The 57,671-nt window shown below is 44.8% G+C and carries 57 protein-coding genes and 1 pseudogene (2 of these 58 cut by a window edge); 28 read left to right on the forward strand and 30 right to left on the reverse strand.

The genetic code is table 11. From position 1 onward, the window contains the following. The 3 genes from L2096_RS04845 to L2096_RS04855 all read left to right on the forward strand — a co-directional run. Positions 1 to 49, forward strand: the end of a protein-coding gene (locus tag L2096_RS04845; protein WP_025095340.1) for an HAD-IA family hydrolase. 617 nt of this gene lie to the left of the window's left edge; only the last 49 of its 666 coding nucleotides appear in the window; its start codon lies off the left edge, out of view; the stop codon is at positions 47 to 49. A 71-nt stretch (positions 50 to 120) separates the two neighbouring features. Then, complete coding sequence (locus L2096_RS04850; RefSeq protein WP_250364969.1) at positions 121 to 816, forward strand: helix-turn-helix transcriptional regulator; 696 nt, start codon at positions 121 to 123, stop codon at positions 814 to 816. Positions 817 to 866: 50 nt separating this feature from the next. Beyond that, complete coding sequence (locus L2096_RS04855; RefSeq protein WP_250364970.1) at positions 867 to 1,472, forward strand: glutathione S-transferase family protein; 606 nt, start codon at positions 867 to 869, stop codon at positions 1,470 to 1,472. A gap of 48 nt (positions 1,473 to 1,520) precedes the next feature. Here the strand turns inward: L2096_RS04855 and L2096_RS04860 are convergent, their stop codons facing one another. Both L2096_RS04860 and hcaR read right to left on the reverse strand, forming a co-directional pair. Continuing rightward, positions 1,521 to 2,195: a DUF1345 domain-containing protein gene (locus L2096_RS04860; protein WP_004932667.1), complete on the reverse strand. Its 675-nt coding sequence runs from the start codon at positions 2,193 to 2,195 to the stop codon at positions 1,521 to 1,523. 95 nt (positions 2,196 to 2,290) lie between these two features. Further along, positions 2,291 to 3,205: a DNA-binding transcriptional regulator HcaR gene (gene hcaR / locus L2096_RS04865; protein WP_104124562.1), complete on the reverse strand. Its 915-nt coding sequence runs from the start codon at positions 3,203 to 3,205 to the stop codon at positions 2,291 to 2,293. Positions 3,206 to 3,884: 679 nt separating this feature from the next. On the opposite strand from hcaR, the gene L2096_RS04870 reads away from it, so the two are divergent. Continuing rightward, entirely contained in the window at positions 3,885 to 4,937 is a 1,053-nt protein-coding gene (locus L2096_RS04870) for an MBL fold metallo-hydrolase (protein ID WP_055414465.1), read from the forward strand. Between the two features lie 51 nt (positions 4,938 to 4,988). Here the strand turns inward: L2096_RS04870 and katG are convergent, their stop codons facing one another. From katG to L2096_RS04885, 3 genes are all read right to left on the reverse strand, one after another. Continuing rightward, entirely contained in the window at positions 4,989 to 7,169 is a 2,181-nt protein-coding gene (gene katG, locus L2096_RS04875; RefSeq protein WP_250364971.1) for a catalase/peroxidase HPI, read from the reverse strand. Positions 7,170 to 7,556: 387 nt separating this feature from the next. After that, complete coding sequence (gene ptsP, locus L2096_RS04880) at positions 7,557 to 9,851, reverse strand: phosphoenolpyruvate--protein phosphotransferase (protein ID WP_004943835.1); 2,295 nt, start codon at positions 9,849 to 9,851, stop codon at positions 7,557 to 7,559. 70 nt (positions 9,852 to 9,921) lie between these two features. Further along, positions 9,922 to 10,422: an RNA pyrophosphohydrolase gene (locus L2096_RS04885; protein ID WP_004932680.1), complete on the reverse strand. Its 501-nt coding sequence runs from the start codon at positions 10,420 to 10,422 to the stop codon at positions 9,922 to 9,924. A 183-nt stretch (positions 10,423 to 10,605) separates the two neighbouring features. Here L2096_RS04885 and L2096_RS04890 point away from each other — a divergent pair, with 183 nt between their 5' ends. Next, positions 10,606 to 11,256, forward strand: a complete 651-nt coding sequence (locus tag L2096_RS04890; protein WP_250364972.1) for an HAD family hydrolase — start codon at positions 10,606 to 10,608, stop codon at positions 11,254 to 11,256. An 81-nt stretch (positions 11,257 to 11,337) separates the two neighbouring features. On the opposite strand, the gene ovoA is transcribed toward L2096_RS04890, so the two are convergent. From ovoA to L2096_RS04905, 3 genes are all read right to left on the reverse strand, one after another. Continuing rightward, the gene (ovoA, locus tag L2096_RS04895; protein WP_250364973.1) at positions 11,338 to 13,533 is read right to left on the reverse strand and encodes a 5-histidylcysteine sulfoxide synthase; all 2,196 of its coding nucleotides are present in this window, start codon (positions 13,531 to 13,533) and stop codon (positions 11,338 to 11,340) included. Positions 13,534 to 13,701: 168 nt separating this feature from the next. Then, positions 13,702 to 14,574: a LysR family transcriptional regulator gene (locus L2096_RS04900; protein WP_004932688.1), complete on the reverse strand. Its 873-nt coding sequence runs from the start codon at positions 14,572 to 14,574 to the stop codon at positions 13,702 to 13,704. A gap of 91 nt (positions 14,575 to 14,665) precedes the next feature. Then, positions 14,666 to 14,908 carry a DUF2061 domain-containing protein gene (locus L2096_RS04905; RefSeq protein ID WP_004932691.1) on the reverse strand — a complete coding sequence of 81 codons (243 nt, stop codon included), beginning with the start codon at positions 14,906 to 14,908 and terminating at the stop codon, positions 14,666 to 14,668. Positions 14,909 to 15,166: 258 nt separating this feature from the next. Here L2096_RS04905 and leuC point away from each other — a divergent pair, with 258 nt between their 5' ends. From leuC to L2096_RS04930, 5 genes are all read left to right on the forward strand, one after another. Then, positions 15,167 to 16,585, forward strand: coding sequence for a 3-isopropylmalate dehydratase large subunit (gene leuC / locus L2096_RS04910; RefSeq protein ID WP_076033449.1), 1,419 nt, complete (start codon positions 15,167 to 15,169; stop codon positions 16,583 to 16,585). 16 nt (positions 16,586 to 16,601) lie between these two features. Beyond that, on the forward strand, positions 16,602 to 17,252 hold the full coding sequence (gene leuD, locus L2096_RS04915) for a 3-isopropylmalate dehydratase small subunit (protein WP_004932698.1): 651 nt from the start codon (positions 16,602 to 16,604) through the stop codon (positions 17,250 to 17,252). 110 nt (positions 17,253 to 17,362) lie between these two features. Continuing rightward, a complete protein-coding gene (locus tag L2096_RS04920) occupies positions 17,363 to 17,935 on the forward strand; it encodes a hypothetical protein (RefSeq protein ID WP_004943812.1) in 573 nt (190 codons plus the stop codon). Between the two features lie 44 nt (positions 17,936 to 17,979). Beyond that, positions 17,980 to 19,059: a 3-isopropylmalate dehydrogenase gene (leuB, locus tag L2096_RS04925; RefSeq protein ID WP_004932704.1), complete on the forward strand. Its 1,080-nt coding sequence runs from the start codon at positions 17,980 to 17,982 to the stop codon at positions 19,057 to 19,059. 202 nt (positions 19,060 to 19,261) lie between these two features. After that, positions 19,262 to 19,648 (forward strand): lysozyme inhibitor LprI family protein, encoded by a 387-nt coding sequence (locus L2096_RS04930; protein WP_004943807.1) that lies wholly within the window; start codon positions 19,262 to 19,264, stop codon positions 19,646 to 19,648. Positions 19,649 to 19,715: 67 nt separating this feature from the next. On the opposite strand, the gene infA is transcribed toward L2096_RS04930, so the two are convergent. Next, positions 19,716 to 19,937 carry a translation initiation factor IF-1 gene (gene infA, locus L2096_RS04935; RefSeq protein ID WP_004920223.1) on the reverse strand — a complete coding sequence of 74 codons (222 nt, stop codon included), beginning with the start codon at positions 19,935 to 19,937 and terminating at the stop codon, positions 19,716 to 19,718. Between the two features lie 228 nt (positions 19,938 to 20,165). On the opposite strand from infA, the gene L2096_RS04940 reads away from it, so the two are divergent. Beyond that, the gene (locus L2096_RS04940) at positions 20,166 to 21,173 is read left to right on the forward strand and encodes an AraC family transcriptional regulator (RefSeq protein WP_004932709.1); all 1,008 of its coding nucleotides are present in this window, start codon (positions 20,166 to 20,168) and stop codon (positions 21,171 to 21,173) included. 59 nt (positions 21,174 to 21,232) lie between these two features. On the opposite strand, the gene truA is transcribed toward L2096_RS04940, so the two are convergent. The 4 genes from truA to asd all read right to left on the reverse strand — a co-directional run bounded on the left by truA (position 21,233) and on the right by asd (position 25,536). Next, positions 21,233 to 22,045: a tRNA pseudouridine(38-40) synthase TruA gene (truA, locus tag L2096_RS04945; RefSeq protein WP_055414461.1), complete on the reverse strand. Its 813-nt coding sequence runs from the start codon at positions 22,043 to 22,045 to the stop codon at positions 21,233 to 21,235. A gap of 2 nt (positions 22,046 to 22,047) precedes the next feature. Further along, the gene (locus tag L2096_RS04950) at positions 22,048 to 23,028 is read right to left on the reverse strand and encodes an asparaginase (protein ID WP_250364974.1); all 981 of its coding nucleotides are present in this window, start codon (positions 23,026 to 23,028) and stop codon (positions 22,048 to 22,050) included. A 42-nt stretch (positions 23,029 to 23,070) separates the two neighbouring features. Then, a complete protein-coding gene (gene fimV / locus L2096_RS04955; protein WP_250364975.1) occupies positions 23,071 to 24,192 on the reverse strand; it encodes a T4P machinery localization factor FimV in 1,122 nt (373 codons plus the stop codon). Between the two features lie 225 nt (positions 24,193 to 24,417). Next, positions 24,418 to 25,536, reverse strand: a complete 1,119-nt coding sequence (gene asd, locus L2096_RS04960) for an aspartate-semialdehyde dehydrogenase (RefSeq protein ID WP_004932718.1) — start codon at positions 25,534 to 25,536, stop codon at positions 24,418 to 24,420. A 182-nt stretch (positions 25,537 to 25,718) separates the two neighbouring features. On the opposite strand from asd, the gene L2096_RS04965 reads away from it, so the two are divergent. Together L2096_RS04965 and gltP are read left to right on the forward strand one after the other, a co-directional pair. Beyond that, positions 25,719 to 26,831 (forward strand): endonuclease/exonuclease/phosphatase family protein, encoded by a 1,113-nt coding sequence (locus L2096_RS04965; RefSeq protein ID WP_250365028.1) that lies wholly within the window; start codon positions 25,719 to 25,721, stop codon positions 26,829 to 26,831. 822 nt (positions 26,832 to 27,653) lie between these two features. Beyond that, positions 27,654 to 28,952, forward strand: a complete 1,299-nt coding sequence (gltP, locus tag L2096_RS04970; RefSeq protein ID WP_004932722.1) for a glutamate/aspartate:proton symporter GltP — start codon at positions 27,654 to 27,656, stop codon at positions 28,950 to 28,952. A gap of 44 nt (positions 28,953 to 28,996) precedes the next feature. Here the strand turns inward: gltP and L2096_RS04975 are convergent, their stop codons facing one another. The 4 genes from L2096_RS04975 to L2096_RS04990 all read right to left on the reverse strand — a co-directional run bounded on the left by L2096_RS04975 (position 28,997) and on the right by L2096_RS04990 (position 33,832). Then, positions 28,997 to 30,103, reverse strand: a complete 1,107-nt coding sequence (locus L2096_RS04975; protein WP_119025647.1) for a glycosyltransferase family 4 protein — start codon at positions 30,101 to 30,103, stop codon at positions 28,997 to 28,999. Between the two features lie 26 nt (positions 30,104 to 30,129). Further along, entirely contained in the window at positions 30,130 to 31,065 is a 936-nt protein-coding gene (gene lpxL / locus L2096_RS04980) for an LpxL/LpxP family Kdo(2)-lipid IV(A) lauroyl/palmitoleoyl acyltransferase (RefSeq protein WP_250364976.1), read from the reverse strand. A gap of 123 nt (positions 31,066 to 31,188) precedes the next feature. Beyond that, positions 31,189 to 31,821, reverse strand: coding sequence for a LysE family translocator (locus tag L2096_RS04985; RefSeq protein ID WP_250364977.1), 633 nt, complete (start codon positions 31,819 to 31,821; stop codon positions 31,189 to 31,191). Between the two features lie 109 nt (positions 31,822 to 31,930). Then, positions 31,931 to 33,832, reverse strand: coding sequence for an ATP-binding cassette domain-containing protein (locus tag L2096_RS04990; protein WP_250364978.1), 1,902 nt, complete (start codon positions 33,830 to 33,832; stop codon positions 31,931 to 31,933). Positions 33,833 to 33,866: 34 nt separating this feature from the next. Here L2096_RS04990 and L2096_RS04995 point away from each other — a divergent pair, with 34 nt between their 5' ends. From L2096_RS04995 to L2096_RS05035, 9 genes and pseudogenes are all read left to right on the forward strand, one after another. Further along, positions 33,867 to 34,112 carry a SlyX family protein gene (locus tag L2096_RS04995; RefSeq protein WP_004932731.1) on the forward strand — a complete coding sequence of 82 codons (246 nt, stop codon included), beginning with the start codon at positions 33,867 to 33,869 and terminating at the stop codon, positions 34,110 to 34,112. 37 nt (positions 34,113 to 34,149) lie between these two features. Beyond that, a complete protein-coding gene (locus L2096_RS05000; protein ID WP_151745857.1) occupies positions 34,150 to 35,148 on the forward strand; it encodes a hypothetical protein in 999 nt (332 codons plus the stop codon). Between the two features lie 110 nt (positions 35,149 to 35,258). Beyond that, positions 35,259 to 35,708, forward strand: coding sequence for a hypothetical protein (locus L2096_RS05005; RefSeq protein WP_004943776.1), 450 nt, complete (start codon positions 35,259 to 35,261; stop codon positions 35,706 to 35,708). 32 nt (positions 35,709 to 35,740) lie between these two features. Next, positions 35,741 to 38,386: a type I DNA topoisomerase gene (topA, locus tag L2096_RS05010; RefSeq protein ID WP_004932739.1), complete on the forward strand. Its 2,646-nt coding sequence runs from the start codon at positions 35,741 to 35,743 to the stop codon at positions 38,384 to 38,386. Positions 38,387 to 38,534: 148 nt separating this feature from the next. Beyond that, complete coding sequence (locus L2096_RS05015; RefSeq protein ID WP_250364979.1) at positions 38,535 to 40,523, forward strand: ATP-dependent helicase; 1,989 nt, start codon at positions 38,535 to 38,537, stop codon at positions 40,521 to 40,523. A 98-nt stretch (positions 40,524 to 40,621) separates the two neighbouring features. Continuing rightward, entirely contained in the window at positions 40,622 to 40,873 is a 252-nt protein-coding gene (locus L2096_RS05020) for an RNA recognition motif domain-containing protein (protein ID WP_004943769.1), read from the forward strand. Positions 40,874 to 40,914: 41 nt separating this feature from the next. Continuing rightward, a pseudogene (locus tag L2096_RS05025) lies at positions 40,915 to 41,278 on the forward strand (ASCH domain-containing protein). A 75-nt stretch (positions 41,279 to 41,353) separates the two neighbouring features. After that, positions 41,354 to 41,857 carry a DUF6586 family protein gene (locus L2096_RS05030; RefSeq protein ID WP_004932752.1) on the forward strand — a complete coding sequence of 168 codons (504 nt, stop codon included), beginning with the start codon at positions 41,354 to 41,356 and terminating at the stop codon, positions 41,855 to 41,857. A gap of 112 nt (positions 41,858 to 41,969) precedes the next feature. Then, positions 41,970 to 42,248, forward strand: a complete 279-nt coding sequence (locus tag L2096_RS05035; RefSeq protein ID WP_004932755.1) for a hypothetical protein — start codon at positions 41,970 to 41,972, stop codon at positions 42,246 to 42,248. A gap of 43 nt (positions 42,249 to 42,291) precedes the next feature. Here L2096_RS05035 and L2096_RS05040 read toward each other — a convergent pair whose 3' ends face one another. From L2096_RS05040 to L2096_RS05055, 4 genes are all read right to left on the reverse strand, one after another. Beyond that, a complete protein-coding gene (locus L2096_RS05040; RefSeq protein ID WP_119025643.1) occupies positions 42,292 to 44,010 on the reverse strand; it encodes a cation:proton antiporter in 1,719 nt (572 codons plus the stop codon). Positions 44,011 to 44,152: 142 nt separating this feature from the next. After that, a complete protein-coding gene (rpmG, locus tag L2096_RS05045; RefSeq protein WP_001205031.1) occupies positions 44,153 to 44,308 on the reverse strand; it encodes a 50S ribosomal protein L33 in 156 nt (51 codons plus the stop codon). Positions 44,309 to 44,320: 12 nt separating this feature from the next. Then, the gene (gene rpmB / locus L2096_RS05050) at positions 44,321 to 44,557 is read right to left on the reverse strand and encodes a 50S ribosomal protein L28 (RefSeq protein WP_000048256.1); all 237 of its coding nucleotides are present in this window, start codon (positions 44,555 to 44,557) and stop codon (positions 44,321 to 44,323) included. 166 nt (positions 44,558 to 44,723) lie between these two features. Beyond that, a complete protein-coding gene (locus tag L2096_RS05055; RefSeq protein ID WP_004932763.1) occupies positions 44,724 to 46,172 on the reverse strand; it encodes a coniferyl aldehyde dehydrogenase in 1,449 nt (482 codons plus the stop codon). Positions 46,173 to 46,290: 118 nt separating this feature from the next. Here L2096_RS05055 and L2096_RS05060 point away from each other — a divergent pair, with 118 nt between their 5' ends. From L2096_RS05060 to L2096_RS05080, 5 genes are all read left to right on the forward strand, one after another. Beyond that, positions 46,291 to 46,980 carry a TetR/AcrR family transcriptional regulator gene (locus tag L2096_RS05060; RefSeq protein ID WP_004932767.1) on the forward strand — a complete coding sequence of 230 codons (690 nt, stop codon included), beginning with the start codon at positions 46,291 to 46,293 and terminating at the stop codon, positions 46,978 to 46,980. Positions 46,981 to 47,064: 84 nt separating this feature from the next. Continuing rightward, on the forward strand, positions 47,065 to 47,931 hold the full coding sequence (purU, locus tag L2096_RS05065; RefSeq protein WP_004932769.1) for a formyltetrahydrofolate deformylase: 867 nt from the start codon (positions 47,065 to 47,067) through the stop codon (positions 47,929 to 47,931). A gap of 306 nt (positions 47,932 to 48,237) precedes the next feature. Beyond that, positions 48,238 to 49,020 (forward strand): energy transducer TonB family protein, encoded by a 783-nt coding sequence (locus L2096_RS05070; protein ID WP_004932770.1) that lies wholly within the window; start codon positions 48,238 to 48,240, stop codon positions 49,018 to 49,020. A 19-nt stretch (positions 49,021 to 49,039) separates the two neighbouring features. Next, a complete protein-coding gene (locus L2096_RS05075) occupies positions 49,040 to 49,663 on the forward strand; it encodes a MotA/TolQ/ExbB proton channel family protein (RefSeq protein ID WP_004943757.1) in 624 nt (207 codons plus the stop codon). Beyond that, complete coding sequence (locus L2096_RS05080; protein ID WP_004932775.1) at positions 49,663 to 50,067, forward strand: ExbD/TolR family protein; 405 nt, start codon at positions 49,663 to 49,665, stop codon at positions 50,065 to 50,067. Before L2096_RS05075 ends, L2096_RS05080 begins: the two co-directional genes overlap by 1 nt. Positions 50,068 to 50,122: 55 nt before the next feature. Here L2096_RS05080 and msrA read toward each other — a convergent pair whose 3' ends face one another. From msrA to lgt, 8 genes are all read right to left on the reverse strand, one after another. Further along, positions 50,123 to 50,644 carry a peptide-methionine (S)-S-oxide reductase MsrA gene (msrA, locus tag L2096_RS05085; RefSeq protein ID WP_004932778.1) on the reverse strand — a complete coding sequence of 174 codons (522 nt, stop codon included), beginning with the start codon at positions 50,642 to 50,644 and terminating at the stop codon, positions 50,123 to 50,125. 106 nt (positions 50,645 to 50,750) lie between these two features. Next, a complete protein-coding gene (locus tag L2096_RS05090; protein ID WP_048765644.1) occupies positions 50,751 to 51,239 on the reverse strand; it encodes an META domain-containing protein in 489 nt (162 codons plus the stop codon). 206 nt (positions 51,240 to 51,445) lie between these two features. Continuing rightward, positions 51,446 to 52,504, reverse strand: coding sequence for an Lnb N-terminal periplasmic domain-containing protein (locus L2096_RS05095; protein WP_004932783.1), 1,059 nt, complete (start codon positions 52,502 to 52,504; stop codon positions 51,446 to 51,448). A gap of 26 nt (positions 52,505 to 52,530) precedes the next feature. Further along, on the reverse strand, positions 52,531 to 53,040 hold the full coding sequence (locus L2096_RS05100) for a dihydrofolate reductase (RefSeq protein ID WP_250364980.1): 510 nt from the start codon (positions 53,038 to 53,040) through the stop codon (positions 52,531 to 52,533). Positions 53,041 to 53,052: 12 nt separating this feature from the next. Then, positions 53,053 to 53,895, reverse strand: coding sequence for a thymidylate synthase (thyA, locus tag L2096_RS05105; RefSeq protein WP_250364981.1), 843 nt, complete (start codon positions 53,893 to 53,895; stop codon positions 53,053 to 53,055). A gap of 110 nt (positions 53,896 to 54,005) precedes the next feature. Then, positions 54,006 to 54,374, reverse strand: a complete 369-nt coding sequence (locus L2096_RS05110) for a hypothetical protein (RefSeq protein ID WP_250364982.1) — start codon at positions 54,372 to 54,374, stop codon at positions 54,006 to 54,008. Further along, positions 54,367 to 54,753 carry a hypothetical protein gene (locus L2096_RS05115; RefSeq protein WP_004932793.1) on the reverse strand — a complete coding sequence of 129 codons (387 nt, stop codon included), beginning with the start codon at positions 54,751 to 54,753 and terminating at the stop codon, positions 54,367 to 54,369. The genes L2096_RS05110 and L2096_RS05115 overlap by 8 nt, the downstream gene beginning before the upstream one ends. A gap of 100 nt (positions 54,754 to 54,853) precedes the next feature. Further along, a complete protein-coding gene (gene lgt / locus L2096_RS05120; RefSeq protein WP_004932795.1) occupies positions 54,854 to 55,672 on the reverse strand; it encodes a prolipoprotein diacylglyceryl transferase in 819 nt (272 codons plus the stop codon). 92 nt (positions 55,673 to 55,764) lie between these two features. Between lgt and L2096_RS05125 the strand changes: the two genes are divergently transcribed. Continuing rightward, positions 55,765 to 56,541 (forward strand): NRDE family protein, encoded by a 777-nt coding sequence (locus L2096_RS05125; RefSeq protein ID WP_004932797.1) that lies wholly within the window; start codon positions 55,765 to 55,767, stop codon positions 56,539 to 56,541. A gap of 42 nt (positions 56,542 to 56,583) precedes the next feature. Here the strand turns inward: L2096_RS05125 and L2096_RS05130 are convergent, their stop codons facing one another. Further along, positions 56,584 to 57,671 carry the 3' end of a PhoX family protein gene (locus L2096_RS05130; protein WP_250364983.1) on the reverse strand. The gene runs 1,099 nt beyond the window's last position, so 1,088 of the gene's 2,187 nt are visible here — the last part of the coding sequence; the start codon falls outside the window, past its right edge; the stop codon is at positions 56,584 to 56,586.

Here is a 57,671-nt window from a genome sequence, read left to right on the forward strand (position 1 = left end):
ATTGCATCACTTTTTAAAGCAAATACTGCAACAGAAGATGCCTGCTTAGATCATCCTTTAAAATAAAAATAACTGAGAAACCTGTTGAGGTTTCTCTCTAATAAAAATCTAGAGGTTCAGATGAGCCGTTCAATTCGATTATTAAATTTGCTACAGCACTTAAGAGAAGCCAAATATCCAGTGACCTCGCATGCGTTGGCAACACAACTTGGCATTAGTCAGCGTAGTGTCTATCGAGATATCGAAACATTAAGACAGCAGGGTGTACGAATTGATGCATGTGCAGGCATCGGATTTCAGTTGAAGGAAGATTTCTTTCTCCCTCCGATTACATTGGATGAAACTGAAATAGAAGCCGTTTTTTTGTCGTTACACTGGCTTAAAAGCATCCCTGACGACGCGTTGCAAAGTGCATCATCTTCAGTGCTTAGCAAACTGAATTCAGTCTTACCTGTTTATCGCCAGCATTTTTTAGAACAGACCACACTCAGAGCCTTTAATGTTTGGCTACCTGTCGGTACAAAAATACTTGAGCAGATTCGAATGGCAATTCGTCTACAGGTGAAGGTGACCTTTGCCTATGCCGACGAGCGCAAAAATGAAAGTATGCGAACAGTCTGGCCTTTTGCGATGGGATATTTTAACGACAAAATTATGCTGGCGGCTTGGTGTGAGTTACGACAAGCATTTCGAAACTTTAGAATTGATCGAATTCGGCAGCTTCAGTTGAGTCAAGATCACTATCCTCAGTTTAAGCAGAAATTATTTCATCAATGGTGGGTTGAAGAAGTATGTGTCACTCCTGACAAAAACTGACAATCCGCTGCTCTACACTGGACCCACAATATCAAAAAGGAGTGAATGAAATGGGTCTTCAGCTTTATACCAATAAAGAATCACGTGGTGTGGTGGTCGAGTGGTTACTGATCGAACTTGGAATTGAGTGTGAGCGGGTTGAGGTGGAATATCACACCAGTATGAAATCCCCTGAATATCTTAAACTTAATCCTTTCGGTAAGGTGCCAGTACTGATTGATGAGCATGTCGTAATCTATGAGCTAGCTGCTATTTGTGCTTATCTGGCAGATAAGTTTCCTGAAAAGAATCTGGCGCCTGCTCTTGGTGATCCTAAACGCGGTCTTTATTATCGTTGGCTATTTTTTATTTCGGGGCCATGGGAAGCCTTGGCAACAGATCAAATGCGAAACATTCAAGTTCAGCCTGAGCAAAAAATGTTTATGAGTTACGGTGATGAGACAGATGCCTATCAGGCACTTATTCAGGGATTAACTGAAGCAAATCCTTATTTATGTGGAAAACAGTTTACCGTCGCGGATATATGTGTTGGAGCGATGCTGCTGTGGCAGCAAAAGATGGGACAATTAAGAGCTGATCCTGCGATTGAACAATATCTCATGACGATCCGGCAAAGTGAAAGCTTACAGCGTAGCAATGCAATTTTTGCCAGTTAAAACTAATCTACACGATTAAGGAAAGTATCATAACTTTCCTTTTTCGATTTAATTCGACAAAAAACTTGCGGCCACATTAATACAAATTGCCAAGATGCTGGTATTAAAAATAAATGCCAAAAATGCATGAAAGATATTGAGCAGACGCATGTTGCGCGAGGTAATTGATACATCGGCAGTTTGTGCGGATGTGCCAATAATATAGCTAAAATATAAAAAATCGGCATAGGTGGGGTGGGGAGTCTGTGGAAATTCCAATCCTCCCGCACTGCCTTTGCTGCGTGCAATATAAAAATCGTGGGCATAGTGCAGCGCAAACACGGTATGCATCAGCAGCCATGCCGAAATAATCGTAAACAGCGCCAAAATAACATGCTCAATTTCGTATGGACTGTTTTTGGACATCATCGAGAGTTGTACGACGATTGCAATCATACACATCAACAGTGCCAGCAGCACCAAGAGCATGATGACCCATTTACTTTCATCCTGACGCTTAGCCTGCTGTTGCATGGTTTTAGTATCCATTTGACCAATCAGACCCATCACATGCGCCAGATAAATCGTTACAGCAATATTCCAGCTAATCAGCACGACAGTGGACCAGTGTGAATCAGTTTGCCATGACAATAGCGTACCAATCACTACACCGATGCCCAAAGAGATAAAAAAATGTGGACGGGATGAAATACTGTGCCCAAGACGAAAAAAGAATCTGTTCATATGTTTTCGTTTCCTTTTCCAAGGCTTTTATTTTTATAGAGAAACGATTGAATTGAGCCGACAGGTATTATGTATGCTGGCTCAAATGGTTGATTTTAATGCTCAGTGATACATTCATCAGGCACAGTACGTTCCCATTTGGCGAGCATATCACGAAACGATTGAACCAATGTCGACTTGCTTGAGCTGTTATAACATAGGTATAAATCTAAATGAGGAAGATCGATTTCCAGTGGACGCGTCACACATGTTTCAGGTAACAAACTGGCCACGTAATCGGGGACTAAACTACACCCGCGACCTTGCGCAACACCATTGATGTTGGCCAGCAAACTGTCTGCATGTTCAACCAGATTAAATTGAATGCCATGCTGTTTTGCAAACTTCAAAATTAGCTCATGTAAGACTTTGGATTGACTCGACTCGGCAATCACCAAGTCGAGTTGATGAAGTGCAGACAGGGGAATACGCTCGAGTTTGGCCAATGGATGATGGGCTGGCAAAATAAAAATCAATGACTCTCGTAGCACATGCTCGGTCGTAAAGTCATTATCATTTTGCAGACGATCACGAATAAAACAGACATCCAACTCGCCCTTTTTAAGCGCTTTAATTTGTTCATCATTGCCTAAACTCGACAGATCAATACGAATATCAGGATGATGAAAGCGAAAGTTAGGCAAAATATGCGGAAAGATTTTGACTTCAGCAACAGGAACAAAGCCGACTCTCAGCGCTTGCTGTTTGGCATACGAGACTTGACGGGCCATCATGACGGCTTTTTCAGCTTGAGCCAAAGTCAGGCGTGCCTGTTCCAGAAAAACAGCACCTTCTTCGGTGAGTTCGACTTTACGTTTGGTTCGATACAGCAGTTGAACCCCTACATCAACTTCCAAATCTTTGATTTGCTGACTTAAAGAGGGTTGAGCGGTATAGAGTTTCAATGCAGCTTTACTAAAATTTAATTCTTCAGCCACAGTGACAAAATATCGAAGATGTCGCAATTCCACAAAAAACTAATCCAAAAAAAGTCTTATAAACATAAGTCTAAAGGATATTAAATGAATAGGACACGTGTAAAAAATGCTTTAGCCATTTATAAAATAAATAGTATTTTTAAGCTCATTATTAATTCAATATAAAAATAGTATTTTGATTTATTTATAAAATATATGAATCAATTGTATAAAAAAAATGAATCAATCTCACCACAAAAATGAATATATTGCACCAATATCGTGCTTAATTATATTGCAGTGTAAAACTGGTTTATTTCTTGCTTTGTTTCAAATGTTTTGTTGAAAACGGTAGGGTATTTAAAGCTAGGACGCAAGAATAGTGGAATGATACATTATCTGTTGCTCGAGACCTCCAAGCAGTTTACTCTGCTTATCGGTGGTAGTTTTTTGAGTTTTGCTTAAGCCGCCCTATTGCATAGAGTCTGGTCGAGATTGCTCTTGAATCGCACAGCCATAAAACCTTGAAAAGCAACGACGATTGACGCATAAACGCAACAAACTTCTTGAGAAAATCTGGCACTCTAAGAAAGGTTGTCATACACGCTGTAAGCAACCAAAACAGCATGAACAGTTTTACAAAAAATGGAGACGAGTCGTGGCTTACGTTAAATGAAGAACATGTCTGATGCATACGTTTATTTGACCACAAGATGATGACTAAAATTACCCTATGAAAGAGAAGCCGACATTAACCTATCAATTGCCGACTAAATCTTGTTTAACGCATACATGGAGTAAGCCTTCTTTTCATTATTTAGATTCTGTACAGGCCGGACATTCACGTTTTTATAATCAAGTGAAGCATTCCTCAGCACGTGGTTCAACCGAATTACTGCGCTGGTTAATGACGCGTGAATCGTATACATGGGATGTCGACATTCAGCGTGAATTTGATGCACGGCTCAATATGCCGGCGGCGATGCCACAAAATCGACCACATGCCGAACTGGATGACTGGCAGATCTGGTTTGTTGGGCACGCGACTGTATTGTTGCAAATCGGGCCATATAATTTCATCACCGACCCTGTGTGGTGTGAATACGCCAGTCCGCAACAAGGGCGAGGTCCACGACGCGTGTGTCCTGCTGGTATCGCCCTTGAGCATTTACCCACGATTCATGCTGTTTTGCTCAGTCATAATCATTACGATCATATGGATTTGGCCACCTTAGAATGGTTACATAAAAAGTTTGCCATGCCGATTTATACTGGACTGGGCAATCAGTATTACTTGCCCAAGCAGTATCATGTGATTGAGATGGATTGGTGGCAGATGATTCCTTTTCATGAGCTTACCATTGCCTATACGCCTGCACAGCATGGATCGGGCCGTGGCCTACGCGATCAAGGCAAAGCCTTGTGGGGAGGATTTTCAATTCTCGGTGCAGATGATCATGCTTTTTTTGCAGGGGATACAGGCTACTCACCGCATTTTAAAGAAATCTATGAGCGTTTTGGCGCACCCCGAATTGCACTCTTGCCGATAGGTGCGTACGAGCCCCGTGAGCTCATGCAATATGTACACATGAACCCGCAAGATGCATTGCATGCGCATTTGGATTTACACGCACAGCGTTCGGTTGCAATTCATCATCGAACCTTTCAGCTAACCGATGAAGGCCGAGATGAGCCAGAGCGGGAACTCACGCATTTGCTCAAGACGTCATCTAAATTGGTGAATCCGTTTTACTGTTTGCGTGAAGGGCATAAACTCACTGTGTAAAACCCGAATTATAAAAAAAGAGCCGATATCGGCTCTTTTTCTTTTGGAGGCTTATACCAGATCGTAACGATCGGCGTTCATGACTTTCACCCAAGCTTTGACGAAATCATGGACAAATTTATCGCGGTTATCATCTTGCGCATAAACCTCTGCATATGAGCGTAAGATCGAGTTTGAACCAAACACTAAATCTACACGGCTCGCAGTCCATTTGGTTGCTCCTGTTGTACGATCTACAATATCGTAAGAGTTGCGACCCGTTGGTTTCCATGTGTAGGCCATATCGGTTAAGTTGACGAAGAAATCGTTACTCAATACACCCACGCGATCTGTCAAGACGCCCTGCGGATTGTTGCCGTAGTTTGCACCCAAGACACGTAATCCACCCACCAGCACCGTCATTTCGTGTGCGGTTAGACCGAGGAGTTGTGCGCGATCTACCAATAGTTCTTCAGGAGTCGTCTCGAAGTGCTGTTTTTGCCAGTTTCTAAAACCATCATGCACAGGCTCAAGCGATTCAAAAGAATACACATCGGTTTGTTCCTGTGTTGCATCACCGCGTCCCGGTGCAAATGGCACCGTAATATTCACACCTGCGGCGCGAGCAGCTTGCTCCACAGCGGCTGTTCCACCGAGAACAATCAGATCGGCAATACTCACAGGTTTTTCAAATGAAGCCTGAATCGACTCAAGTACACCCAACACTTTTTGCAAGTGTTCAGGCTCGTTGCCCACCCAGTCTTTTTGTGGTTCAAGACGAATACGCGCACCGTTGGCACCCCCACGGTAATCTGAACCACGATAAGTACGGGCACTGTCCCAAGCCGTAGTAATCAATTCCACACGAGTCAAGCCGCTGTCGAGTATTTGGCGTTTAAGCGATTCAATCTCGGCATCAGTTAAGGTGTAATCTACGCTCGGAATTGGATCTTGCCAGATTAAATCCTCTTGCGGTACATCTGGGCCAAGATAGCGGCTTTTTGGTCCCATATCACGGTGTGTAAGCTTAAACCATGCACGAGCAAATACATCAGAGAAATACGCCGGATCTTGATAGAAACGTTCTGAAATTTTACGGTACTCTGGATCAATTTTGAGTGCCATATCGGCATCAGTCATAATCGGGTTACGTCGAACGCTTGGATCATGCGCATCAATCGGCATGTCTTCTTCTTTGATCGTAACCGGTTCCCATTGCCATGCACCTGCTGGGCTTTTACGAAGTTCCCAGTCGTAGGTTAAAAGCAAGTAGAAGTATTCGTTATCCCATTTGGTGGGATGCGTCGTCCATGCGCCTTCGATACCACTGGCCATGGTGTTGCCTGCATTTCCAGAGCCTTCTGGGTTAAACCAGCCTAAACCTTGGAATTCAACATCTGCACCTTCCACTTCTGCACCAAGTTTTTCGGCACGTCCGTTACCATGACATTTCCCCACGGTATGACCACCAGCGGTCAGCGCAACGGTTTCTTCGTCGTCCATGCCCATGCGGTCAAAAGTCACACGCATGTCATGTGCAGTACGTAACGGATCTGGATTGCCATCCACACCTTCCGGGTTGACATAAATTAAACCCATCTGTACCGCTGCAAGTGGATTTTCAAGCGATTCACGGTCTTGATCATCTGAATAGCGATTACGGGTTGCGTCTAACCATTTTTTCTCGCTGCCCCAGTACACATCTTTTTCTGGGTGCCAGATTTCTTTACGACCTCCAGCGAAACCGAAGGTTTTAAGACCTGCTTCTTCATAGGCCAGTGTACCCGCAAGAATGATCAGATCACCCCACGAAATTTTATTGCCATATTTACGTTTGATTGGCCAAAGCAAACGGCGGCCTTTATCGGTATTGACGTTATCTGGCCAGCTGTTTAATGGCGCAAAACGCTGGTTGCCTGTATTGGCACCGCCACGTCCGTCTTGTTTACGGTATGAGCCTGCAAGGTGCCAAGCGGTACGTACAAACATACCGATATAGCTGCCCCAGTCGGCTGGCCACCAGTCTTGACTGGTCGAAATTAGGCTTCGAATATCTTGTTTGAGTTCTTCAAGATTCAGTTCTTTAAAAGCTTTGGCATAATCGAAATCGGGATCCATCGGATCTGTTTTTTGGTCATGTTGATGCAAAACATCAAGATTAAGCGCGTTTGGCCACCATGCGGTTGGACTTTGGCTTTGTCCAGTATTACCGCCATGTGTAAAAGGACATTTTCCTGTTGCTGCAGTATTCATTGCGATTTACTCCTTGGATTTTGGCTATTGCTTTGTCGTGGCTTTCGGTAAAGTAAATTGAAATTGATGATGTCGTTTTAATGATTAAGGGGCAGTTCACCAAGACAGGTTAAAAAAATCTTAAGTAATTCTGATGCTGCTTGAGTGTTCGAATCAATCTGCATGGCTGTGCTCCTGATCTCAAAATATATTACGCGTGTTCGCTGTTAAAATTAGTTTAAATGATTTAAATGATTTGTAAAAAAGATAAAATTCATTAAATTGATTTGTTTTTTAGATTGTAAAAGACCGTTTAATTTAATTCGATATGTTGATGTATCACCGATTTGTAGTGCGCTTTGGCGTTATTGCCCTAGAGGGGCTAGAGAGCCCCTCTAGGATCATCATTTAAACGGAAACCAATCGATTAGATTTGACCATGTCTCCAAGGCCATGATTTCTAAAGTAGTATTCCATCCAGCTTTTCACCATGAGCGGGTTATTCATTTTGACGACCTCATTGAGCAATTGCTCGGCATCGGTCATTGAAACGTGACAAATGGCTTTGCGCACTCGCAGAATATTACTCGAACTCATGGAGAGGGTATTGAATCCCATCGCCATCAATAAAATAGCCGATAAAGGATCGCCCGCCATTTCGCCACAAATACTGATGGGCTTCTCATGATGATGGCATTCCTTAACCAGTTTTTGCAGCGCGCGAAGAATGGACGGATGAAAGTGTGAATATACGCTCGACACCCTTGGATTGTTGCGATCGACTGCCAGTAAGTACTGGATTAAATCGTTTGACCCTACGGAAAAGAAGTCGACCAATTCGGCAAACTCATCAATTTGTAGTAACACACTCGGAACTTCGACCATGATGCCGAGTTTCGGTTTGGTAATTTTGACCTGTTCTTCTTCTTGTACCGCGACCCAGTCACGTTCTAACAGATACAATACTTCCTCGACTTCGCTGACGCTGGTCACCATGGGCAGCAAGATATGCAAATTGTTTAAACCAATGCTGGCCTTGAGCATCGCGCGCACTTGAGTGGAAAAAATTTCTGGATGATCCAGCGTAAAGCGTAGACCACGCCATCCCAGCGCCGAGTTTTCTTCTTCAATACTAAAGTAAGGCAAGTCTTTGTCGGCACCAATATCCAGCGTACGCATGATGACGGGCTTGTTGGCAAAATGACTCAATTGCTGACGATAAATGGCCCGTTGTTCTTCTTCGCCCGGAAAGCGTTCACGCAGCATAAACGGAATTTCGCTGCGATAGAGTCCCACACCTTTGGCCCCACGCTGAACGCCGCGTACCACGTCAATCATCAGGCCAGTATTGACATACAGCTTGACTGCAACACCATCGGGGGTAACGGCATCACGCGTTTCGTATTGCTTGAGGTCTTTGGCAATTTGCTCTTCTTCTTTTTGAATTTCTTTATAGCGCTGACGCAGACGTCTAGGTGGATTGATAAAGATCCGCCCCTGATAGGCATCGACAATCATTTCTGCATCATCAAGGGTGTTGATGGGGAGCTCGGTCACGCCGACAACAGTTGGAATACCCAGCGCACGTGCCACAATCACCATATGTGAATTGGCAGCACCTTCTGTGGTGACAATCGCGGCAATATTATCGACCGACAGCTCAACCAGTGCAGCAGTACTGATTTCTTCTCCAATTAAAATACTGTCGGGGCTTAAATCTTTATGGCTGGAATCTGCTTCTTGCAGTGAGGCCAGAATACGTCGTCCCAGATCTTTTAAATCTGACACACGCTCACGTAAGTAGTCGTCTTCCATTTGTGCAAACAGGGTGATGTGCTTGTCGATGACACGACGCACGGCGCCTTGTGCCCAGTTACCGGCGCGAATCAATTCTTTAATTTCGGCAGGGAGCGCATTTTCATCCAGCATGCGTAAAAACACACTAAATAGCGCGCGCTCTTCCGACATTAAGGAGTCTTGCATTTTTTCGTCAAGCTGCTGAATTTCGGTACGTACTGAACTCACCGCTTGATCGAGTAAATGTAATTCGTCACTGATATCATCGGCTTCGCGGTCTGGAACCGACGCCAGATCGGCAGGCGGGTATAAAACGTAAGCACGACCCAGCGCAATTCCGCCAGCACCTGATACGCCCTGAAAGGTTTTGTAGGCTGGCCCATTACTTGGCTTACGAAATACATCGATGTTGCCCACCGCATGTGCATGTGCGATGACACCTGAGAGCTGAGCGCACAGCGTCACCAAAAAGGATTCGGCTGCTTCACTAAAATCTTGTGGTTGCTTATTTTGTACCACCAGTACGCCCATCACCTTACGGCGATACATGACGGGTACACCCAGAAACGAGTTGTAAATTTCTTCGCCTGTCTCGGGTAGGTAGGCAAAGCGCTCGTGTTTGGAGGCATTTTCCAAATTGACGATTTCTTCGCGCTGACCCACAAGGCCAACCAGACCTTCACTGAGTTGCAAGGAAACATGCCCCACAGCTTCGGGATTAAGCCCTTTAGAGGCCATCAGTAAATAACGCTGGTTGCGTTCGTCAAGCAAATAAATTGAGCAAACATCCACTTTCATCGCTTCAGCCACATGGTTGACCATAATGTCGAGCGAATCATGCAAACTTACAGACGAATTGATCTCCTGAACAATACGTCTTAAGGTGTCAAGTTGCATGTTTGACATGGATGCTTACTCCAAAATTTTTAATTCTTCATAGTGATGTTATAACAGCACTCGCCAAAAAAATCATTTGCTAATGTGATGATTTTTCGGGCGATTGTTGTTCTGGCATTAACATGCAGAGTTCCATCATCGCTTTTCGGTACACATCGCGCTTAAAATTGACCACCTGACCCAAAGGGTACCAGTAACTTACCCATTGCCACTCATCAAATTCGGGTGGGTCTGAGAGGTCTAGCTGAATGTTTCGCGTAGACGCGGTGAGTTTTAATAAAAACCATTTTTGTTTCTGTCCAATACATACCGGATCAGAATCTGGTCGGATGTACCGGTGTGGCAAACGATAACGCAGCCATCCTTTGGTCTGCGCAATAATTTGGACGTGTTCGGGCAATAAGCCGACTTCTTCTCTCAGTTCACGATAAAGTGCCTGCTCGGGGGTTTCTCCAAAATGGATCCCTCCTTGTGGAAATTGCCAAGCATTGTGACCAATGCGTTTTGCCCATAAAACTTGTCCGTTATCATTTGCCAAAATGATCCCGACGTTGGGTCGGAAACCTTCTGAGTCGATCATTTGGCTACCTAAAATTTATCAATATCGTTGACTTTGAAATCGGGGGCCGTCACTCTTATATGCCCAGCGCGTAAGATCAAAGTAAAATGCATTAAAATTGCTATGATCTTAACGAATTTCTATCGACTAGCGGAGATAGATTTACATTTTTTTTCTTAAATTTCAGTTTTAACGAGTATTTTCATGAAATTGGCTTTGTTTGATCTTGATCACACCTTACTTAATACAGATTCAGACCATTCCTGGGGTGAATTTCTCGTCAATGAAGGCTTGGTCGATCCAGTACATCATCGCCAAATGAACGACAAATTTTATGAAGATTACAAAGCAGGCCAGCTCGACCCAATTGCCTACAACGAATTTGTATTTGAGTTTTTAACCCAAAATACGCCTGAGGTATTAACAGAGCTACATGCGCTGTTTATGCAAAAGGTGATTCGTCCGCAAATGCGCCCAAAAGGTTTTGATGCGATTCAAAAGCATCAAGATTTAGGCCATGAAATTGTAGGCATTACCGCAACCAGCGATTTTATTACCGCACCGATTTTTCGTGCCTTTGGCATTACCGAAATTATTGCCACCACGGCGGAAGTGCAGCAGGGGAAATATACCGGTAAAGTTACAGGCACACCATGTTACCAGCAAGGCAAGCTGGTACGCCTAGAGCAGTGGCTGGCTGGACGAAATGTAGAAGAATCTTGGGCTTATTCAGATTCGATTAACGATCGCTTCTTATTGGAATATGCTACGCATGCGATTGCAGTTAATCCAGATGATCGCCTGGAAAAATTGGCCAAAGCGCAAAATTGGCAGATTCAAGACTGGTCGATTTAATCGATATTTCAATGTTCTCAATAAAAACAGGCAGTCATCGACTGCCTGTTTTTATTTGATTCAGTTTTTGTGGAGTATTGTTTATTTTACGCGTTGCCAAAACGTCACTTCCGATAAACTGTGCTGAAACTTGTGCTGAGTTTCACGAATCACAAACGGCACCTCTTGCGGTGCTGCAATCAGTTGAAAGTGCTGATCCAAAATGGCATGTAAACCATCTAAAGTTCCAAAACTTTCACCATCTTTTTTAAAGCCACCAATCCATTCTTCACGCGGTGTGTGCTCTTCAAGCCACGTATAAGGGGAGGCAATCATCAATACACCACCCATGTTCAGACGCTCATGAATCTGACTAAGAAACTGACGTGGACGATACAGTCGGTCAATCAAATTGGCAGCAAAAATAAAATCGTAACCAGTGAAATTGGCTTTTAAATTGCAAGCATCACCTTGATAAAATTCAACTTTGTCTTTGGTTTCTTCAAGGCCTAATTGATGCAATGAACAGGCCTTGTATTGTACCAATTCACCTTCGGTGGCGAGCGTATAACGCAAGGTTTCACCTTTGGTCAACTGTACGCTGTGCTGAATAAACCGCGCTGAAAAATCAATTCCGGTGACATGCTCAAACACACGTGCCAATTCAAAACTGGCGCGTCCGACGGCGCAACCGATATCTAAAGCCTTAACTTTGGGACGCTCGCCCAGTGTCTGGATCGCCAGCTCGGCCAGTGCCTTAGAAAAATTAGGAACCCCAAAATAATCCGATCCAAAATGGAACTCGGCATACTGCGAAAGTAATTGATCGGTCTCGTATTGAGAGCTCACACTGCTTACCTCATGGTCAGATGCAACGTAACGAAACCCTGCATGTTGAAAAAAATGCCGTCTAAAGGCATACCGCGATGAATAAAGACTTTCATTGCCACAAGAAATCCACGAACCGCCCTTAATCAAATTATGACGCCCGTCAAATGTAGGCGTGGTAAAGTCATCATAAATGGGGTGTACATCAAAGCCATTAAACGGATAGGTTGGCGTTTCGGTCCATTGCCAGACATTGCCTCGAACATCGAAGAAATCGCCTTGCTGAAACACATGAACCGGACACGACGACGCACCATAATCCAAATGGATATTGCCATCGGCACGCTGATGATCAATCTCGTTTAATCCGCTGATATCGTATATACGGTACCATTCGTCCTCGGTGGGCAAGCGAATATTCTGGCCAGTCTGCTGTTTTTTCCAGTTACAAAATGCTTTGGCTTCATGATAATTGACCTCGACAGGCCAATCCCAACGCATTGGCACAATCTCGGTCATGACTCTTAAATACCAAGTCTGGTGTTGTTTAACCCAAAATGTCGGATATTTGGCCTCAGAAAAGGACAGCCAACCTTGACCTTCTTGTTCCCAGTAATCAAGGCTTGAATAGCCACCTGCATCAACAAAAGCCAAAAATTCCTGGTTGCTAACCAAATATTTCGACGCTTGAAACGCCTCGACCTGCGCCTCATGCTGACCAAACTCGTTGTCCCAGCCATAAAGTGGGTGTGCTTGATTAATGCCGAGTTTAACCTGTCCAGATGCAACATCAATCCATGTGTTTTCAGGTGCTGTGGTGGAAAAATCAGAAGCTTTCCAAGCCGGATGTGCACGAACATATTCAAGATCATGCTGTCGGATTAACACCGATGACGTTTCCAAATGAATACGCTCATGTTCAATGCCCATTAAAATGGTCCACCACGGATGATTCCAGTTGATGGGCGGGTTAAGCGGGGCTGTATCGATGATATGAAGTACTGTTTGTTTGACCTGATCACGATAGCTTTTGACCTCGTGAGGTGTTGGCCAGTCATAATGCTGATCGTTGAGATCATCCCAACTCATTTCATCGACACCGACTGCGAAAAGTGCTTCAAAGCGCGGGTTGAGCCGTTCTTCAATTAAGTGAACCAACAGTAATTTATTAATAAAAAAGGTTGCAGTATGACCAAAATAAAAAATCAGAGGGTGCCGAAGCGAAATCGGTTTTTTATAAAATGCTTCATCACCATCTAAACATTCAAACAAAGATTCATAGGTTTCAAAAGTATTCAAAAAATAGTCACGGATTTGCTGGCGTAACGTATCGGCATTGTCTTGATTGAGGCGTGGAGTGCGCAAGATCTGTTTTGAAGCTTGAAGGAATCCAGAAGGCGATGGCGTATGAGCATTTGAAGCAGAAGATACGTGTTCGGAATTTGGTACTCTGAAAACATCATTTAGCATGCTTCAACTCCATATTTAAGGTATTTATTGTGTGAAATACCGTGAAGGGTTGAGGTGTTATCGTTATACAGCCACGTCACGGATGCTTAATGATCAACTTACTCTAATCTTGAACGAGTTATATTATATTTAGGTAACGATTTGATGAAAAACGCTAAAGAGGATGGCTTAAGCTGTAGTGGACTGCTGCGTCAGTTTAATTAAAGCCTGTGCTGCTTTGGACTGAGTACGGGCAGGATGCCAGACAATTCCAAGTTGACGTTTTAGCTCCACATTCACTGCGAGTTGACAAAGATCCCGATTCAGCAATGTTTGCGGTAGAACCGACCAGCCCAAGCCAATCGAAACCAACATACGAATCGACTCAAGCGGATTATTGCTCATGGTGATTTTAGGTCTAAGACCATATTTTTCGAATGCGTGCAAGGTAATCTGAGTGGTATAAGTCTGTGCTGCAGGCAGTAGACTTGGGTATTCGAGTAAATCTTGTAGCTGAATCTGCTTACGCTGAGCCAATGGATGAAACGGTGCCACTACAAAAACCAGTGGATCGTTCCAGACCGTCAAATAAGTAAGACGCTCATCGCCTTCTGGAGGCAGGGTAAGAAAAGCCAACTCGAGATCACCTGCAAGCACTTTTTCATGTGCCTGTTCTGAATCGACAAAATGCACATCTAAGGTGACATCTGGAAAGCGTTGCACATAATGACGCAGTGGATCGGGAAGATGATGCAACCCGATATGATGACTGGTACCGATTTTGAGCCGTCCCTGTACCTGATCGTGTTCATGGCTTAGGGTATGATGAATTTCGCCCAGCTCATTGAGCCAGTTTTTGACTTTGGGCAACAGCGAATGTGCTGCATGGGTGGCTTGAATGCCGCGTCCGGCAGATTCAAATAGTTTCACGCCAAAATAATCTTCAAGACTATGAATGCGCTTGGTCACTGCGGGCTGGGTGATAAAGAGTTGATCCGCTGCGAGCGAAATAGAGCCGGTTTCCATCACTTTCACAAAGGCTTCAAATGCAGCAAGATTCATACAATGACCTTAAATTTCCCATAATCATGCCGTGTTAAAAAAATCACAGCGTCAGGCTATTGTAGTAGTCAAATTCCCCAATGCGCAATCATTAATAGCCTGCGCCAGAATCTTGCTGAGCAGGCTGTTCTTTTACTGCCCATACTTTTTCGTGAATAAAAAAGGCAAACGCCTGTACAGTCGGCTCAAGCATACTTAAAGTTAAGGCGACCCAGAGGTTTCCGGTCACCACGTAAGCCACCAGCATAGCCACCGTAATATGCATAATGTAATAGCTTAAAGTCTTTTTGAGCATACGCTGATTGTGATGTACAAAACGAGTTAGAGTCGTCATAACCATTACCTTGCACTAAATATCTTGAAGACGTATTCAGTATAAAAAGCGTACATCGGATTGTGAAATGGAATGTATAAATGAGAATTATTATTAAATCCGATGCTGTAAACTGTGAGATGATTAGACCTGAATTGCACATTTTATATATTCTAAAAAGTTTGTTAATTTATAAAAATGATAAATTAGATTTATGTAAAAGCAGCGCTATAATTACTAAATAGAGACCATATACCCAGTCCAATGGAGCACGACGACATGGCAGGCAAGACATTATATGACAAATTGTGGAATGACCACTTGGTTTCACAGCGAGACGACGGATCATGCTTAATTTACATCGATCGTCATTTATTGCATGAAGTCACCAGTCCGCAGGCATTTGAAGGTCTTCAACTTGCAGGTCGTCAGCCATGGCGTCTCAATGCAAACGTTGCAACACCAGACCACAATGTACCAACTTCAAAAAAAGAGCGTGAACAAGGCATTGCCGGAATTGAAGATGAGACATCACGCATTCAGGTTCAAACCTTAGACGATAACTGTAAAACCTTTAATATCGTTGAGTTCGGGATCAATGATGTCCGTCAGGGCATTGTGCATGTGGTGGGGCCAGAGCAAGGTTTGACTTTACCGGGTATGACCGTCGTGTGCGGCGATTCGCATACGGCAACGCATGGGGCATTTGGTTGCTTGGCACATGGAATTGGTACATCTGAAGTGGAACACGTGCTTGCGACGCAGTGTTTGGTTCAGAAAAAATCAAAGAACATGTTGGTTCGCGTGGATGGAACTTTAGGTAAAGGTGTAACGCCAAAAGATGTAGTTTTGGCAATTATCGGTCAAATTGGTACAGCAGGCGGAACAGGTTATGCCATCGAGTTTGGTGGGCAGGTGTTCCGTGATATGTCGATCGAAGGCCGTATGACGGTGTGTAACATGGCCATTGAAGCAGGTGCTCGTGTGGGTATGGTTGCTGTCGATGATAAAACCATCGAGTATGTCCAGTCGCGCCACTATGCACCAAAAGGTGAGCAGTGGGATCAGGCTGTTGCGTACTGGAATACCTTACATTCAGATGACGATGCAGTATTTGATGAAGTAGTGGTTTTAAACGGCGCAGAAATTGAGCCGCAAGTTTCTTGGGGAACCTCACCCGAAATGGTGATTCCAGTGTCTCAAGCGGTTCCAACCTTAGAACAGGCCAAAGACGATGTACAACGCAATGACTGGACACGTGCTTACCAGTATATGGGCTTAAATGCCGGTCAGGCGTTGGCTGATATTCAGTTGGATCGTGTATTTATTGGATCATGCACCAATTCACGGATTGAAGATATCCGTGCAGCAGCCGAAGTGGTCAAAGGCCGTAAAGTGGCGAACAGCATTAAACAAGCGATGGTGGTACCGGGTTCTGGTTTGGTTAAGCAACAAGCAGAGCAAGAAGGATTAGATCAAATTTTTCTTGACGCTGGTTTTGAGTGGCGTGAACCGGGATGCTCAATGTGCTTGGCGATGAATGCCGATAAATTGCAACCGGGCGAACACTGTGCCTCGACCTCAAACCGTAATTTTGAAGGGCGTCAGGGCAATGGTGGACGAACCCATTTGGTCAGTCCAGCCATGGCTGCTGCCGCTGCAATTGCGGGACACTTTGTTGATGTTCGTTCATTCTGAATTGGGGATATAGATCATGAAAGCATACACCGTAGAACAAGGCATTGTGGCACCATTAGATCGTGCCAATGTGGATACCGATTTAATTATCCCGAAACAGTTTTTGAAGTCGATCAAACGCACAGGGTTTGGTGACAACTTATTTGATGAATTGCGCTATTTAGATGAAGGTTATCCGGGACAAGATAATTCTAAACGTCCGCTTAATCCCGATTTCGTATTGAATCAGCCACGTTATCAATCTGCCAATATCTTGATTGCGCGTAAGAATTTCGGATGTGGATCAAGCCGTGAACACGCGCCGTGGGCATTGAACGAATATGGTTTTCGTACCGTGATTGCGCCAAGTTTTGCCGATATTTTCTTTAATAACTGTTTTAAAAACGGTATGTTACCTGTAATCTTGTCTGAAGAAATTGTAGAGCAATTATTTCAAGAGTGCGCAGAAAACGAAGGCTATACCTTAACGGTAGATTTGGCTGCACAAGAAGTGAAAACACCATCTGGACAAGCTTTTGCTTTTGATATCGATCCATTTCGCAAACACTGTTTGTTAAATGGCTTAGATGATATTGGTTTAACGCTACAAAATGCAGACGCGATTCATGAGTTTGAACGCCAAGCCAAAGTTGCACGTCCTTGGGTATTTCAAGACCTAAAAGCTTGATCTACACGGGAGATTTTAAAGATAGCAATAGCGTAGATGCCCAACTCTTGTTAACATGCATGAGCATAAATTGCTGAAAACTTTGCTCGAAATAGGGTTGGGCTCCAACAATGATCAGGACATTTGGCCGTAGTGTGGTACTGACAGTATCCTTGGCGTTAATCGCAGGTTGTCAAAGTACCAATCATGTGGTTGATACATTGCGTATTAAACAGGCCGAATCAGGTCTGAACAGTAACGCAACGATTTATTGTTCGGGCGCACAACTGTGTGAATTTGAGCGTCTAAATACGACCCCCATTGTCGATGCGCAAAAACATCGTGTCAGTGAACAAGCTTTGCATCAAGGTATTGTCAGACTTGAGGGTTCAGTATTTAGTCCAGTCAATTCGATGTATTTGTCTGTGCCACCGCAGCAGTATGAGCTGGTGATTCGTTTTTATCCCATCTCTCGAGATCGGGCAGAAACATTTCATGTCATTCATCAGTTTAAAGCCAATCAGCGCTATACCTTTAAAATGTACCGTGATCGTTCCAAGCACTCAGGCGGCAGTTTACTCAATGTGTCTGCGCCTGAGCCATTATGTGTTGAACTTGAGCAAGAAAATCATCCAATCCGCCGTTTTTGTCGTCCTTTTGACGCCATCACGGGGTTGGGTGAGTTTATAGAACAACGAATTTAATGTTCAATCAGTCAATCGGCTGATATTTAGAAATGGAAACGTTCATGTCGAAGCAAATTTTAATTTTAGCCGGTGACGGTATTGGCCCTGAAATTGTAGGGGCTGCCGAGCAAGTGCTGAGCGCAGTCAATCAAAAATTTAATCTTGGTTTAAACTGGGAGCACGGTCTACTTGGCGGTGCCGCCATTGATGCGCATGGCGAACCGTATCCTGCCGTGACCAGCGAGCAAGCAAAACAAGCAGATGCCATTTTACTTGGTGCGGTAGGCGGACCGAAGTGGGATAGCATTGAACGCTCTATCCGTCCAGAACGTGGTCTGTTAAAAATCCGTAGTGAACTGAATTTATTTGCTAATTTACGTCCTGCCATTTTGTATCCGCAGCTTGCAGATGCCTCTAGTTTAAAGCCTGAAATCGTATCTGGATTAGACATCCTGATTGTGCGTGAATTAACTGGCGGGATCTACTTTGGTCAGCCGCGCGGTATTCGCGAACTTGAAAACGGCGAAAAGCAAGGCTTTAACACCGATGTCTACAGCGAATCTGAAATTAAGCGTATTGCAAAAGTGGCTTTTGAGCTTGCTGCACTGCGTGGTAGCAAAGTGTGCTCGGTCGACAAAGCCAATGTACTTGAGGTAACGGAGCTTTGGAAACAAACCGTAAGCGACCTTCAGCAAGCGCAGTATCCAAACATTCAGTTGTCCCATATGTATGTCGACAATGCAGCAATGCAACTGGTACGCGCACCAAAGCAGTTTGATGTGATTGTAACCGGTAACTTGTTTGGTGATATTTTGTCGGATGAGGCGGCCATGTTGACCGGTTCAATCGGCATGTTGCCATCTGCATCTTTAGATGAGCAGGGCAAAGGCATGTATGAGCCATGTCATGGTTCTGCACCGGATATTGCAGGGCAAAATGTGGCGAACCCATTGGCCACGATTTTATCCGTAGCTATGATGCTCCGTTATACTTTCCGTGAAGAAGCTGCTGCAAAAGCCATTGAAGATGCCGTAGGGCAAGTGCTTGATCAAGGCTTACGTACGGCCGACATTATGTCTGAAGGTATGCAGAAAGTGGGTACAGTTGAGATGGGGCAGGCCGTGGTTGCTGCTTTAGCTTAAAATAATTAGGCTCAAATAAAATCTGAAAGTAGATGTCTTGATCAAGGCATCTACTTTTTTTTATTTTTGAGTACAATGAAAATAAAATAGTGTGCTAACTTAAATAAAAAATGCGTCTTAAAAAAGTCGATAAGATGCTGAGATCACTTTTTATAAGTACAGTACTCGTAGATAAATGACAAAAAGGAATGAGGCTTTGACTATGAAATTCAATTTAAAACTTTTATCTGCTGCCGTATTTTTAGCGGTATCAGCTACATCGTACGCAGACAACTGTGACAATACACGCAATAGCTATGATGCAGTTCACTGTGCCAATAAGGTGTACGTAAATGCAGATCGGGAATTAAATCAAAATTATCAACTACTGCGTAGCAAATTAAATACCCAGCAGAAAACGATTTTAAAACGTTCTCAATTGGCTTGGATTAAAGAACGAGATCAAAGTTGCTCTGGTGATTCAGACGTCGGGACCGTCATTTATACCAACTGCCAGCTGTCTAAAACGCAAGAACGTAACTCTTGGATTCGTGAACGCTTGCGTGAATGTAAAACGATTGGTTGTAAAACATCTGCTCTAAGTGATTAAAAGCAAAACTGTTATAAAAAAAGCCACTGACAGTAGAGAGTGGCTTTAGTGCATTCGCTAAACGTGTTTAACGTGCGCGGTACGTGATACGACCTTTACTTAAATCATAAGGTGTCATTTCAACTTTAACGTTATCACCCGTCAAGATACGGATATAGTGCTTACGCATTTTACCAGAAATGTGCGCAATTACTTCGTGACCGTTTTCTAAACGTACACGGAACATCGTATTAGGAAGCGTTTCGGTGACAACGCCTTCGAACTCAATGAGTTCCTCTTTATTGGCCATAGCCTACCTGATGATCAAATTGGAAAGGCGCAAATTATAGGCAATTTTTTTCGAAAAAACAAGCCATAGGCGGTGATCTAATCGGCGTTCCACTTGGGAATACAGGTCATTTGAAACAAAAAAAATCTACAAAAATGACCTGAATTGAGTTGTCACTTTGGTCAATCGACGCTAATCTAAATTGAGAGTTTTAAGTATAAATGAAGAACATACAAGGAAGGGCGCCGCGTGGGTCAGCTAACAGATGCATCGGTTGTATTACGGTTTGGCTATCAAGCGATTCGTCGTGCTGGATTGCCAACCGAAGAAATTTTAACAAAAGCGGGTGTGGCACTGAATCAGGTCGATGCCAATTCGAGAACGCCAGTCAGTGCCCAGTACGCATTTTGGGTTGCGGCAGAAGAAGTCAGTAAAGATCCAGATATCGGTTTGCACTTAGGCGAGCATTTGCCGCTGTACCGTGGACAAGTCATTGAACACTTGTTTATTAGCAGTGAAACCTTCGGTGAGGGGCTCAAACGCGCTTTAGCCTATCAGCGTCTGATTAGTGATGTATTTCATGCCAAGCTGGTGGTTGAAGATGGGCGCTGCTATCTGACCAACGGCGAGCAAAAATTTGCCGACTCAATCGTCAACCGTCATTTTTCTGAATGTGCAATTTCGGGCGTTTTACGATTTTTTAAATTTATTACCGAAGGTGCCTTTCACCCGATTTTTATCGATTTTAATTTTAGTGAAGGCGCGCCAGAAGACGAGTACTTCCGAGTTTACGGCTGCCCGGTCAGTTTGGGGCAGAAAGAAACCCGGCTTTACTTCGATGCCGATATTTTAAACTATCCATTGTGGCAAGCCGAGCCAGAACTGTTGCAGCTCCACGAGCAGCTTGCCATTGAGAAGCTACAAGAACTGGCACGTTATGATCTGGTTGGCGAGGTACGTCGTGCCATTGGTTCAACCTTAGAAAGCGGTGAAACCACACTAGAAACAGTGGCTGCGCAGCTTAGCATCACTCCACGGCGGTTAAGAACCCAGCTCAGTGAAGCCAATACCAGCTTTCAGCAAATTCTGTCGGATTACCGCTGTAGACTTGCCAAACGGCTATTGGCCAATACAGGCGAAAGCGTTGAACGTATTGTCTATCTGACTGGCTTTTCTGAGCCAAGTACTTTTTACCGTGCATTTAAACGCTGGACCAACGAAACACCAGTAGAGTACCGCAAGCGTAAACAACGTTAAGCGACTCATAAAAAAATGCATCTAAGGATGCATTTTTTTAAGCTCAAGAAGATGCTTGATTAAAGATCGGCCATTTCATCGGGTAAGTTGAGCCAGTGGGGCCCTAATGGAGGATTTGGTAAATCAAATTGTTCAGGGTAATAAGCCTGAATGAAATACAGTCCATCGGCTGGTGCGGTTACACCTGCTGCCTTACGGTCTTGTGCGGCAAACATGGTATCGATATGGTCGATCTCGTAGCAGCCTTGACCAATTTCGAGTAAACAGCCCATGATGTTGCGCACCATATGATGTAAAAATCCATCGGCTTGAATATCTAACACCAAATAACGGCCATGGCGGATCAAGCGGCAATGACTCAAATGGCGAACGGGTTGTTTGGACTGGCAAGCGGCCGCACGGAAGCTCTCAAAGTTATGCGTGCCTTCAAACTTACGCGCCGCCACCATCATTTTGTCGACATCTAGCTGCTGATGCACATGCGTAACTTGTTTGTGTAACAGCGCAGGACGGTTCGGTGTATTGTAAACCACATAACGGTAGCGGCGTGCCTGCGCTTTAAAGCGTGCATGAAAGTCTGTACCGACCTCCTTGATCCACTGGATCGAGATGTCTTTGGGCAACTGGCTGTTGGCTCCCCTTAACCAGCCTTGTTCAGGTCGAATGGCATTCGTATCAAAATGAGCCACCATATTGGTGGCATGTACGCCGGCATCGGTTCGCCCTGCGCCATGCAATAGAATTGGCTCGTTGGCAATTTTACTCAGTACCGTTTCAAGCGTTTCTTGAAGACTGGGTACACCGGCCTGTTGGGTTTGCCAGCCACGATAATGCATTCCACAAAATTCAATGCCGATAGCAAAACGTTGCATGATTAATCCTCAGCCTTAATGGTGGTATCCCAGTGTCGATACCAATCTTCAGCATCATCATACTGTAAGTAAAGTTGTAGCAGCTTGGCATACAGATCGGCATGACCATGTGTGGTATTGGTGGCAATGCCTGCACAATGTACCCAGTCACTAATGGCATAGCGCTGATCAATTTTGCCGAAGGTGACTTGTGTGGTTAACACCACCAGACAGCCTTGCGTACGTAATTGTTGAAACTGCGCCAGAATGGCGTCATTGACCGCAATATTACCGGTTCCGAATCCTTGTAAAATTAAAAAGTGCGGTGGTCGCTGTGCAATATTTTCAAGTTGCTGTGCCAAGTGCGCTGGACGCACAGGTTGATGCATCAGATTCACAATGGCCAGTTCATCGGCACGTGCAATCATGGCAGCATCTACAGCCATCGCATTTGTGACCGTATCACAAGGTGCATCGGCCGAGACACCTGAAAATGCATCCAGCTCAGTTGTATGGGTTTTAAGAACGGTTTGACCGTGAAAAATTTGATGATGAAAGGCCTGATAGGTACCGCTTGCTAAACGTTGAACGCTCTCTAATGCTAAGTATAAATTCTCGATCGCATCGGTAAATTCACGTGTATCGTCGCCCGCAGTATTAAGCAGCGGATACTGACTACCCGTGATCACCACGTGACAGGTTTGTCCCAAAAAGCGTGCCAAAGTTGCAGACGCATAACTCATGGTATCGGTACCGTGAATCACCACAAAGTGTGTATAGCCCTCAAGCTGCAGTCCCTGAATCTGTTGTACCAGTAACAGCCAGTCTGCGGCGGTGCAGGCGCTACTGTCTTTAATTGAAGGGGCTTTAAAACAATCGACTGCGTATTGCGGTGGAAGAATGCGTTCTAATTGGGGTTGAAAGGCATCATAGGGCATTGGTGCAAGCGGTTCACCAATACAACCAAACGTTCCACCCATATAAATTAAGGCAATTTTATTCATATTCAAACCAGCAGTCCCGACAGACTGCTTATGTTAGAGCGATCAACTTGAAGATGCTATTCGATTTAACAGTTTTTTTGAAAGATCACGCTGCTCTTGATTAAATCGTGCATCATTTTTCTCGAGTAAAATGCAGGCCGATTCAAAAGCACCCAGCTCGATATATTGCTGAGCCAGATCTAGATCGAGTTGAACTTCATCGATATCTGCCAGTTCCGGAAAAGCCTTAACCAAAGGATCTTTAGGCTTTATGGTGACTGGCGTAGCTATTGTGGTCGCAGGAGAAAGTGCTTCGCTTTCAGCTTCGGCTCCATCAAGCTCAGCAAAGATCACTTGAGGGGTAGAAGAGGCGGGAGAGGTAGAAGATAACGATGATGCTTGAGCAGTTGCGGCTGCGTCATCCATTGGAGCCAGTGTCAGTGTCGAGGCGGTATTCGTGAGTTCTACAGCAGCAGGTGCTGTCTGCTGTTGTATTTGTTTTGTAGGCTGCTCAGCTTCAGGCGTTGATACTTTTGGCACTGATGCAGGTTCTACATTGACCTGAACTGGCGTTGGTGGCACAGGCGTATTCAGTTTGAATTCTAGCGCCTGATTGGCCTCCAGAATTGGCTGAGGCTCAGGGGTGGGTTGTGTAGGTGAAATCGTCGTATCGACTTTATGCTCAACGACTACATCTGGAATAGGTGTCTGATTTGACGGAGTAACTATGTTGGTAGATGGAGTTTCCGTTGGAGCAGGTTTTTTTTGTGCAGCTTGATAGCGCACTTGAACTTCTGCAAGCACCTCGTGTAACTGACGCTGCTCAAGATTTTGAAGGAGCTGCTTCACCCCAAGCTCATCCTGCTGACGCAGATGCAAATCCAGTAAGTAAAAATAGAAATGATGACGTGAAGGGTCACGATTGAGCGTCTGATTGATCAGTGCCTCGGCAGCCGAAAGATGGCCAATCTCAATCAACTGTTCAATACGATCCTGAATATTGGGGTCAATCGTGGCGGGAACAAGACTCTCAGCCACTGCAAACGGCGCGTGATGAACATGTTCATGACCTTGAGCAATAGGGGCTTGCACCTTTGATGAATGCGACGCTTTTTTTTGATCTTGTCGTTTTTTTAAGATGATCGCGACGACCAGCAAAATGATAAATGCAATCACGTATAACACAGTTTTCCCCTGAAGCACGCGTGATACTGGCTGAGGATATTCGACCTTGATCCAGCATAAATTTTTTAATGTTTAGTTGAGAGCTAATTTAGCGTTTTTTGTGAGGAATGTCATACCCTTTTCTGTGCAGCAGGTAATTTAGGTAGAGCCTGCGCTCTATTTGGGTTCGACCAAATAAAAAAGCCGGTCAAATTCAAATGACCGGCCTTTTGATCAATGCTGCAATCAAGCAGCTTTGTATTCAATTAAAATGCGCAACATGCGGCGTAGCGGCTCGGCAGCACCCCAAAGCAACTGATCGCCCACAGTGAAAGCACCGAGATACTCTTTGCCCATATTGAGTTTACGTAAACGACCCACTGGAACAGTCAGCGTACCTGTCACGGCCACTGGCGTCAGGTCAGTCATTGACGCTTCACGTGTGTTTGGCACTACTTTTGCCCATGGGTTAGATTGACGAATCATATCTTCGATTTCATCAAGCGGCACATCTTTTCTGAGCTTGATGGTCAATGCCTGCGAGTGGCAACGCATGGCACCAATACGGACACAGTGACCGTCGATCGGAACAATTTGAGCATTCCCTAAAATTTTGTTGGTTTCAGCTTGGCCTTTCCACTCTTCTTTAGACTGACCGTTATCGAGCTGTTTGTCGATATACGGAATCAAAGAGCCTGCCAGTGGCACCCCAAAGTTAGCTTTCGGGAAGTCATCACCACGTTGTAACTGTGCAACACGGCTGTCGATGTCTAAAATCGCAGAGCGTGGGTCGTCCAGTAAATCTTTGGTGCTGTTGTACAGATAACCCATACCCGTCAACAGTTCACGCATATTTTGTGCGCCCGCACCAGATGCAGCCTGATAGGTCATTGCGCTCATCCATTCCACTAAATTGTGCTGGAACAGTGAACCCAGACCCATCAACATGAGAGAGACGGTACAGTTACCACCCACAAAGGTTTTGGTGCCTTTACTCAAGCCATCTTTGATCACATTGGCATTCACCGGATCAAGTACGATGATGGCGTCATCTGCCATACGTAAGGTAGATGCTGCATCGATCCAGTAACCGTTCCAGCCTTCAGCTTTCAGCTTTGGAAAAACCTCAGAGGTGTAATCGCCCCCTTGGCAGGTAATAATGACATCCATTTGCTTCAGACTACTAATGTCTGTCGCATCCATAAGTGCTGGGGCAGTTTTACCACCAAATGAAGGAGCTTCACCACCTGCATTACTGGTAGAAAAGTAAAATGGCTCAAAATGAGCAAAATCATTTTCTTCAACCATACGTTGCATAAGGACGGAACCAACCATCCCGCGCCAACCGACCAGACCTACTTTCATGTCACTTTGCCTCGGTGCGTTAAAAAATGTAAAAGAGGGGCTTGAGTGTATCAAAAGCGACCACAACTGCAAGTATTATCCAATTAAAACATACCCTTTATTGTGAATAAATTTATGAATGTGCTACATAGAGAGACGCGAGATAAAAATAAATTCAAAATGACAAGGTGGAACAAAACGTGATGCTTTTTTTGGAAGTTTGTGCGGTGCTGGTGATCTGGCTAACGTTTTGGTCATTGATCCCACGAGATGAGTGGTGGATTCGAGGCGCCGACTTTCCACGTCTGCAAATTTTGGCACTAGGTGCTGTGGTTTTATTGGCTTATGCGCTCTGGGATGCACCCTGGACGCTGCCACGTGAACTCATTTTAATTCTTCTGATTGCTGCAATTGCCTATCAGTTGAAAATGGTACTGCCGTATACTTTTTTATGGAAAAAGCAGGTATTACAGGTACCGCCAGAGCTACATAATCCAAGCCATCAGATTGCGCTATTAATTAGTAATGTTTTGACTCCAAACCGTCAGTATCATTTATTGATTGAGCAGATTCGCAAGCTTAAGCCAGATGTGGTGCTTACGCTGGAAACCGATCAGACTTGGCAAAATGAACTGTCGGTAATTGAACCTGATTATCCGTACCGGGTTGCTGTTCCACTCGACAATTTATATGGCATGCATTTGTATAGCCGTTTTAAGTTAGAGCATACCGAAGTCAAATTTATTCTGAGTAAAGAAATTCCATCGATTCATACCACGGTGCGCCTGCCTTCAGGGCTTCCGATTGATCTGTACTGTCTGCACCCTAAACCGCCAAGTCCAACCGAAGCCAAAGATTCGACCTTGCGAGATGCCGAACTGCTGATTGTGGGCGATCAGGTTAAAGATCTGGATCAGAGCTGTATTGTCATGGGGGATTTAAATGATGTGGCATGGTCGCGAACCACTCGGTTGTTTCAGCGAATCAGTGGATTACTGGATCCACGGGTAGGGCGGCATTTTGTCAATACTTTTCATGCCGACTATCCGCTGTTACGCTGGTCACTCGATCATGTTTTTCATAGCAATGATTTTGCACTGGTCAATATGCAGCGTTTAGTGCATGTGGGTTCGGATCATTTTCCTGTGTATGTGGTTTTACAGACCGATCGGCATTTTGAACAGCTTCAAGATGAACTTGAAGAAACTTCAGAGGATCATCAAGACGCGCAAGAGGCGATTCAGGAAGGGATTCAAAAGGCACGTGAAGAAGAACAGCTCAGTGCACAAGAAGCCAGTCAGCTTTCGAAACCTTAGTAAATTGGATCCTGTTGTAGGAAAATGCTTACATTCATTGGCGAATGTAGCCAATAGGCAGCTGTCGTACATCGGGATACTATAACTTCATCGGCACACGGAACACGGGAACGGATCATCCCACTAAGGAAGACGACGCTGATTGGAATGCATCACGGACTTGATGCTGCGATGGACGCAACACAAAACAAGAAATGTCTCGAAAGCACAACCTCATTAACCCGAGTTTTACAGGATGTATAACTCGGGTTGTGTTTATCTGTATTATCCTTTTTCAATCCTATATTTTAATCTAAGAAAACACTCTTAAATTTTACCTTTTGTTACAAAATCAATACATTTATCAAATGTTCATGCTGTTTTTTCATGATCCCAAAATTTATAGGTTTGTGTTTAATTTGCGCAATTAGATACATGGATGACGAATTTACACACTGATTTTGGTTAAAAAAACTACTTAATTTGAATAAAAAAATTGCATAAATCCTCAATATAGTGCATTTTTAGCCCGGTTTTGATTGATAAATGATCATCTGTTTTGTTTTTAAGTTTTTGAAAATATTAAATAAATTGCTATTTTTATTATTTTAAACCCTGTTTTCATCAGTTAAGCCTTGTTTAATAATTAAATCTCAATAGAATGTTGCGATCATTTTATCGCTCACAGTCCGTAGAAACGACTTTATATGCCTAAATGCCATGATGATGATCGCTGAGTTTTTCTAAGATCTCATAAAAAGGAGTTTTACGAACGAACTATTTGTAGAGCAAATGGTTTTCTCCCGTTCTAATTTTGTGCTTGTCACGCATAAGGATTATCTTATGAAAAATTTTAAAATTAGCCTCGCATGGCAAATTTTAATTGCGTTGATCCTAGGGATTGTTGTTGGGGCTATTTTACATAATCAGCCTGAATATAAAGATTTCATGGTAAATAACGTTCTGAAACCGTTGGGTCAGATCTTTATTAGCCTGATCAAGATGATTGTAATTCCAATTGTGTTCTCTACTCTGATTTTGGGTATTGCAGGCGTTGGATCGACCAAAAGTCTGGGTCGTCTGGGTTTTAAAACCATTCTTTATTTTGAAATCATTACTACAATCGCGATTGTTGTTGGATTGATTGCAGCCAATATTTTTCAGCCTGGTGCTGGCGTAGATATGTCTCATTTGGTGAAAGCGGATATCACTCAATATCAGCACACCACGCAAGAAGTACAATCTCAGTCACATGGCCTGATCCAGACCATTTTGTCGATGATTCCAACCAATATCATCAACTCTATGGCACATGGTGAAATGCTGCCGGTGATTTTCTTTGCAGTGTTGTTTGGTATCGGTTTATCTTCATTACCAACCACCACCAAAGAGCCGTTATTGCATGTGTTTCATGCCGTATCTGAAACTATGTTCCGCGTGACTCACATCATCATGAAATATGCGCCAATTGGTGTGTTTGGCTTGATTGCAGTGACCGTTGCCAACTTTGGTTTTGCATCGCTGATCCCGCTCGGTAAGTTGGTGGTTTTGGTTTATGCCGCAATCTTGTTCTTTGCTTTTGTGGTGCTCGGCATTACTGCACGTATCTTCAAAATCAATATCTTGACCGTGATGCGTATCTTAAAAGATGAATTGATCTTGGCGTACTCTACTGCCAGCTCTGAAACCGTTTTACCGCGTATCATGCAAAAAATGGAAGCTTACGGTGCGCCAAAAGCGATCAGTAGTTTTGTGATTCCAACAGGCTATTCGTTTAACCTTGATGGTTCTACGCTTTACCAAAGTATTGCCGCGATCTTTATTGCGCAGCTTTATGGCATTGAGTTGTCGTTGATGCAGCAAATTATTTTGGTGATCACCTTAATGATTACCTCTAAAGGAATTGCAGGTGTTCCGGGCGTATCGTTTGTGGTGTTACTGGCAACACTGGGTAGTGTCGGTATTCCACTGGAAGGTTTGGCATTTATCGCAGGTGTTGACCGTATTATGGACATGGCACGTACGGCACTTAATGTCGTGGGTAACGCCTTGGCTGTACTGGTGATCAGTAAGTGGGAAAATGCCTACGATTTTGAAAAAGCAAAAGAATACGAAGCGACGTTGAACCAGCCGAAGGCTTAATCGAGCTCCTTTTAAAAAAACAGGAAGCAGATGCTTCCTGTTTTTTATTGGGTTTGTGTCAATTCACGATATAACGCGAGTGTCTGACCACACATTTCATCTAGACGAAAACGATCGACAGGTGCAACCATTTGGGGTTGATCCAGATGTCGTTTGATGGCGTCTGTCAGGGCAGTCCGATCATCTACTTCAATCAAGCCTTGCGGATATAGGCTCGATAAAATTTCAGCAACACCACCTCGCTTCCATCCCACAACGGGCGTGCCCAAAGACAATGCTTCAAGAGCCGTTCGTCCAAAGGTTTCGGCCTGATTAGACAAAGACAGCACCAGATCGCTGATTGCAAGCCACTCACGAATTTCTGAGGTATGTCCGACAAAGGTGATCTTGTCACGTAATCCTCGATCACGAATGGTGGCTTCGAGTTCATCCAGATAGGCTTTTTTCTTTGGATCTGCACCACCGACCACAATGGCATGTACATCGGGATACTCGGCTTGCAGGTTTTCCATCAATTCAATCAGGGTTTCATGGCCTTTTAGCCGAGTGATCCGTCCCGGCAAACAAATCAGAAACTTGTTTTCAAGTTGTGGAAACAAGGTGTATATCTGATTTATCCACTGTGCCGATGGCTGATAGCCGTGCGGAAATGCCTTTGGATCAATGCCACGATAAATCCGAACAATCCGCTCTGGTGGACACTGCGGATAATGCGTGGTGATGTAATCCACCACACTGTCGGAAACCGCAATCACCTTTTCGGCTTGCGTCATGATGGCGCTGTAGCGATTGATCGAATAGAAGCCATGCACGGTACTCACCAGATGAGGGCGGCTATGTGCTGGCATGCCGCGAAGTGCAAAATGGGTCAGCCATGCCGGAACCCGTGAGCGGACGTGTACAATATCGGGTTGCTCGGTTTGTATGAGTCGACGTAAAGGACGAATTTGCCAAAGACTAGACAATGATTTTTTATGAATAGGCAGGGTAAGATGCGTTGAGCCTTCAGCTTCAAGCTGTGCAACCAGCCGTCCACCATTAGAGACCACCACGGACTGATGCCCTTCCTTAACCAGTGCACGGGCAATTTCAAGTGTGCCGCGTTCTACACCACCACTATTGAGCTCTGGAAGAAGTTGCATCACTTTCATGAAAAGGTCTCATTGGCCGATTGGAATTAGTAGATTTTGTCATATCCATCTGGACGTGTTTTAAAGCGACGATGGAACCACATATATTGTGTTGGTGCAATACGTAGCTGATTTTCAATAATTTTGTTTACACGTGTTGCATCGTCCACTTCATCTTCACTTGGAAGATGGTCAATGGCAGGTTCAATTAAAACATGATATTTCGGATTTCGAATATCACCGTGACGATAAAAATACAAAGGCACAGCCGCCGCTTTGGCTATTTTTAATAAACGACGATGTGCCGTAACAGTCGCAGCAGGCACGCCAAAAAAAGGTGCCATTACGCCTTGCTTCAGACCAAAGTCCTGATCTGGACTGTACCAAATGGCATCGCCGTCTTTAAGTTTACGAATGAGGCCACGCATATCATCGTGATCAATCTGATGTTTATAAATGGTTGCGCGGCAGCGATAAATCAGCATATCGAGTAAGGGATTGTTTTGCGGACGATAAACCACATCAGGTTCAAAATACTGTGCGCACAGATATCCACCCGCATCGAGTAGCGTACTATGTGTTCCCATCAACAACACGCCTTGTCCTCTCGCTTGGGCGTCGGTAATGTGTTCGAGTCCTTCAATGCTACAGCGCTGTTTAAACCAGCCGGGGCAGTACCATGCATTCAGGGTTTCAAATACACCCAGCATCATATCGATAAAAACCTGTCGTGCTTGCTCTTGTACTTCGGCCTCAGACCACTCGGGAAAACAGACTTCAAGGTTGCGAACGGTGGTTTTACGGCGTGATTTGAGAGATTTAAATGCAAGATTGCCCAGTGCATGCGCCAGACGCCACTGAACTGCCCACGGTAAAATTGCCAGCAGCATCAAAAATACGATCCCGATCCAGATACCCCAATACTTTGGTAACAAGAAAGACCATTGAAATTGACCGGGAGTATAGGAGGATGGCTGGCTCATACGTGTAAAGTAAGTCGTCGCTTAAAAGAACGAGAAGTGTAACATGAACTGATTTTGAACTTGTAGCGTCATGATCCGAGCGCCTAAACCAGTCTAAATGGTGACTGATCTTGATTTAGCAGTTTATCGTCGTGATTCAAGCAAAATGCGAATGGCCAAAGCAGCCAAAACTGTTCCCATCAGCCACTTTTGTATCTGCGCCCAAAACGGTTTTTGCTGTAGAAAATGTGCCAGCGTGCCAGCAGAAAATACTATCACGCCATTGATCAAAACGCTGATGAAAATCTGAATTAGCCCTAGTTGTAGTGATTGCGCCAAAACGCTGCCGTGGTGTGGCTGTATAAACTGTGGAAGAAGCGATAAATACATCACTGCGATTTTAGGATTGAGTAAATTTGTTACACAGCCCATGGTAAATAATTTAAGCGCCGAATCTTGCTGCAAAGCAGTTAAGCTAAATATAGGACGGGCATTAGGCCTAAGCGCGTTCCACGCCAGCCAAAGTAAATACAGCGCACCGGCAATGCGTAAAGTATCGTAGGCATAGGGAACTGCCATTAATAAAGCGGTCACACCGAGTGATGCACACAGCATATAAAAGACAAATCCAGTGGCGACACCTGCCAATGAAATCAGGCCTGCAGATTTGCCTTGAGAAACAGAACGAGAGATCAAATAAATCATATTGGGGCCAGGTGTAAGTACCATTGCCAAACTGATTAGTGCGAATGCGATTCCTTGAGAAAAATCCACCATGTCGAGTCTCTCGTACGAATTGAACTCGTTTTAGTCTACGCTCTTTAAAAATAAAAACAAAAAAAATCCTCTCCATCGCGAACGAGAAGAGGATCGTTGAAACTTGGTTTTAATTGCCTTTTGTTAAACTTTCCAGTGCTTCCCAGCGCTCAAGTTTTTCAAGCAACAGCTCTTCAATCTCGGCCAGACGCTCACTGGTTGCTGTTGCTGCTACTGCATCTTTTACAAACCACGAACCATCTGTGAGTTGATCTGAGAGTTGCGTTTGCTCGGCTTCAAGTTTTTCAATTTCAACTGGAAGTTGTTCAAGTTCGCGCTGATCTTTAAAACTCAGTTTCACTTTTTTCTGCGCGGGAGCGGTATTTGCTGCGGCTTTGGCTTGGGCTTTTTTTATATCTGCTTTTTGATCGACCACTGTCTGGTTCGGACGCTGCATTAAATAGTCCTGATAGCCGCCGACGTACTCTTCAATACCGCCTTTGCCATCAAAGACCCATGTTGAGGTCACGACATTGTCCATAAAGGCACGGTCGTGACTGATCAGCAGTAGGGTCCCTGTATAGTCTGCCAGCATCTCTTCGAGCAGTTCTAATGTCACCATGTCCAAATCGTTGGTTGGCTCATCCATGACGATCAGGTTCGATGGTTTAAGCAGTAACTTGGCCAGTAAGACACGATTACGTTCACCGCCCGATAATGCTTTAACCGGCGTACGTGCACGTTCTGGAGAAAATAGAAAATCTTGCAAATAACTGTAAATGTGTCGACGCTGACCGTTTACATCGACAAAATCTGACCCTTCAGATACATTGGCCATCACCGATTTTTCTAGTTCAAGTTGGTTACGCAACTGATCGAAATACGCGACTTCGAGTTGAGTGCCGGTTTTGACTGTCCCTTCATGCTCAAGCTCACCCAAAATGGCTTTGATCAATGTGGTTTTGCCTACGCCGTTATCACCGACCAATCCAATCCGGTCACCGCGCAGAACCACGGCAGAAAAGTCATGAATCAATGGCTTTGTATCATAACTCACGCTCAAGTGTTCAATATCAAAGACCAATTTGCCCGAGCGCTGAGCATCCTGAACACCCATGGCGACTTTGCCTTGCTGGAAACGACGTGCCTTCGATTCTTCACGTAATGCCTTTAGCGCACGAACACGGCCTTCGTTACGAGTACGACGTGCCTTAATGCCTTGACGAATCCAAGCCTCTTCTTCGGCGAGTTTTTTCTCAAATAGCGCATTTTGCTTTTCTTCGGCTTCAAGTTGCTGTGCTTTTAGATCAAGGTAACGAGAATAGTTACCTTCATAGCTACGCAAAATACCACGGTCTAGCTCGACGATACGTGTGGCCAGACGATCGACAAACGAACGGTCATGCGAAATAAACAGTAAGGTTAGATTGTTTTGTTCAAGAAGAAACTTCTCAAGCCACTCAATACTTTCTACATCTAAATGGTTGGTCGGTTCGTCAAGGAGCAAGATGTCAGGTTGAGTCAGTAGGGCACGAGCCAGCAATACACGACGCTTACGACCGCCTGAAAGATCGGCCAGATCAGCATTCGGATCGAGTCCCATCTTGCCTAAAATGGTATTAACCTTGTTTTCAAGAGCCCAACCATCGAGCTGGTCAAGTTTGTGTTGTAAGTGGCCCATCCGGTCACAGGCGTCCATATCACCCAGCACACAGGCATCACTGGCTTCATGATAGGCTTTGAGTACCACCGCCGCTTCGCCAGCCCCATCGGCTACAATGTCGGCCACTTTACCTGAATCCATCGGTACATCTTGCGCCAGCATAGAAACAGTTAAGCCATTTTGAATGGAAACTTCACCACGGTCGGGCAAGAGACTTCCCTCAATGAGCTTAAGTAAAGTAGACTTACCCTCACCATTACGACCAATCAAACACACTCGTTCGCCACGTTCGAGTACGAAGTTCGCGCCGTCGAGGAGGGCAGGTCCACCAAATGCAAGTTGGACATCCCTTAAAGTAATATAGGCCATAATGTTTTCCAGAATCCCAAATGAGGAGAGTTAAATGACTAAACCAACAGAGTCTGATGATCATGCGTCATTTTCCGCACCCATTGAAGATTTGCAAGTCCGAATTGCATTTTTAGATGAATTAGTTGAGCAATTAAATACACAGCTGGCTTTACAGTCACTTGAAATTGCTGATTTGAAAAAACAAATGCAAATTTTATATCAGCGTGTCGACGCCTCCGATTTATCCGAAGGTATTGCGCCTTTCGACCCGATGACCAATAAGCCGCCACATTATTAAGTTTAACCTGACACCTTTTGCCCCAAAGTGATCTGAAATGAAAAGTATTCTGCTCATCGATCTGGAAAAGACCTCCATTCAGATCGACCTTTTGCGTTCATATATTGAAAATGATCAGCTGATTTATGTGTTTAATTTATGTGACAAACTCACCTGTAATTTGCAGGCGCTCACGGAGTTAGCGAGTTGGGTCAGCAGTGGGCAACTGGTGGTACTCGACACACCAACACATACGGCTAAATCTTCGGCCTATGCCTTGCTTGCAGGACAGTTGCTGGCACTTTTAGATCCGGAAGCATCGATAGAGCTCCAGTCGAAGCATTCAGCCGCAAATGAACTGGCGGAGTTGCTGCGCGCAGCGGGCAAAACGGTTGTTACACAAGATACTGCGCGCCTAGAGACGAACAGCAATGCGATGCCAGCTGCACATACTGTGGCCGAACAACCGGCTTTATTACAAATCAAGCGCTACTGTGATGCAATTGGTCAAGCTCCCGATCGTTTACCCTTGACCATGGACGCCCTTAAAAATTCGATTGCCAATATCTTAAAACTCAGTGCAGATCAGGTGCCGCAAGTTCTGGCGCTGCTGGTGAGTTTGAAATTGATTAAACGCGATCAAGGGCAAGTGCGCTTTCGCAAAAAGATGCTAAAACAATGGATAGCACTTGAACTTGCGTCTAGCACAAAGACTCAGCCGCCCGCGGTACAGCCGAAGAAAAGCCAGGCCCATAGCGCGATGCCACAAGTCGTGGTGGGGGATGTCGATACCATCATGCAGTTTTTAAAAGAACAGCAGGCGCCAGCCGAAGGACCTTTTCCGCCGTCTTTAGATGAGTTGCAATGGCAGGCGTTACAAAAACTCCATGAACTCAAACTGGCACGGCCCAAAGATATTTTCAGCTTACGCGATATGTTGCAAGACTGGTTTCCTAAAGCCAATATTCATCATCTTTTGAAAGGTTTAATGGATAAGGGATACATTCAGTTAGATGATGATCAGCTACATTATACAGCCCAGACATTTATCCACTGAACGCATTCGTTTTACAGGCCATTGCGCCAGCTTAAGATGCTTTGCATGAAAAACTTGCGTTTTATGTTGCGCTTATGCAACTCTAATAAAAGAGTAGAACAGGGTTAACTATGGAACATTTAGGATTATGGGTTGCGATTATTATCGTGGTCTTTGTATTGGGCTCAATTTTTGGCTTGCGCGTCAGTCCGCGCGAAAAAGCGTTAGGATTGATGCGTGACAAAGCGCGTAAGATCGGACTGCATCCACGTCTTGTTCCAGCCCCTGAGTGGACAAAAATTCCGATGGCCTCTGAAAACCGTGCCAGTATGGTCGCCTACTATAGTGTACTGATTCCAGAAGCGCGTTTAGCTCTAATGCGTGCGCGTGTGGTGGACAATCAGCTTAATGTCGTGGCTGGGGATACTAAATTTAATCATTCCACCATTGCATTAAAAGGGATTTATGCTATTGATATGCAGGCAAACTGTGTCGGCGTGTACTGGGATGAAGAATCCGATCTAAAAGCAACACAACTTGACGAGATGAAAGCGTATTTACTTAAGCTCGCCGAAGTCTAAACATTATTAATTCACAGGAAAAACAGTTTATTATGGCGAATGCCCCTCGATCCGCAAGCAAAAAGAGCACTTCAGCATCTTCAGAGTCTGCTGCGAATAAACGTGCCTTAGTGATTGTGGAGTCGCCTGCTAAAGCGAAAACCATCAACAAGTATTTAGGCTCTCAGTACATTGTAAAGTCTTCGGTCGGCCATGTGCGAGATTTGCCGACAGGTGGTTCAGCCAAATCAAGTGAAAAAAAGCCAGTCAGCCGAGCCAAACTCAGCGCTGAAGAAAAAGAGAAAAAAGCTCAAACGGCCTTGATTAATCGTATGGGAGTAGATCCCGAGCACGGTTGGACGGCGCAGTACGAAGTCTTGCCAGGCAAAGAAAATGTCGTGGCCGAGCTGAAAAAACTTGCTTCGCAAGTCGATGAAGTTTATCTCGCAACGGATTTGGACCGTGAGGGAGAGGCGATTGCATGGCATTTAAAAGAAGTGATCGGTGGCGACGAGAGTCGTTATCAGCGTGTGGTGTTTAACGAAATCACTAAAAATGCCATTCAGGAAGCATTTAAGCATCCCGCACGACTCGATACCAATAAAGTCAATGCTCAGCAAGCGCGTCGCTTCCTAGATCGCGTGGTTGGCTTTATGATTTCGCCCTTACTGTGGGAAAAAATTGCACGTGGCTTATCTGCCGGACGCGTGCAGTCGGTCGCGGTTAAGCTGGTGGTTGAGCGTGAGCGTGAAATTCGTGCTTTTATTCCCGAAGAATACTGGCAGATTTTCGCCGATACGCTATCTAAAAAAGATCAAATTCGCTTAGAAGCCGTTAAACAGGCGGGCAAAACGCTGAAGCTGCGTAACAAAGCAGACACCGATGCTGTTTTAAAGCTGCTTCAAGATGCCGAATATAAAGTTGCACAGCGCGAAGACAAACCGACCAAGGTCAATCCAAGCGCACCGTATATCACCTCGACCTTGCAGCAGGCTGCCAGCACACGTTTGGGCTTTTCAGTGAAAAAGACCATGATGATGGCACAGCGCTTATATGAGGCTGGTTTTATTACCTATATGCGTACCGATTCGACTTTTTTAAGTGATGATGCGGTGAATATGGTACGCGAGCATATTCAGCAACAGTTTGGCGACAAATATGTTCCTGCCAAACCTAACCGTTATGGCAACAAAGCTGGCGCACAAGAGGCGCACGAAGCCATTCGCCCATCCAATGTAGCACTGACAGGTGACCAACTTGCAGGAATGGAACGTGATGCGCAGCGACTTTATGATCTGATCTGGCGTCAGTTCGTGGCATGCCAAATGACGCCTGCTGAATATCTGTCATCGACGCTTACAGTCGATGCCAATAATATTGAATTACGTGCCAAAGGCCGTACCTTGGTGTTTGACGGCTTTACCCGTGTTCGTGGTGCCAACAAATCCGACGACGACGTGTTACTGCCTGCGGTAAAAGTTGGCGAAACACTCAAACTTGAAAAACTCGATCCAAGTCAGCACTTTACCAAACCGCCTGCGCGTTTTACCGAAGCCTCTTTAGTTAAAGAACTGGAAAAACGTGGGATTGGTCGTCCATCGACCTATGCGGCGATTATCTCGACCATTCAGGATCGAGGCTATGTCAAGCTGGAAAATCGTCGTTTATTTGCCGAGAAAATGGGCGAGATTGTGACGGACCGACTCGACGAGAGTTTTAACAATCTGATGAATTATGCGTTTACCGCAGATTTAGAAGGTCAGCTTGATAAAGTCGCGACAGGCGAACGCAACTGGAAAGAATTGCTCGACAGTTTTTATGGTGATTTCAAAAATCGTTTGAATACTGCTGCCAGCAATGATGGCATGCGTCGTAATCAGCCGATTGAAGTGCCAGATGTGGCCTGCCAATTGTGCGGTCGACCAATGCAGATTCGTACGGGCACCACAGGCGTGTTTTTAGGATGTTCTGGTTATAACCTGCCACCAAAAGAACGTTGCAAAGGTACCCTGAACTTAACCCCTGTGGAATCGTTGGCTGCATTTTCCGACGATGATGCTGCTGAAACAGCAGATTTGATGGCCAAACATCGCTGTGCAAAATGTGGCACCGCGATGGATAGCTACGTGATCGATGGTGGTCGTAAGCTACACGTATGTGGCAACAATCCAGATTGTGACGGCTACGAAGTCGAAGAAGGCGAGTTTAAAATCAAGGGTTATGACGGCCCGACCATCCCATGCGATAAATGTGATGGTGAAATGCAGCTCAAGACGGGACGTTTTGGACCATACTTTGCCTGCACCAGCTGTGACAATACCCGTAAAGTATTGAAAAGTGGTCAACCTGCGCCTCCGCGTGTAGATCCGATCAAGATGGAGCACTTGCGTTCGACCAAGCATGATGATTATTTTGTCTTGCGTGATGGTGCTGCGGGCTTATTTTTGGCAGCCAGCAAGTTTCCAAAAATTCGTGAAACGCGAGCGCCAAAAGTAGCTGAGCTTCGCACGGTGGCCGAGCAACTCGATCCAAAGTATCAATATCTTTTGGATGCGCCCGATGCAGACCCAGAAGGTAATCCGACACTGATTAAATTCAGCCGAAAAAATCAGGCCCAGTACATTGGATCTGAAACACCAGAAGGTAAACAGACCAAATGGAGTCTGGTGTTTGAAAAGGGCAAGTGGATCGAAGCCTAAGTCCAATAAAAAATGCGAGCAAACAGCTCGCATTTTTTTGTTGTGTAGCTTTGCAAGCGGTGCGAGCCACAGATGAAAACAAGCCCCCATGCGCAGGTGGAGTAGAGTCTGCTACACTAAGGCATATTTTTGAATTGATCGATGTGCTATGAGTTTTGACCAATTAATGGGCGAGTTAAATCCGCAGCAACACGCGGCTGCAACGACTCAGGCCCAGCATTGTCTTGTGCTAGCAGGGGCAGGCTGTGGCAAAACCAAAACCATTGTGGCGCGTGCGGCTTATCTCATTGAGCAAGGGGTTCCTGCCAATCAAATTCAAATTTTAACTTTTACCCGTCGTTCAGCCAGTGAAATTGTGGCGCGAGTCGAGTTGGCTTTGGGGGAGCAAGCCAAAGGACTCCGCGCATCGACTTTTCATACGTTTTGTATGTACCTGCTGCGCCGTGTACCGAAAGCCTTTGGTTTAGAACAATTCTCGATTATTGATCGGGATGATCAACTGATGATGTTCCGTCTGATTCGCGGTAAAGATGACAAGAAGAATCCAAATCAACTTCCAAAGCCACAAGAGCTATGTGATTTGTATTCTTTTGCGCGTAATACCCGCCAGAAATTGAGTGATGCTTTAGAGAAGCAACATCCTGAATATTTGGCATTTAAGGATCAAATTGCCAAGATCATGCAAGAGTATGAGACACGCAAGCGGGCACGTAGCTTTCTGGACTATGATGATATTTTGGCGATTGTGGCTTCAGCACTCGATCAATCTGAAGGCTTGGTTGATTATGTCGCATCGATTTGTAAGCACATGTTGGTGGATGAGATGCAAGACACCAATCCCTTACAGTGGGCATTGCTTGAACCTTTAAAGGATAAAGTCAGCCTGTTTTGCGTGGGGGATGATGCGCAATCCATCTACGGCTTCCGTGGTGCCGATTTTGAAAATATTCATCGTTTTAATGAACGTGTACCGAATGCTCAAGTGTATAAACTTGAAAAAAATTATCGTTCCACCCAAGAAATTTTAGACCTCTCGAATTGGTTACTCGATCAATCGGAGATTCAATATGACAAGCGTCTTGATGCCTATCGAGGTGAGGGAATTAAGCCGCGCATGCATATTTTCCCGAATGAGTTTGATGAAGCCAAATGGATCGCAATTGATATTAAAGAGCGTCATTATTTGCAGGGGCATAACTGGTCGGATCATATGGTCTTGGTCCGTTCTAGCTTTGCTGCGCGGCATATTGAAGCGGCATGTATTGCAGCCAATGTCCCGTATCGGTTTATTGGAGGGATGAAACTGCTTGAAACAGCACATGTGAAAGATTTACTCAGTTTATTACGTGTGATTGCCAATCCTTTGGATGATATTGCGTGGATGCGCTTTCTTACCCTATGGAATGGGGTGGGCGATGTGGGGGCAAGTCGTCTGGCACAGCAGTTGTTACTTCAACCTGAATTCGAACTAATTTTTAATCAATTAGAACAATTTGGACGTATTCCTGTTGAAACCTTATTGATGATGAAACAGATGATGGTGCTGAAGCAGGAAGTACAAGCGTGTGTTGGTTTGGGTATTCAAGCAATTGAAGCACAATTGGCCGAGAACTATAAAAAAGACTGGAACCGTCGCCAAGGTGACTTTGAGTTGGTTAAACAATTGGCTTCCAAACATGGACAATTAAGCGAATTTCTTGAGGAATATGTACTTGACCCTGTTTCTATTTCTGAAATTGAACGTCAGTCGAATACAGATGTAGTCACATTGATTACCATTCACTCTGCTAAAGGTACGGAGCAGAAAGTGTGTTATGTCGCGAATGTGACGGCTGGTCAGTACCCACATGCGCGTGCTCAGGGTGACTTTGACGCGGTCGAGGAAGAGCGTCGGGTGCTCTATGTCGCGCTGACTCGTGCACAGAATGAACTGATTCTTACCAAGCAAAATCTGAATCTGTGGGCGCGAGATGTGGTGGATGAGCAAGGACGTAAAGTTGAAAGCTATTTCTTAAATGATCTCACCCGCAATCTGTGTACCTTGGAAACGCATCATAAACCCCGCCAGCAAACGGTAAAAAGTGCCTTGATGGAACGACAGTCGATTAATTTAGATTTTGGGATTAATCTCGATTAAACTAAGCGAATTACATTGTGGTAGTTGATGTGCAATGTTCAGAAAGTAGCGTAGGCGATTGCTTTTTGATGATTTTGCCTATTTTTGAAGGTTGTTAAATGAAAATTTTAGTTCGTAATTTAGAACGTACTGTCACAGAAGCTGAGTTACTGAAACTGTTCCAACAATATGGCACAGTAGAAACCTGCCAATTGGTTTTAGATGCTGAAACAGGTAAATCTAAAGGCTTTGCTTTTGTGGAGATGCCACATGGTCGTGAAGCGGTGAAAGCCATTAAAGGTTTAAATACTTTGCGTTTACATGGGACAGGAATTCGTGTAAAGCAGGCTGAAGATAAGCCACAGGCTTAAAGGAGAGGAGCAGCGTATGCTCCTTTTTTTATGGGAAAATCATGAGAAGCATTTATCCAGCGATATCGATTGTTGCGCCATCGGGAACCTATATTGCTGAAGGCATAAAAACCTTGGAAATTCGTTCATGGCGCCCCAATGAGCTTTCTCTTAAAGATATTAGTTATTATTGAAAATGCACATGATCTGAATCAGGATGGAGATGAGGAATTGGGTCGAGCAGTTGCATAGGGGGATATTTCATCTGTTCATGCTTGGCAGAAAAGTGAGATTGAAGCGGCTAAAGCAAGCTATTGGAAAGATGGCTATTGGGCTTGGGTCATTGAAAATGTTAGGCCCATTCATCCTCTCGTGAATATACCAGCTCGAAGAAAGATTTATTGGGTAGAGTTGGATGTGATGTAATTTTTTATTGTGCATTGAATTCAATTAAGTTTAATCTTAGGCCTATAACACATGCCAAGAAATTAGGAAAACTGTATGTCCCGTGTTGCTCGTTATCATGCCGATCGTACCAATCAAAAACTTTATTTTGCGCGTTTGGCGTGTCAGCAAGCCGAGCAGATTGAGCATGTTCAGCAAGCACAGGCATATCGTGAGGCAGCCGTCTTTCATTTGCACGGTGCAGTGCTGGCGTTTTTGCAAGAGCTGGTGCGTTATTATCGTTTAAACGACCTGCAACCGACGCTCAAGTCGATTGAAGAGAAAATGGCAGAAAAGGGGCAGGTATCGCCTGAAGTTGCCGTGCTGCAGCAAATTGCCAAAGATGGCTTTATTGCAGAGCTTAAGCGTGCTTATCGCATGTGTCAGTATGCACCTGAGCCGACTGAGCCAACACCTGAAGAAGAAACCTCTTCAAATCTGATTATTAAAGTCACGCAAGGGCCGCAATCGTGGTTACCCGATGTCAAAATACTCCGTGAATGGCACCGAGAACTGAGTCAGCTGATTGACGGTTTTCGTAATGAAATGGTTGAGTTTTAGTGCATCTTTCGATGGAGATGCTTGAAATTTTCAAGCAGAGCTCCTATATATAAATTCTACAGTTAGCAAAGTGCAGGTGCTCTTTGCCACCATGTTGAAGCATGGAGGGTTTATGTCGATACAACAGTTGAAAGAATTATTTGGTAACCAAGAAGCAATCTTAGAGTTGGTTCAACTTGAAGGTGGCGAATTGGCCTTGCGCAATGCGGGCTCTAATCAAGAGCCTTTGGTGAAGATCCAGTTTAACGATGAAGTCAAAGCACTTCTCGGCGATCAAACCGCGCTTGTTGCCCAGCACATGATTCAGGCAGCGTTGTTTGGTTTACTTGAAAAACAAGTGAACCAATGGCATGCAGAGGTCGTGGATGAGCAACCAGAATTTATGAGTTAAAAAAAAGCGTACTTTAAGTACGCTTTTTTTAGATCTGTTGTTTTTAATGCGTTACTGGTGCCTGATGTGCACGTTCAATTTGCCCTAAAATATGGGCACTCATGGTTTTGGCCATTTCTTCTTTGGCATAAAACACCAGTCCTACATTGTCTTTACGAATCACGTCGGCTTCTTCGTGACTTTCTGCACAGCAAAGTACTTCAATGCGTGGATTTAACTGCTTGGCAATATCTACAATCCGGTGAATATCAATAATATCCATTGGCGAGAGTACCAGAAGTCTGGCGTGCATAATATGTGCCTGAATCAGCACGCTAGGCTCAGTGGCTTCACCACTCACTGCAGCAATGCCTTTTTTACGTAAATCTTCGACAATTTCACGGTTTTCTTCTGCAATCACCACCTTAATCTCTTGTTGCATGAGGGTTTTGGTAATGCGTCGCCCAACCTCACCATAGCCGACCATCACCACTTGATCACGTAAATAGGTTTGATCAAGCTCATCGGGCAGCATCGCCAGCGGGTCACCACTACGTTCGAGTAAACGTGCCAGATGTGAGCGTTCTCGAATCCAGCGCTGGATTGGCTCAATAGCCGAGAAGATAAAAGAGTTTAAGGTGATTGAAAACAGCGCCCCTGCCAAAATCAGATTTTGCGCATCGAGCGTGAGTAGGCCTAAAGTCACACCCAATGTGGCCAAAATAAACGAGAATTCGCCAATTTGTGCCAGACTGGCACCGACAGTCAGCGCGGTATTGATCGGATAGCGAAAAAACAAAACCAGTGCCATGGCGGCCAGTGTTTTACCCACCATGATAATCGCTACAACTGCCAGAATTTGTAATGGTTGCTCAAGCAAAATGCGTGGGTCGAATAGCATGCCCACAGACACAAAAAACAAAATCGAAAAAATTTCACGTAGGGGTAGCGTTTCTTCTTCGGCGCGGTGACTAAAATCGGATTCCTTCACCACCATGCCGGCGAAAAACGCTCCAAGTGCCATCGATACGCCAAAAACAGCGTAGGAGCCATAGGCGATCGAAACTGCCGCAGCCACCACGGTAAGGGTAAACAGCTCACGGGAACCCAGACGTGCCACAAACTGCATGATCATCGGCACTAAACGTTTGCCGATAATCAGCATAAAAGCGATAAATCCTGCAACTTTTAGCAAAGTTAAGCCAATGGTCAGCCAGATATTGCTGCTCGCTGCACCGTGTGCCAGCTCTTTGCCGCCAAGCAGTACGGCCATGGCAGGCAGCAGTACCAGTACCAAGACCATCACCAGATCTTCAACCAAGAGCCAGCCGACGGCAATTTTGCCGTTGACCGAATCGAGCAGGCCACGATCGCCAAGCGCTTTGAGTAAGACCACTGTACTGGCACACGATAGACTTAAACCAAAGACCAACGCAGACCCGAAGCTCCAGTCCCACCACATGGCCACGCCAATGCCGAGTAATGTGGCCACTGCAATCTGTAATATCGCACCGGGAAGCGCAATACGGCGTACCTGAAGTAAATCACTGAGGGAAAAGTGCATTCCCACGCCAAACATTAAAAACATCACTCCAAGCTCGGCCAATTGATTGGCGAGTTTCATATCGGCGACAATTCCTGGAGTATTGGGGCTAATTAAAATACCTGCAACCAAATAGCCAATGAGCGGAGGAAGGCGTAGACGTGCAGCGATATAGCCAAAAAATAAGGCCAAACCAAATCCGACTGCCAGTAAAATAATTAAATCTACGTCATGTGGCACTCAAGACTCCTTAAATATGGAATGTGTATGAATTAGCAAAAAAAATGCCAAATTTTTATATTGATAAATATTAACAAGCAGAACAAAAATAATGCAAAAAAAAACGACTTCATTTGAAGTCGTTTTTTTACAGAATCTAAAATTATTTGATTTTAGCTTCTTTGAAAATCACGTGTTGACGGATTTTTGGATCAAATTTTTTGATTTCCATTTTTTCCGGCATAGTACGTTTGTTCTTCGTGGTAGTGTAGAAATAACCAGTACCAGCTGAAGAAACTAAGCGAATCTTGTCACGCATTGCAAGGTCTCCTTAGATCTTTTGGCCTTGAGCACGAAGATCAGCTACAACCTTTTCAATGCCCAATTTGTCGATGATACGCATACCTTTAGTGGTTAGACGAAGACGTACGAAACGTTTTTCGCTTTCTAACCAGAAACGGTGGTGGTGCAGGTTCGGCTCGAACCGGCGCTTGGTTTTGTTGTTGGCGTGTGAGACGTTGTTTCCAACGACTGGACGCTTGCCGGTAACTTGGCAAACCTTAGACATGGTGGAACTCCATTGATTTAGCCAACAGCAAATCTGTGGCCAGTCATACAAATAAACGGATTGAATTTATTCAAGGGGCGTTTTATACCAAAAATACGATTAAAAGACAAGCGAATTCGGTAAAAACGCGGCATGAAGCTGTGTAACAGATCATGCCTTGATCAGGTTATCGAAGAAGTGTTTTCGAAATAAGCCGATGAATCGGTTTGTTAAATGGTGGCAGAATATATTTTAAGCTATAGAGCTTTGGATTCGACATCATTGAACGTTCATGCGACAAGTTGAAAAAACCTTCAGGGCCATGGTATTTACCCATACCCGATGCACCGACGCCTCCAAACGGAAGATCATCCTGCGCCACATGAGTCAATACCGTGTTGATTCCGAAGTGGCCCGAATGCGTGCGCTGTGCAATGTAATCGGCACGTGCCTGATCAAAGTCGAAATAGTATAGCGCAAGTGGGCGTGGACGGCGATTAATAAACTCGATCACGTCTTCCATTTGATCATATTCAAAAATTGGGAAGATAGGACCAAAGATTTCATTCTTCATGATGTCCATTTCGGTGGTGACCCCAGTGAGTAGCGTTGGGGCAATCTTGCGCACATCTTCAAGTGATTCATTATGTGGGTTAATTTCGATAATACGTGCGCCTTGGGCACGTGCATCATCTAAATAACCTTGCAGGCGTCGATACTGCTTGTCGTTGACAATTGATGTGTAATCTTGATTGTCACGCAAATGTGGATACATCCCCGTTGCGATCAGCTTGAAGTTTTCAATAAACTCCGCAGCGCGGCCTTTAGGTAAAAAGAGATAATCCGGTGCGACACAGGTCTGACCTGCATTCCAGAGTTTACCTACCGCAAGGCGCTGTGCAGCTTCTTTCATGTCCATTGATGGATGAACAATGGCTGGGGATTTTCCACCTAGCTCTAAAATCACCGGTACCAGATTTTCTGCCGCAGCTGCCATCACCGTTTTACCCACCGCAGTTGAGCCGGTAAAAATCATCTTGTCGAAGGGAAGGTGGCTAAAGGCATCCGAGATGGCACCACCGCCATTAATCACGGTAACCAACTCTTGCGGGAAAGCTTCTGAAAGGGCATTTTCAAGGACTTGGCCAAATTGACTAGAGGCACTGGAAATTTTAATCATGGCATGGTTGCCAGCAGCCAGCGCACAAATAAGTGGCCCTACAGACAGCAGTAATGGATAGTTCCAAGGTGTAATAATCCCAATGACACCGAGCGGTTGATACTCGACCCAGCCTTTGGCCGGTTGATGCAAAATACTGATATGGCGTTTGGACGGTTTCATCCACTGTGTCAAATGCTTGCTATAATAGCCAATATGTTCGAGACAGGTGAGTAGTTCACCGATTTTGGTTTCACCAATCGAACGGTTGCCATAATCGCGATTAATAGCCTCTGCAAACTGGTCCTGATATTTGACCAAAATACGTTTCAGACGAGCCAATCGATCAATACGATCTTTTGCAGATGGAACAGGATAACGCTCATAGGCACGTTTTTGCTGCTCTAGGACATCGTGTAAGTGATGAACATCAAGTGAATGTGGAGTCATCGAAGTTGTTTTTGTTTGACTGTTCATGACGCGTTACCATAGTGTGGAACTGAGCTATATATAATTTTTAGAGTAAATACTCTAAAGAGTCAAGAAGGTTTCTGTGTTAGTTTTCTAATGCATTAGATATCAACGGTTGTAAACAATGTCCGCATCGAAAACAGTCAAAACGAAAGATCGTATTTTGCATACCAGCTTGCAACTGTTTAATGAGCGTGGTGAGCGGTCTGTCACCACCAATCATATTGCCTCTGAATTGGGCATTAGCCCGGGTAATTTGTATTATCACTTTCGCAACAAGCAAGAGATTATTAAGGAGCTTATGGAGCAGTACCAGCGTGAAACACTGGATATGCTGGCCTTGCCCAAAGATCGTTTGCTCAATGCCAATGACAAGATTCGTTATTTTCAAGTGCTCAGTAGTCAGTTATGGGAATACCGTTTTTTGCATCGGGATGTTTATCATTTAATTGAAAACAATGATGACTTTAAAAAGATCTATCCAAAATTTGCTGGGCAGGTGATGCAGCAAGGGCAAAAAATTTATCAGGCTTTCGTCGACGCGGGTTTGATGAAAATGACGGCTTCTGAAATTGAAGCCCTGATCATCAATTTATGGATTGTGCTGACTAACTGGACGAACTTTTTGTATATGTCGGGCCATATTAGCGACAGTAATCACCTGGAAGAGAAATGGGTGTGGCAGGCGCTTCGTCAAATGGTATTTTTAGAAGGGCCATATTTGATGGGAGAAAGCCGCGAAACCTACGAGCGTTTGCTTGAGAGCTTTGGTCCATCTGATTTGTTTGCGCGCATTTCCTCGAAAACCGAGTAATTGTCAGACCCTATTCAGTCTGCGATAAAAACGCGCTAGAATAGCCCGCTTGTTTTTAAACTGACCTATAGTGATATTAATCAAATGAACACCACTACTGCCAATACAGCACGTCTACTGATTACTTGTGAAGACAGGCCCGGGATCGTGCAAGCTGTATCGAGCTTTTTGTATCATCAGGGAGCAAATATTACCGCACTTGATCAATACGCTACAGAGGCTCAAGGCGGACGTTACTTCATGCGTGTTGAGTTTGAGTTAGAACATTTACAAAGTCGTAAGGATACCTTGATTCAGACTTTTTCGGCCAATGTTGCAGAGCGCTACAACATGCAATGGCGTTTGGCATTTGTCAACGATCTGAAAAAAGTGGGTGTTTTGGTATCGAAAGTGGATCATGCCTTACTTGAATTGCTTTGGCGTCATGCGCGCGGTGGTTTACCGTGTGAAATTACCAAAGTCATTTCAAATCACGAAGATTTACGTGAGGCGGTGGAAAACTTTGGTATTCCATTTGAAGTGGTACCCGTCAACAAGGAAAACAAACGCGAAGCGTACGCCAAAATTGATGAATTGATGCAGGGCAATGACTTGTTAGTCCTTGCACGTTACATGCAAATCCTAGATGAGACTTTTGTTGAAAACTGGGAGATGAAAATTATTAATATTCATCACTCGTTCTTGCCTGCATTTGTAGGGGCAAATCCGTACAAGCAAGCGCATGAAAAAGGGGTGAAGCTGATTGGTGCAACTGCTCACTACGTGACTGCGGATTTGGATCAGGGGCCGATCATTGAACAAGATGTCGAGCGTGTCAATCATGACTTTACTGTTGAGCAATTACGCGAGCTGGGCCAAGACGTCGAGCGTAACGTACTGGCACGTGCAGTCAAATGGCACTTAGAAGATCGAATTATTGTCGATGGCAACAAAACTGTCGTGTTTCAATAAGTTTATTTCCTAAAAAAGTATGCATGCCGCATACTTTTTTTAATCTTATTAATGTTATGATATAGCATTTCATTTAAAGGATGTGTACCAGTCATGCATCTTGATATAAAGAGGGTGTATCGCATTTTCCAATCAAATGAGAAATATTGAAATTTCAGTAGATCTTTTGAATGTGAAAAAAAACAGTTGAAAATGAAAACACTTCTCATTTATTATTGCGATACTTTAATTGTTTGAACCGATAAGCTGTATCGCGATGACATGTTGTGATTGTGAATTGCTTCTCAAATAGGTAATTAGATTCTTATGAGTCAATCTCCTGCACTATCGATGAATTCTACACCTCCGAATTCTCCCAATCCGATGAAGAAAAAAGTCATCACTGCACTTGTCGCGGTTGTGATTGGTCATGCGGGAGTGTTATGGGCTGTCAACCAGATGAAAAGCCCAGAACTCAAACCCATTGAACAAAAACCACTCAATGTGCGCTTTGTAAAAATTCAAGCACCGCCGCCGCGCCCACCTGAACCAAAGCCTGAACCGAAAAAAGAGCAACCTAAGCCGAAAAAAGAGGTGAAGGAAGTCAAGGTGGTAGAGAAAGTTGCACCACCACCGAAAAAAGTCGAAAAGGTTCAACAGGTCAAGCAAGCAGAAACGCCAAAACAAGTGGTGAAAACTGAGCCACAGGTAGACTTCAAACCGGTGACGACAACCACCACCGTTACGGAAAAGGTTGTTGAAAAAGCCAAGCCTCAACCTGCTGCACAGCCGCAGGTGAACCGCGACCCGTCACCAAAGAGTGTATCGATTGGCGGTGCTGGGGTGCAGTGGAGTCGTACGCCGCGTCCTTCATATACCAACCGTGATTTGCAAGGTCAAACACGCAGTATTGTGGTGATGATTGAGGCGGATGAAACTGGCAAGATTATCAATGCGCGGATTACCCGTAGTAGTGGTGTGCCTGCGCTTGATGACAAGATTCTGCGTGCGGTACGTAGTGCAAAATTTAAACCGTATAAAGAAAATGGTGTTGCTTACCCTATTCGTGCTGAGCAACCCTTTGACTTAACATTAAATCCTAACGGCTAACATTTTCAGGAGTTCAAGTATGAACTTTTCAGTTTATTGGCAACATGCAGATGCAGTCAGCAAAACACTGTACTTCGTGCTTTTGGCAATGTCGATTGCAACCTGGACGATTCTTATCTTACGTTTGATGGGAACCCGCCAATTAAAACAACAAGCTTATGCTCAACTCGCTAAAGCACTGAGCAGTCTGAAAGCCAAGTTTGTTCACTTGACTTTCGAGCAGCGTAAGGCAGTGGCAGAGCAGGCGTTACTGCGTCAGATTTCTGCAGAAAAATCCAGTGCAGAAAAAGGCGTTGCAGTACTCGGTACCATTGCTTCTTTGGCACCGTTTGTCGGTCTGTTTGGTACGGTTTGGGGAATCTTCCATGCGCTGGTGGCAGTAGGTAAAAGCGGACAAGCAGGGTTGGCACAAGTTGCGACACCGGTAGGTGAAGCGCTGATCATGACCGGTTTAGGTCTGGCTGTTGCGATTCCTGCGGTATTGGCATACAACATCTGTGTACGTTACAACCGCGGTTTAGCACATGATTTACAAGATCAGGCTCATAGCTTGCTGATCGATACCATGTTGCAGCAAGAATCTGCTGAACACAAAACTGAAGTGAAGGCAGCGCAACAAAGCTTTGCTGGAGGTCAGGCTTAATGGCATTTCAATTGGGTGAAGACCACGACAGTGGCATGAATGAGATGAATCTCATTCCGTTAATTGACATCATGTTGGTACTGATGATCATCTTTTTGGTCACAGCAACGGTTGCAAACCCATCGGTACCATTAAGTTTGCCAAAAACCACGGCTGAGATTCAGCCACCGCCACCGAAAGAGATTACCATTAGCATCAATGCCAATGGTGATGTCTCTTGGGGGCAAGAAACCATTACGTTAGATGAGCTTAATCAGCGTTTTCAAGAGGCAGGCCAGCAGGCGCAAAAGCCAACGGTTATGCTAAAAGCCGACAAAGCCTCACGTTATGATACTGTGGCACAAGTGATGTCTCGTGCGAGTGGAGCCGGACTCAGCGATATTGCTTTTGTCAGTGAAAATTAAACGCTCTAGATTGAGCGCAATAAAAAAGCAACTCGATCGAGTTGCTTTTTTTTGTTCAGGCCTTAAGTAAAGACTGAAATTTGCTACGTAATTTAGCAATTTTTGGAGGAATTGCAAAATTACAAAAGCCTTGAGACGGATTCTTGGTGTAGAAATCTTGATGATAATCTTCAGCCGCATAAAAAGTAGGTACTGGGCTGAGCTCGGTGACTACATTCATGCCTTCGGCTTTTAACTCTTGAATGAGTTTTTCTGCATCTGCTTTTTGTTGCTCGTCAAAATAATAAATGACAGAACGATACTGCGTACCGATATCGTTGCCTTGACGGTTCAGCGTGGTTGGATCGTGGATAGCAAAAAACACGTGCAGTAAATCGTCGTAGCTGACCTGTGTTTCGTCAAAGTCCACCAAAATCACTTCTGCGTGATTGGTCTCACCTGTGCAGACTTGTTCGTAGGTCGGATTTTGTGTATCACCGCCTGCATAACCGCTGACAACTTTTTCGATGCCACGGATTTGTAAGAATACTGCTTCAGTACACCAGAAACATCCGCCGCCAAATAATGCCTGTTGCATGGTTTTCCTCGAAATAGCAAAGGGTTTTAATATCACGTTTTTTCGTTTACGTACAATCTATATTGAGGCGACCTGCTCAATTAAAAGACCATAAGACACAATGTCTTTATTTTGATGCATCGAGAGCCATCACAATACGTCCGCTTTGATCCATCAGAATGAGATGTTCAGGGCTTGCTCGGTAACGCGATACGTTTGTAAGTGCTTGCTGATATTGCACACTGATGTTTTGATCCGTATTTGGACACATCATCTTGGTCGATGCCGCAGCGCCCAATTGAAGTGATTCGGCGTCTGCCTTAAAACTTCCCATCATACGATTACATCCATCTGTACCGCTAAATCGCTGTGTTTTTGAATCAAATTTCAAACTCGGTTTATTGGCGACCTGAGTGCTAATTTGAAAGCCATTAATTTCAGTAGCCGTCCAGTTGCGATCAAGCAGTGCATTGGCCGTGCTCGCATTGGCGCTACTGCTAGAGGTTACAGCTGTTTTGGTCGTAGAATCAGTTGATGATGTCGAAGGGGTTACCGCACATCCGGTAAAAAGCACGCTTGCACACAGGCAAGTCCCTGTTAGCCATGTTTTGATCATGTTGATGTCTCTTTGCTTCACAACTTGTTCTTGAGCAGTAGCAAAACAAATCAATGTAGATACATCGAGTAGAAAAGCGTGTGATTGTGTAAGCTTATTTTACGAGATGATGAGACAAGATCTAACCCGATCGATTCTCGATCATTAAGAAAAAATATACAGCATAATCGGGTTGAAGAACGGGGTAATCCTCGAAGATTGAGGCGTCACTGCTTCGGCTGTGGAATACCATAACGAATCACTTCTGAGAAATTTAGACTGTTTTGGTGTTTGAATTTCTCATACTCGGCTGCCCGTTCATTGATGTAAGCCATCTGATACCACTTGGCAATGCTGTAGTCATGACTGAGTACATTTAAGTCATATAAGTAGTTTGGTAGGTATCCCGACGCCAGTAAGCGATAATCTTTAGGAAGTTCATCTGGATTGATGGCTTGTGCCATATCAAAAACCAAGGTGGTGCAGTTACTGGTCAGGGTGTTGTACCATTTTGGTGTTGCCCGTAGTTCATCTGAGGTTTTAAGGTATTCCAAAAATAAAGCCTTGGCTTGCTCTTTAGACACCTGAACAGGAAACAGATAGACCTGTTCATGGCGAACATTGCTGCGGGTATACACAATATCTTTTTCATCGGCTGCGACTAGGCTTAATTCAAACTGCCGAAAAAAACCACCAATTGCCGAAAAATTCTCATTTTTTTCTTTACGGATTTCGATGGAAAACACCAGCGGTTTTTGCTGTTCGAAATCAAAGCTCACCAAGGTATGGGCAATTTGCGGGCCCATCCAGTATGAGGTAATGATATTGACCCCTCGAAGCTGATTCAGGTTGTAATGACGAGTTTCCCAGCGTTCGGTATACTGACCATCAGGTTGCCAGTCAAAATTTCGTACATTGTGCAGGGTAATCTGATCTCCTTGGCGTTGGTAATCTAGTAGCCGAGCGACCTCAGGGTCCCAATCACGATTTTGCGCGGGCGCCAGTGAAAAATACCACAGGAGTGCAACTAAGAATGCCAGCATGTACAGCACAATATCTTTACCGCGCCCTAAAATATGCTGACTGATATAAATCCCCAATACGCTGAGGGCAAAAACAATCCAGATCCCGATGAGAATTCGACTACCTAGCCATCCAAAAGGTTGCTGAATCCAGAGTGCTGCACACACCCAAATACTTGAGCAGATCACAAAAACACTGAAAATCATATGTAAAAGCCCCATCCCTAGGGCATGTAAAAATTCTTTTTTTCCAGTTGTATGCATAACCAACAATCAGCTAGGGATTGCCTTTATTTTCGGTAACTTGCGAACTCAAACGCAATACCTGTTTTGTCATCAATATGTGATTCACTGGCAATTTTTTTAAAGGCAGCAGGTCGGTCTGGATAAAATGCATCACCTTGCACATCAAGCTCGACATGCGTCAGCTCAAGCCGGTCGGCAATATCAAGTGTCTGACTAAAGATTTCTCCCCCGCCAATAATAAAGAGTGCACGCTGATTCGCGGCTTTTGCCTCTTGGGCAGCACCTTCTAAAGCGGCTTCAATACTATGTGCTACATGTGTACCTGCGAATGACCAGTTTACATCGCGGGTAATCACCCAATTACTGCGGTTGGGCAATGCGCGCCCCATCGATTCAAGTGTCTTACGCCCCATAACCACCACGCCACCTTGGGTAATTGCTTTAAAGTGCTTGAGATCGGCGGGAATATGCCACGGCAATGCATTACCTTGACCAATACACTGTTTTTGATCCATGGCCACCACGTGAACCAGTTCTAAGCCTTGAAATGCCATTAATTGCTTTCCTTATACAGCGACAGGTGCTTTGATTGCAGGATGAGACTGGTAGTCAATAATCTCGATATCTTCAAATTTAAAATCAAACAGGTCGGTAATTTCAGGGTTTAATTTAAGCTGACAAAGTGGTAACGGTTCACGGGTGAGTTGCAGTTTGGCCTGTTCAAAATGGTTGGCATATAAATGTGTATCGCCACCTGTCCAGACAAAATCTCCCACGCCGAGGCCACAGACTTGCGCAATCATGTGAGTAAGGAGTGCATAACTGGCAATATTAAACGGCACACCCAAAAATACGTCGGCACTGCGCTGATATAACTGACACGACAATTTGTTGTCTTGTACAAAAAACTGAAACAACGTGTGGCACGGTGGCAGTGCGACCTGTCCGGCTTCATTTGGATTCCAGCCAGATACAATCAAGCGGCGTGAGTTCGGATTGGTTTTAATTTCATTGACTAACCATGAAATCTGATCAAATCCGTCTTGGTTATAGCTGCCATCTGCATTTTTGCTGGCGCCAAAATTACGCCACTGATGACCATACACCGGGCCAAGCTCGCCTTCTGGGCGACCAAAACGCGCGGTTTGCTCAGCTGTCGCCCATTCGTCCCAAATGCTGACTTTGTTGTCCTTGAGGTACTGTACGTTGGTATCACCTTTTAGAAACCACAACAGTTCAATCACAATCGAACGAAAGTGTACTTTTTTGGTGGTGAGCAGAGGAAAGCCTTGGCTCAGGTCAAAGCGCATCTGATGACCAAATACAGAACGTGTTCCTGTCCCTGTACGGTCACCTTTATCGCCGCCATTGTCTAGGATATGTTGTAAAAGGTTTAAGTAGGTGCGCATGGTTCTCTCTAATCGTATAGTCGCCGCTTGGCTAAGCAACAACAAGTTTCAATCGACTGCAAATTTTAGCCGTTTTTGTCTTCAAAGAACAGCAAACAATCTTGCCTGCATTATTTACGTGGCTCACGATAATGGGCGGTAGAGGCCAAGCATAATCCGAGCACGCTAAAGCCGAATACTTGCAGGCCCGGTATCCATTTTGATGAGTCGGGCAGCAGCGAAATGGTGATGATGAGGGCTACAATTGGAAACACGTTGGCTAAAATATTAAAGCCTTCGCTGTAAGGATTATCATGATGAATCTGTTGTCGTTTATGGCGAATGATATGCGTCATTATCCCAATCAAAACGCTGACCACGACATATTTCGGGCTAAGCGGCTGTATGTGCGAGAGCCAGTAAATCACTGCGCATAACGCAATACAAAATCCAAAACGTATCGGGCGGGTGATGCGCTCGGAATACCAAAACTCAAGCATCGGGATTCACACCTGAATTTGAAGATCTAAATAAAAACTGCGGTGAAAAAATAAACACCGCCAGCGCCATAAAGGCGATCCCTTGAATACCCCACCACATCAGATTGTTCATGGTTTTTACAAACAACAGTGCAAAGATCAGTGCAATTGGAATCCAGGTCAGCAGGCGATACAGTAAACCAGTTGGCTTTTGCGCAGCAAAATGCAGCTTTAGGTAGCGACATATCAGAAAGATTATGCCTGTTCCTGTAAACATCAGCACCACGTCGAGTGGTAAAGGCTGATGATAAAACAGTGCAATCGCCACGATGAGGGTGAGAAGAAGAATGAAAAATTTTTGAATCCGAGAAATGTTCGGGTCAAACCAGAATTCAAGCATGTGCAGATATCATTCAAAAAGAATAGGCAGAATTTACCACAAAAAATCAAAGGCGGGAAAAGCTTGACTTGACCCACCTTTAAAATTAAAGCGAAAGATGTTATCGGGTTTTGAGTGGTCCCCAGTCGTAAAGTTTACGGCGGTAGGCGTACCACATCATCCACAAGCCAATCAATAACATCGGCACAGTCAGAATCTGACCTTTGGTCATCCATCCAAATAAAATAAAGCCTTGATCTGCATCGGGCTCACGGAAGAATTCGATCACAAAGCGTGCTACACCGTATCCCATTAGGAACAAGGCAGACACTGCCATACGTGGTCGCGGTTTTGAGCTGAACCACCACAACAAGATAAACAGCAACAAGCCTTCACAAATGGCTTGATAGATCTGGGATGGGTGACGCACCAGATGAAACGGATCGGTTGGGAAGATCATCCCGAAAGGATAGTTCGGATCTTGGACTTCGCGACCATACAGCTCGCCCCCAATAAAATTACCAATACGGCCAAACATCAAACCGGTTGGGACGCAGGGTGCAATAAAATCCAATGTTTCAAACCAAGTTTTCTGGTATTTGCGGCACCACAAGATCATGGCCAACATCACGCCGATAAAGCCGCCGTGAAAACTCATACCGCCTGTCCAGACCTGAAACAGCCAGATCGGATTGGCAAGAAATTTGTCGAACTCGTAAAACAGTACATAACCGACACGTCCACCCAGCACCACGCCGAGAGCGCCGTAAAAGACCAGATCGGAAACCATTTCCGAGGTCCAGCCATCACGTTGTTTTGCACGATAGGACGCGAGCCCCCAAGCACATAAAAATGCCAGTAAATACATCAGTCCATACCAATGGACCTTGAGCGGACCAAGCGAAACAGCAACCGGGTCTATATTGGGATAGGTGAGCATACCTGTACCTTGCTTTTATCTTTGCCAGAGATTTTAACGGAATGTCAGAAAAATGTTGTACATTCAATGTGTAAAGATGACGAGAAAAGATCATGTGTATTGTTGCCTTGGCATGGCAGGTGCTCGACCACACGCCTGTCTGTTTACTTTCAAATCGTGATGAGTTTTACGCGCGTCCCACTGCGTCTTTAAAGCAATGGCCCGATAGTCCGATTATTGCGGGTCAAGATCTGCAATCCGGTGGGACATGGATGGGCATTACAGCATCTGGACGCTGGGCGGTGGTGACCAATTTTCGTGATGGCAAAGATCAGCAGCACTATCCCACATCACGTGGGGCATTGATTGCCGATTTTCTACACTCAGATCTGTCGCCGATCCGTTTTGCGAAGACCCTTGAGCAACATCAGCAGGCATATGCGGGATTTAATCTATTTTTAGGTGATGCAACGCAGGCAGTCTATATGAGCAACCGCGGTGAAGCGCCACAAGTTTTGGCCAAAGGCGTTTATGTGGTCTCCAACGGTTTAATGTCGGAGCACTGGGAAAAAACAGCACATTTACGTAAGCGCTTTACCCAAGAGTTTTTACCTATGATGCAGGTGCATACACCCGCGGCAACTTTAGAGCATGCCGCGTGGGATATATTGGAAGATGAACGCAAGGTGATTCCTGCACGGCTACCCGAAACCGGAATTAGCCTTGAGATGGAAGAGCTGCTCTCTTCGACCTTTATTCAAAGCCCCGTATACGGCACACGCTGCTCAAATTTTCTGACGCTTGATGATCATCACTGGCACTGGCGTGAAAAAATTCAGCAAGGTGAGCAGCAGGGACAGATCACCGAGATCAAGATTGAACGACAATAATAAAAAAACTGGCCGAAGCCAGTTTTTTTATTATATGCGGGTTTAGGTACCTGCAATCACGCCACCGTCTTTACGCGTGATAACCACGGTCGCCGAGCGAGGGCGAGCTGTCGTATTGCTTGGGTCTGTTTGGGTTGCAGGCCAGTGACTGCTTGGCTTGTCGTAACTGCTAGAATCTTCACCCGGATGCTGAACATTAATAAAGATGGCTTTATTGTCTGGCGTCATGGCAATGCCGGTAATCTCACATTCTTTTGGTCCCACCAAGAAACGGCGCAGATTTTCATCGGTTACTTTCGCGCCCACAATGGTTTGCTGGCCATTTGATGTCGTGGCTGTCGTACCGTCACCAAGGGTTCCCGGTAAAGCCGCCAGCATCATGCAGTTGGTCACATCGGTATAAGCGCCGTCATCGGTTTGAATCCACAAGACGCCGCGTGCATCGAACCACATACCATCCGGGCTTGAAAAGTCGTTGTTGTCATTTAAACCCGACAGGTTAATATTTGCCGCCATTTTAGCTTCTGCGCCAAACAGGTAAATGTCCCATTTGAAGGTCGTAGCCGTGGTTTTGTTGTCGGTTTCTTTGAAACGGATGATATGACCGTTGACGTTACCTTTGTTGGTTTTGCTGCCCGCGTAGGTGTCTTCATAGTTACGCGGATTGGCGGCATCGGTTGGGTAGCTGCTGCCTCGGTTCGAGTTGTTGGTGAGGGTGACGTACACTTCACCATTTTCTGGATGTACTGTACACCATTCTGGGCGATCCATTTTCGTGGCACCAACACTGTCTGCGGCCAGACGCGCGAAGGTTACCACATCGGCCTGATGACGAAACGGATAGGTTTTGTTGCTGGCATCGAGGCCATTTTTACCATAGCTTAACTCGATCCACTGACCAGTGCCGTCATTGTTAAATTTGGCCACATACAAAATACCGCTGTTGAGATATTTATCACCTGCGGTATAGCCGCCATTGATATCTTTAACATCCCAGTTTGCCGTACTCACAAACTTATAGATGTATTCACCACGTGAGTCATCGCCCATATAAAAGGCCAGTGGCTGACCGGCAACCACGCGGCATGCGCTGTCTTCATGAGCAAAACGCCCCAGTGAAGTCCGTTTTA

Origin of the sequence: Acinetobacter sp. ACZLY 512 (assembly GCF_023614015.1) — a bacterium.
In the GTDB taxonomy this organism is placed as follows: domain Bacteria; phylum Pseudomonadota; class Gammaproteobacteria; order Pseudomonadales; family Moraxellaceae; genus Acinetobacter; species Acinetobacter soli.

Coding starts and splice junctions, on each gene's coding strand:
- L2096_RS04900 (WP_004932688.1), bottom strand. CDS start 14,574: ATGAATCTTGCTGCATTTGAAGCCTTTGTGAAAGTGATGGAAACCGGC.
- topA (WP_004932739.1), top strand. CDS start 35,741: ATGGCGAATGCCCCTCGATCCGCAAGCAAAAAGAGCACTTCAGCATCT.
- lpxL (WP_250364976.1), bottom strand. CDS start 31,065: ATGAGCCAGCCATCCTCCTATACTCCCGGTCAATTTCAATGGTCTTTC.
- L2096_RS05115 (WP_004932793.1), bottom strand. CDS start 54,753: ATGCTTGAATTCTGGTTTGACCCGAACATTTCTCGGATTCAAAAATTT.
- thyA (WP_250364981.1), bottom strand. CDS start 53,895: ATGCGCACCTACTTAAACCTTTTACAACATATCCTAGACAATGGCGGC.
- gltP (WP_004932722.1), top strand. CDS start 27,654: ATGAAAAATTTTAAAATTAGCCTCGCATGGCAAATTTTAATTGCGTTG.
- L2096_RS05100 (WP_250364980.1), bottom strand. CDS start 53,040: ATGGCATTTCAAGGCTTAGAACTGGTTCACGTGGTGGCCATGGATCAA.
- leuD (WP_004932698.1), top strand. CDS start 16,602: ATGAAAGCATACACCGTAGAACAAGGCATTGTGGCACCATTAGATCGT.
- leuC (WP_076033449.1), top strand. CDS start 15,167: ATGGCAGGCAAGACATTATATGACAAATTGTGGAATGACCACTTGGTT.
- L2096_RS05005 (WP_004943776.1), top strand. CDS start 35,259: ATGGAACATTTAGGATTATGGGTTGCGATTATTATCGTGGTCTTTGTA.
- L2096_RS04995 (WP_004932731.1), top strand. CDS start 33,867: ATGACTAAACCAACAGAGTCTGATGATCATGCGTCATTTTCCGCACCC.
- L2096_RS04930 (WP_004943807.1), top strand. CDS start 19,262: ATGAAATTCAATTTAAAACTTTTATCTGCTGCCGTATTTTTAGCGGTA.
- L2096_RS04950 (WP_250364974.1), bottom strand. CDS start 23,028: ATGAATAAAATTGCCTTAATTTATATGGGTGGAACGTTTGGTTGTATT.
- L2096_RS05015 (WP_250364979.1), top strand. CDS start 38,535: ATGAGTTTTGACCAATTAATGGGCGAGTTAAATCCGCAGCAACACGCG.
- L2096_RS04990 (WP_250364978.1), bottom strand. CDS start 33,832: ATGGCCTATATTACTTTAAGGGATGTCCAACTTGCATTTGGTGGACCT.
- lgt (WP_004932795.1), bottom strand. CDS start 55,672: ATGCTCACCTATCCCAATATAGACCCGGTTGCTGTTTCGCTTGGTCCG.
- L2096_RS05000 (WP_151745857.1), top strand. CDS start 34,150: ATGAAAAGTATTCTGCTCATCGATCTGGAAAAGACCTCCATTCAGATC.
- L2096_RS05055 (WP_004932763.1), bottom strand. CDS start 46,172: ATGAACAGTCAAACAAAAACAACTTCGATGACTCCACATTCACTTGAT.
- L2096_RS04885 (WP_004932680.1), bottom strand. CDS start 10,422: ATGATCGACTCAGAAGGTTTCCGACCCAACGTCGGGATCATTTTGGCA.
- L2096_RS05060 (WP_004932767.1), top strand. CDS start 46,291: ATGTCCGCATCGAAAACAGTCAAAACGAAAGATCGTATTTTGCATACC.
- L2096_RS05125 (WP_004932797.1), top strand. CDS start 55,765: ATGTGTATTGTTGCCTTGGCATGGCAGGTGCTCGACCACACGCCTGTC.
- L2096_RS05030 (WP_004932752.1), top strand. CDS start 41,354: ATGTCCCGTGTTGCTCGTTATCATGCCGATCGTACCAATCAAAAACTT.
- rpmG (WP_001205031.1), bottom strand. CDS start 44,308: ATGCGTGACAAGATTCGCTTAGTTTCTTCAGCTGGTACTGGTTATTTC.
- msrA (WP_004932778.1), bottom strand. CDS start 50,644: ATGCAACAGGCATTATTTGGCGGCGGATGTTTCTGGTGTACTGAAGCA.
- L2096_RS05090 (WP_048765644.1), bottom strand. CDS start 51,239: ATGATCAAAACATGGCTAACAGGGACTTGCCTGTGTGCAAGCGTGCTT.
- ptsP (WP_004943835.1), bottom strand. CDS start 9,851: ATGTCAAACATGCAACTTGACACCTTAAGACGTATTGTTCAGGAGATC.
- L2096_RS05070 (WP_004932770.1), top strand. CDS start 48,238: ATGAGTCAATCTCCTGCACTATCGATGAATTCTACACCTCCGAATTCT.
- L2096_RS05080 (WP_004932775.1), top strand. CDS start 49,663: ATGGCATTTCAATTGGGTGAAGACCACGACAGTGGCATGAATGAGATG.
- ovoA (WP_250364973.1), bottom strand. CDS start 13,533: ATGCTAAATGATGTTTTCAGAGTACCAAATTCCGAACACGTATCTTCT.
- L2096_RS05110 (WP_250364982.1), bottom strand. CDS start 54,374: ATGCTTGAGTTTTGGTATTCCGAGCGCATCACCCGCCCGATACGTTTT.
- L2096_RS04905 (WP_004932691.1), bottom strand. CDS start 14,908: ATGACGACTCTAACTCGTTTTGTACATCACAATCAGCGTATGCTCAAA.
- L2096_RS05035 (WP_004932755.1), top strand. CDS start 41,970: ATGTCGATACAACAGTTGAAAGAATTATTTGGTAACCAAGAAGCAATC.
- L2096_RS05095 (WP_004932783.1), bottom strand. CDS start 52,504: ATGCATACAACTGGAAAAAAAGAATTTTTACATGCCCTAGGGATGGGG.
- L2096_RS04855 (WP_250364970.1), top strand. CDS start 867: ATGGGTCTTCAGCTTTATACCAATAAAGAATCACGTGGTGTGGTGGTC.
- L2096_RS04920 (WP_004943812.1), top strand. CDS start 17,363: ATGATCAGGACATTTGGCCGTAGTGTGGTACTGACAGTATCCTTGGCG.
- katG (WP_250364971.1), bottom strand. CDS start 7,169: ATGAATACTGCAGCAACAGGAAAATGTCCTTTTACACATGGCGGTAAT.
- L2096_RS04870 (WP_055414465.1), top strand. CDS start 3,885: ATGAAAGAGAAGCCGACATTAACCTATCAATTGCCGACTAAATCTTGT.
- L2096_RS04985 (WP_250364977.1), bottom strand. CDS start 31,821: ATGGTGGATTTTTCTCAAGGAATCGCATTCGCACTAATCAGTTTGGCA.
- L2096_RS04850 (WP_250364969.1), top strand. CDS start 121: ATGAGCCGTTCAATTCGATTATTAAATTTGCTACAGCACTTAAGAGAA.
- L2096_RS04860 (WP_004932667.1), bottom strand. CDS start 2,195: ATGAACAGATTCTTTTTTCGTCTTGGGCACAGTATTTCATCCCGTCCA.
- L2096_RS04890 (WP_250364972.1), top strand. CDS start 10,606: ATGAAATTGGCTTTGTTTGATCTTGATCACACCTTACTTAATACAGAT.
- truA (WP_055414461.1), bottom strand. CDS start 22,045: ATGCAACGTTTTGCTATCGGCATTGAATTTTGTGGAATGCATTATCGT.
- purU (WP_004932769.1), top strand. CDS start 47,065: ATGAACACCACTACTGCCAATACAGCACGTCTACTGATTACTTGTGAA.
- asd (WP_004932718.1), bottom strand. CDS start 25,536: ATGAAAGTAGGTCTGGTCGGTTGGCGCGGGATGGTTGGTTCCGTCCTT.
- L2096_RS05075 (WP_004943757.1), top strand. CDS start 49,040: ATGAACTTTTCAGTTTATTGGCAACATGCAGATGCAGTCAGCAAAACA.
- L2096_RS04965 (WP_250365028.1), top strand. CDS start 25,719: ATGCTTTTTTTGGAAGTTTGTGCGGTGCTGGTGATCTGGCTAACGTTT.
- infA (WP_004920223.1), bottom strand. CDS start 19,937: ATGGCCAATAAAGAGGAACTCATTGAGTTCGAAGGCGTTGTCACCGAA.
- L2096_RS04975 (WP_119025647.1), bottom strand. CDS start 30,103: ATGAAAGTGATGCAACTTCTTCCAGAGCTCAATAGTGGTGGTGTAGAA.
- leuB (WP_004932704.1), top strand. CDS start 17,980: ATGTCGAAGCAAATTTTAATTTTAGCCGGTGACGGTATTGGCCCTGAA.
- L2096_RS05020 (WP_004943769.1), top strand. CDS start 40,622: ATGAAAATTTTAGTTCGTAATTTAGAACGTACTGTCACAGAAGCTGAG.
- rpmB (WP_000048256.1), bottom strand. CDS start 44,557: ATGTCTAAGGTTTGCCAAGTTACCGGCAAGCGTCCAGTCGTTGGAAAC.